This is a genomic window from Treponema zioleckii, assembly GCF_014737315.1.
GTDB lineage: Bacteria > Spirochaetota > Spirochaetia > Treponematales > Treponemataceae > Treponema_D > Treponema_D zioleckii.
In genome coordinates, this window is the sequence record NZ_JPUF01000003.1 from 57,672 (window position 1) to 115,342 (window position 57,671).

General features: G+C 40.8%; 52 protein-coding genes, 1 tRNA gene, 1 other RNA gene and 1 pseudogene (1 of these 55 only partly in view). 25 read left to right on the forward strand and 30 right to left on the reverse strand.

Annotated features, from left to right (window positions below; all coding sequences use genetic code 11):
• Positions 1-4 precede the first annotated feature (4 nt).
• From JI65_RS01710 to JI65_RS01720, 3 genes are all read right to left on the reverse strand, one after another.
• Positions 5-379 (reverse strand): hypothetical protein, encoded by a 375-nt coding sequence (locus tag JI65_RS01710; RefSeq protein WP_191013647.1) that lies wholly within the window; start codon positions 377-379, stop codon positions 5-7.
• A 128-nt stretch (positions 380-507) separates the two neighbouring features.
• On the reverse strand, positions 508-2,211 hold the full coding sequence (locus tag JI65_RS01715; protein WP_191013648.1) for an AMP-binding protein: 1,704 nt from the start codon (positions 2,209-2,211) through the stop codon (positions 508-510).
• 53 nt (positions 2,212-2,264) lie between these two features.
• Positions 2,265-2,849 carry a GNAT family N-acetyltransferase gene (locus tag JI65_RS01720; RefSeq protein ID WP_191013649.1) on the reverse strand — a complete coding sequence of 195 codons (585 nt, stop codon included), beginning with the start codon at positions 2,847-2,849 and terminating at the stop codon, positions 2,265-2,267.
• A gap of 139 nt (positions 2,850-2,988) precedes the next feature.
• Here JI65_RS01720 and ssrA point away from each other — a divergent pair.
• The 6 genes from ssrA (at position 2,989) to csrA (ending at position 8,084) form a co-directional block, all read left to right on the forward strand.
• Positions 2,989-3,372, forward strand: a transfer-messenger RNA (tmRNA) gene (ssrA, locus tag JI65_RS01725).
• Positions 3,373-3,516: 144 nt separating this feature from the next.
• Positions 3,517-4,089, forward strand: a complete 573-nt coding sequence (locus tag JI65_RS01730) for a hypothetical protein (RefSeq protein WP_191013650.1) — start codon at positions 3,517-3,519, stop codon at positions 4,087-4,089.
• A 49-nt stretch (positions 4,090-4,138) separates the two neighbouring features.
• Positions 4,139-6,013 carry a flagellar hook-associated protein FlgK gene (gene flgK / locus JI65_RS01735; RefSeq protein WP_191013651.1) on the forward strand — a complete coding sequence of 625 codons (1,875 nt, stop codon included), beginning with the start codon at positions 4,139-4,141 and terminating at the stop codon, positions 6,011-6,013.
• A 44-nt stretch (positions 6,014-6,057) separates the two neighbouring features.
• Entirely contained in the window at positions 6,058-7,305 is a 1,248-nt protein-coding gene (locus tag JI65_RS01740) for a flagellar hook-associated protein 3 (RefSeq protein WP_191013652.1), read from the forward strand.
• 84 nt (positions 7,306-7,389) lie between these two features.
• Positions 7,390-7,848 carry a flagellar assembly protein FliW gene (gene fliW, locus JI65_RS01745; protein WP_422822263.1) on the forward strand — a complete coding sequence of 153 codons (459 nt, stop codon included), beginning with the start codon at positions 7,390-7,392 and terminating at the stop codon, positions 7,846-7,848.
• Entirely contained in the window at positions 7,848-8,084 is a 237-nt protein-coding gene (csrA, locus tag JI65_RS01750; RefSeq protein WP_191013653.1) for a carbon storage regulator CsrA, read from the forward strand. The genes fliW and csrA overlap by 1 nt, the downstream gene beginning before the upstream one ends.
• Before the next feature lie 64 nt (positions 8,085-8,148).
• Here the strand turns inward: csrA and tsaB are convergent, their stop codons facing one another.
• From tsaB to lnt, 20 genes are all read right to left on the reverse strand, one after another.
• The gene (gene tsaB / locus JI65_RS01755) at positions 8,149-8,835 is read right to left on the reverse strand and encodes a tRNA (adenosine(37)-N6)-threonylcarbamoyltransferase complex dimerization subunit type 1 TsaB (RefSeq protein WP_191013654.1); all 687 of its coding nucleotides are present in this window, start codon (positions 8,833-8,835) and stop codon (positions 8,149-8,151) included.
• A gap of 25 nt (positions 8,836-8,860) precedes the next feature.
• Positions 8,861-9,322: a tRNA (adenosine(37)-N6)-threonylcarbamoyltransferase complex ATPase subunit type 1 TsaE gene (gene tsaE / locus JI65_RS01760; protein ID WP_191013655.1), complete on the reverse strand. Its 462-nt coding sequence runs from the start codon at positions 9,320-9,322 to the stop codon at positions 8,861-8,863.
• Positions 9,313-9,585, reverse strand: a complete 273-nt coding sequence (locus JI65_RS01765) for a hypothetical protein (RefSeq protein WP_191013656.1) — start codon at positions 9,583-9,585, stop codon at positions 9,313-9,315. The genes tsaE and JI65_RS01765 overlap by 10 nt, the downstream gene beginning before the upstream one ends.
• 119 nt (positions 9,586-9,704) lie before the next feature.
• A complete protein-coding gene (locus JI65_RS01770; RefSeq protein WP_191013657.1) occupies positions 9,705-10,199 on the reverse strand; it encodes a PilZ domain-containing protein in 495 nt (164 codons plus the stop codon).
• The gene (locus JI65_RS01775; RefSeq protein WP_191013658.1) at positions 10,156-10,776 is read right to left on the reverse strand and encodes a hypothetical protein; all 621 of its coding nucleotides are present in this window, start codon (positions 10,774-10,776) and stop codon (positions 10,156-10,158) included. The genes JI65_RS01770 and JI65_RS01775 overlap by 44 nt, the downstream gene beginning before the upstream one ends.
• Positions 10,777-10,779: 3 nt before the next feature.
• Positions 10,780-11,370 carry a hypothetical protein gene (locus tag JI65_RS01780; RefSeq protein WP_191013659.1) on the reverse strand — a complete coding sequence of 197 codons (591 nt, stop codon included), beginning with the start codon at positions 11,368-11,370 and terminating at the stop codon, positions 10,780-10,782.
• A 42-nt stretch (positions 11,371-11,412) separates the two neighbouring features.
• Complete coding sequence (gene fliD / locus JI65_RS01785; protein WP_191013660.1) at positions 11,413-13,491, reverse strand: flagellar filament capping protein FliD; 2,079 nt, start codon at positions 13,489-13,491, stop codon at positions 11,413-11,415.
• 50 nt (positions 13,492-13,541) lie between these two features.
• Complete coding sequence (locus JI65_RS01790; protein WP_191013661.1) at positions 13,542-13,940, reverse strand: flagellar protein FlaG; 399 nt, start codon at positions 13,938-13,940, stop codon at positions 13,542-13,544.
• Between the two features lie 158 nt (positions 13,941-14,098).
• Positions 14,099-14,953 (reverse strand): flagellin N-terminal helical domain-containing protein, encoded by an 855-nt coding sequence (locus tag JI65_RS01795; protein WP_191013662.1) that lies wholly within the window; start codon positions 14,951-14,953, stop codon positions 14,099-14,101.
• Positions 14,954-15,442: 489 nt separating this feature from the next.
• Positions 15,443-16,303 carry a flagellin N-terminal helical domain-containing protein gene (locus JI65_RS01800; protein ID WP_191013663.1) on the reverse strand — a complete coding sequence of 287 codons (861 nt, stop codon included), beginning with the start codon at positions 16,301-16,303 and terminating at the stop codon, positions 15,443-15,445.
• 196 nt (positions 16,304-16,499) lie between these two features.
• Positions 16,500-17,126 carry an RdgB/HAM1 family non-canonical purine NTP pyrophosphatase gene (gene rdgB / locus JI65_RS01805; protein WP_191013704.1) on the reverse strand — a complete coding sequence of 209 codons (627 nt, stop codon included), beginning with the start codon at positions 17,124-17,126 and terminating at the stop codon, positions 16,500-16,502.
• A 37-nt stretch (positions 17,127-17,163) separates the two neighbouring features.
• Complete coding sequence (locus JI65_RS01810) at positions 17,164-17,565, reverse strand: hypothetical protein (RefSeq protein ID WP_191013664.1); 402 nt, start codon at positions 17,563-17,565, stop codon at positions 17,164-17,166.
• Positions 17,546-18,091 carry a hypothetical protein gene (locus JI65_RS01815; RefSeq protein WP_191013665.1) on the reverse strand — a complete coding sequence of 182 codons (546 nt, stop codon included), beginning with the start codon at positions 18,089-18,091 and terminating at the stop codon, positions 17,546-17,548. The genes JI65_RS01810 and JI65_RS01815 overlap by 20 nt, the downstream gene beginning before the upstream one ends.
• Positions 18,092-18,423: 332 nt before the next feature.
• Positions 18,424-19,410, reverse strand: a complete 987-nt coding sequence (locus tag JI65_RS01820) for a DHH family phosphoesterase (protein WP_191013666.1) — start codon at positions 19,408-19,410, stop codon at positions 18,424-18,426.
• Between the two features lie 101 nt (positions 19,411-19,511).
• A complete protein-coding gene (locus tag JI65_RS01825) occupies positions 19,512-19,934 on the reverse strand; it encodes a hypothetical protein (protein ID WP_191013667.1) in 423 nt (140 codons plus the stop codon).
• A gap of 112 nt (positions 19,935-20,046) precedes the next feature.
• On the reverse strand, positions 20,047-21,000 hold the full coding sequence (gene argF / locus JI65_RS01830; RefSeq protein ID WP_191013668.1) for an ornithine carbamoyltransferase: 954 nt from the start codon (positions 20,998-21,000) through the stop codon (positions 20,047-20,049).
• Positions 21,001-21,160: 160 nt separating this feature from the next.
• Positions 21,161-21,233: transfer RNA gene (locus JI65_RS01835), tRNA-Met, on the reverse strand.
• A gap of 88 nt (positions 21,234-21,321) precedes the next feature.
• Complete coding sequence (gene nrdR, locus JI65_RS01840; protein ID WP_191013669.1) at positions 21,322-21,804, reverse strand: transcriptional regulator NrdR; 483 nt, start codon at positions 21,802-21,804, stop codon at positions 21,322-21,324.
• Positions 21,805-21,885: 81 nt separating this feature from the next.
• The gene (locus JI65_RS01845; protein WP_191013670.1) at positions 21,886-22,614 is read right to left on the reverse strand and encodes an energy-coupling factor ABC transporter ATP-binding protein; all 729 of its coding nucleotides are present in this window, start codon (positions 22,612-22,614) and stop codon (positions 21,886-21,888) included.
• A 58-nt stretch (positions 22,615-22,672) separates the two neighbouring features.
• Positions 22,673-24,427 carry an apolipoprotein N-acyltransferase gene (gene lnt / locus JI65_RS01850; RefSeq protein ID WP_191013671.1) on the reverse strand — a complete coding sequence of 585 codons (1,755 nt, stop codon included), beginning with the start codon at positions 24,425-24,427 and terminating at the stop codon, positions 22,673-22,675.
• Positions 24,428-24,654: 227 nt separating this feature from the next.
• On the opposite strand from lnt, the gene JI65_RS01855 reads away from it, so the two are divergent.
• From JI65_RS01855 to JI65_RS01870, 4 genes are all read left to right on the forward strand, one after another.
• Positions 24,655-25,836 (forward strand): galactokinase, encoded by a 1,182-nt coding sequence (locus tag JI65_RS01855; RefSeq protein ID WP_242457130.1) that lies wholly within the window; start codon positions 24,655-24,657, stop codon positions 25,834-25,836.
• 42 nt (positions 25,837-25,878) lie between these two features.
• Positions 25,879-26,652, forward strand: a complete 774-nt coding sequence (gene surE, locus JI65_RS01860) for a 5'/3'-nucleotidase SurE (protein WP_242457131.1) — start codon at positions 25,879-25,881, stop codon at positions 26,650-26,652.
• Between the two features lie 106 nt (positions 26,653-26,758).
• On the forward strand, positions 26,759-27,355 hold the full coding sequence (locus JI65_RS01865) for a tetratricopeptide repeat protein (RefSeq protein WP_242457132.1): 597 nt from the start codon (positions 26,759-26,761) through the stop codon (positions 27,353-27,355).
• A gap of 66 nt (positions 27,356-27,421) precedes the next feature.
• Positions 27,422-29,551 carry a hypothetical protein gene (locus tag JI65_RS01870; RefSeq protein WP_242457133.1) on the forward strand — a complete coding sequence of 710 codons (2,130 nt, stop codon included), beginning with the start codon at positions 27,422-27,424 and terminating at the stop codon, positions 29,549-29,551.
• A gap of 5 nt (positions 29,552-29,556) precedes the next feature.
• On the opposite strand, the gene JI65_RS17635 is transcribed toward JI65_RS01870, so the two are convergent.
• Genes JI65_RS17635 through JI65_RS01885 form a run of 3 tightly spaced genes read right to left on the reverse strand, consistent with a single transcriptional unit; the run spans position 29,557 to position 37,539 of the window.
• Positions 29,557-34,482 (reverse strand): hypothetical protein, encoded by a 4,926-nt coding sequence (locus JI65_RS17635; RefSeq protein ID WP_191013672.1) that lies wholly within the window; start codon positions 34,480-34,482, stop codon positions 29,557-29,559.
• Positions 34,412-35,545, reverse strand: coding sequence for a DNA polymerase IV (gene dinB / locus JI65_RS01880; RefSeq protein WP_191013673.1), 1,134 nt, complete (start codon positions 35,543-35,545; stop codon positions 34,412-34,414). The genes JI65_RS17635 and dinB overlap by 71 nt, the downstream gene beginning before the upstream one ends.
• Positions 35,515-37,539 (reverse strand): hypothetical protein, encoded by a 2,025-nt coding sequence (locus tag JI65_RS01885; protein WP_191013674.1) that lies wholly within the window; start codon positions 37,537-37,539, stop codon positions 35,515-35,517. Before JI65_RS01885 ends, dinB begins: the two co-directional genes overlap by 31 nt.
• A 173-nt stretch (positions 37,540-37,712) precedes the next feature.
• Between JI65_RS01885 and JI65_RS01890 the strand changes: the two genes are divergently transcribed.
• The 5 genes from JI65_RS01890 (at position 37,713) to JI65_RS01910 (ending at position 42,846) form a co-directional block, all read left to right on the forward strand.
• Positions 37,713-38,879 carry a DUF8084 family protein gene (locus JI65_RS01890; protein ID WP_191013675.1) on the forward strand — a complete coding sequence of 389 codons (1,167 nt, stop codon included), beginning with the start codon at positions 37,713-37,715 and terminating at the stop codon, positions 38,877-38,879.
• A gap of 29 nt (positions 38,880-38,908) precedes the next feature.
• Complete coding sequence (locus JI65_RS01895) at positions 38,909-39,550, forward strand: hypothetical protein (RefSeq protein WP_191013676.1); 642 nt, start codon at positions 38,909-38,911, stop codon at positions 39,548-39,550.
• Between the two features lie 19 nt (positions 39,551-39,569).
• Complete coding sequence (gene trmB, locus JI65_RS01900) at positions 39,570-40,274, forward strand: tRNA (guanosine(46)-N7)-methyltransferase TrmB (protein WP_242457134.1); 705 nt, start codon at positions 39,570-39,572, stop codon at positions 40,272-40,274.
• A gap of 9 nt (positions 40,275-40,283) precedes the next feature.
• Entirely contained in the window at positions 40,284-42,221 is a 1,938-nt protein-coding gene (gene ligA / locus JI65_RS01905; protein ID WP_191013678.1) for an NAD-dependent DNA ligase LigA, read from the forward strand.
• A gap of 163 nt (positions 42,222-42,384) precedes the next feature.
• Positions 42,385-42,846 (forward strand): hypothetical protein, encoded by a 462-nt coding sequence (locus tag JI65_RS01910; RefSeq protein WP_191013679.1) that lies wholly within the window; start codon positions 42,385-42,387, stop codon positions 42,844-42,846.
• On the opposite strand, the gene JI65_RS01915 is transcribed toward JI65_RS01910, so the two are convergent.
• From JI65_RS01915 to recO, 3 genes are read right to left on the reverse strand one after another with little or no spacing between them, the layout of a single operon-like run.
• Positions 42,806-43,831 carry a M23 family metallopeptidase gene (locus JI65_RS01915; RefSeq protein ID WP_191013680.1) on the reverse strand — a complete coding sequence of 342 codons (1,026 nt, stop codon included), beginning with the start codon at positions 43,829-43,831 and terminating at the stop codon, positions 42,806-42,808. The genes JI65_RS01910 and JI65_RS01915 overlap by 41 nt on opposite strands.
• Before the next feature lie 28 nt (positions 43,832-43,859).
• Complete coding sequence (gene recJ, locus JI65_RS01920) at positions 43,860-45,995, reverse strand: single-stranded-DNA-specific exonuclease RecJ (protein ID WP_191013681.1); 2,136 nt, start codon at positions 45,993-45,995, stop codon at positions 43,860-43,862.
• Entirely contained in the window at positions 45,992-46,795 is an 804-nt protein-coding gene (gene recO / locus JI65_RS01925; protein ID WP_191013682.1) for a DNA repair protein RecO, read from the reverse strand. Before recO ends, recJ begins: the two co-directional genes overlap by 4 nt.
• Before the next feature lie 114 nt (positions 46,796-46,909).
• On the opposite strand from recO, the gene JI65_RS01930 reads away from it, so the two are divergent.
• The 10 genes and pseudogenes from JI65_RS01930 (at position 46,910) to JI65_RS01975 (ending at position 55,850) form a co-directional block, all read left to right on the forward strand.
• Positions 46,910-47,110: a DNA-directed RNA polymerase subunit omega gene (locus JI65_RS01930; protein ID WP_191013683.1), complete on the forward strand. Its 201-nt coding sequence runs from the start codon at positions 46,910-46,912 to the stop codon at positions 47,108-47,110.
• A 301-nt stretch (positions 47,111-47,411) separates the two neighbouring features.
• Positions 47,412-49,343, forward strand: coding sequence for a 1-deoxy-D-xylulose-5-phosphate synthase (dxs, locus tag JI65_RS01935; RefSeq protein ID WP_191013684.1), 1,932 nt, complete (start codon positions 47,412-47,414; stop codon positions 49,341-49,343).
• Between the two features lie 57 nt (positions 49,344-49,400).
• The gene (folP, locus tag JI65_RS01940; RefSeq protein ID WP_191013685.1) at positions 49,401-50,231 is read left to right on the forward strand and encodes a dihydropteroate synthase; all 831 of its coding nucleotides are present in this window, start codon (positions 49,401-49,403) and stop codon (positions 50,229-50,231) included.
• A 68-nt stretch (positions 50,232-50,299) separates the two neighbouring features.
• Positions 50,300-51,112 carry a diadenylate cyclase CdaA gene (cdaA, locus tag JI65_RS01945; RefSeq protein WP_191013686.1) on the forward strand — a complete coding sequence of 271 codons (813 nt, stop codon included), beginning with the start codon at positions 50,300-50,302 and terminating at the stop codon, positions 51,110-51,112.
• Positions 51,099-52,184 (forward strand): CdaR family protein, encoded by a 1,086-nt coding sequence (locus tag JI65_RS01950; RefSeq protein WP_191013687.1) that lies wholly within the window; start codon positions 51,099-51,101, stop codon positions 52,182-52,184. The genes cdaA and JI65_RS01950 overlap by 14 nt, the downstream gene beginning before the upstream one ends.
• Complete coding sequence (gene acpS, locus JI65_RS01955; protein WP_191013688.1) at positions 52,181-52,579, forward strand: holo-ACP synthase; 399 nt, start codon at positions 52,181-52,183, stop codon at positions 52,577-52,579. The genes JI65_RS01950 and acpS overlap by 4 nt, the downstream gene beginning before the upstream one ends.
• A 44-nt stretch (positions 52,580-52,623) precedes the next feature.
• Positions 52,624-53,544 carry a DUF2225 domain-containing protein gene (locus tag JI65_RS01960; protein ID WP_191013689.1) on the forward strand — a complete coding sequence of 307 codons (921 nt, stop codon included), beginning with the start codon at positions 52,624-52,626 and terminating at the stop codon, positions 53,542-53,544.
• Between the two features lie 9 nt (positions 53,545-53,553).
• Positions 53,554-54,331 (forward strand): annotated as a pseudogene (gene truA, locus JI65_RS01965) (tRNA pseudouridine(38-40) synthase TruA).
• A 9-nt stretch (positions 54,332-54,340) separates the two neighbouring features.
• The gene (locus JI65_RS01970; protein WP_191013690.1) at positions 54,341-55,186 is read left to right on the forward strand and encodes a formylglycine-generating enzyme family protein; all 846 of its coding nucleotides are present in this window, start codon (positions 54,341-54,343) and stop codon (positions 55,184-55,186) included.
• A gap of 142 nt (positions 55,187-55,328) precedes the next feature.
• Complete coding sequence (locus JI65_RS01975; protein ID WP_191013691.1) at positions 55,329-55,850, forward strand: hypothetical protein; 522 nt, start codon at positions 55,329-55,331, stop codon at positions 55,848-55,850.
• Here JI65_RS01975 and priA read toward each other — a convergent pair whose 3' ends face one another.
• On the reverse strand, positions 55,851-57,671 hold the 3' portion of the coding sequence (gene priA, locus JI65_RS01980; protein WP_191013692.1) for a replication restart helicase PriA. It continues 231 nt past the right edge of the window; 1,821 of the gene's 2,052 nt are visible here — the last part of the coding sequence; its start codon lies beyond the right edge, outside the window; its stop codon occupies positions 55,851-55,853. It lies immediately after the preceding gene.

Here is a 57,671-nt window from a genome sequence, read left to right on the forward strand (position 1 = left end):
TTTTCTATGAACGCTGCGCAGTAGTAGGTTTTTTCTTTTTTTCGTAATAGATTTCTGTGTAATTCAGACCGCTGATTGTAAGCTCGCTTTCCAAAATTGTACTTTCGAGCATCGATGAAAATGGTTTTGTCTCTTGATCTGTCGTGTCAAAATTGACTGTTTCAATAGAATTTTTTATGTTCGTTTTTAAGTATTGGCTAAGGGCTGTCGCTGCGGCCGCTTTTGCAGAATCTGAAGTTTTTGAGCTTCCTATCTGTCTGAGAAAAGTTTTTTCAGGATAAACTGAATCCAAATTCTTTAACCAATTCGGAGCTTTTCTTGAAAATGCAAAAATGTTGAATGCAAGAAATGTGAATAAAATAACAAAAATCTTTTTCATTTAATTCCTCGAAAATATATGTTGTGATTTATTCGATTGTATATAATTTTAAGATTTTTGTTTATATAATTTTAAGTGATGAACCGAAAAAACAGTTCACCACCTAAAATTTATTATTTTGATAAAACTTATTTATCTTCCCCGCGTATTTCTACACGTCGAATTTTTCCGCTGATTGTTTTAGGCAACTCTTTAACGAATTCGATAATTCTTGGATGCTTGTAGCTTGCTGTTTTTGATTTTACGAATTGCAGGATTTCCGATTCAAGTTCTTTTGAAGGCGAATATCCCTTTGTAAGTACAATCGTAGCCTTTATTGCTTGACCGCGGTGCTTGTCAGGAATTCCTGTGACGGCACATTCCAAAACCGCAGGATGCTGCTGGAAAATACTTTCAACTTCGAAAGGACTTACTCGATAGCCAGAAGATTTTATAAGATCATCGTTTCGTCCGACAAACCAAATATAACCATCTTCGTCAAAATAACCTGTGTCACCAGTGTAGTAAAGGTCTCCGCTCAAAGCTTCTTTAGTAAGCTCATCATTGCCACAGTATCCTATAAACAGACCTGTCGGTTTTCCTGCGTCCAAATGCAGTACGATTGAGCCAACATCGCCAGGTTTGCACCTGTTTTTGTTAGAATCGATTACGTCAAGATTGTAGCCTGGCGCAGCTTTTCCCATTGAACCTGGCTTCGGTTCCATTCCTGGAAAGTTTCCTGCCATGAGCGTTGATTCGGTCTGACCGTAGCCCTCAAACATTTTGATTCCTGTCTGCTCATAAAATTTGTTGAACACTTCTGAATTCAACGCTTCTCCTGCAGTAACGCAATATTTGAGCGATGACAAATCATATTTTTTCAAATCCGAACGGATAAGATAGCGGTAAACCGTTGGCGGTGCGCAAAAAGTGTTCACTTTGAATTCTTCAATCTTTTTCATCAAAAGACCTGGTTTAAATTGAATCATGTCGTAAACAAAAACTGCGGCGCCTGCAATCCACTGCCCGTAAATCTTTCCCCATACAGCTTTTGCCCAGCCAGTTTCCGCAACAGAAAAATGCAAACCGTCATCAATAACATTCTGCCAGAACTTTGCCGTAATAATGTGGCCGAGAGGGTAGAGAAAGTTGTGCTGAACCATTTTAGGCTGACCAGAAGTTCCCGACGTAAAGTAAAGAAGCATTGCGTCTGAATTTTGAGTGGCTTTTTCGCCTGTTGGTCGAGCAAATTCTTTTGAAGACTTCTCAAATTCTCCATGGAATTCAATCCAGCCGTTTGTCTGCAAATTGTCAGCTTCTGATTCTGCAGAAGTTTTTGCTTCTATTGAACGAACTATAACAAAATTATCAACGGTTTTCGTTAATGGGCGAACCGCGTTTATTTCGTCAAAAATATGTTTTTCGTCCAGACAGATTACCATGTTCACTTTTGCTGCGTTAAGTCGGTATTCAATATCCTTTGCAAGCAACTGATTTGTTGCAGGAATTGCGACAGCGCCAATTCTGTGCATTGCTAAAAGAATCGGCCAGAATTCCCAACGCCGTCTAAGAATCATAAGAACATGGTCGCCTTTTTTTATTCCGTGGTTGACGAGAAAATTCGCTGCCATCTTAGATTTTTCGGACATTTCAAGAAAAGTCATCTCAAAACTTGAACCGTTGTCATCACACCAAACGAGGGCGCGCTTTTGAGGTTCTAATTCCGCATATTTATCAACAACATCGTAGGCAAAATTAAAATTTTCAGGAATCTTGATGTTAAATTGTGATTTTACACTTTCGTAATTTGTATTATCAAAATCAATGTCAACAAAATCTTTCAGTAAATTCATTTAATAAAACCTTAAATATAAATTTGGAATCTCTTTATTTGACACAGATAATTTTAAAAAGTTGCAAAATTTTTAAAATTTACTGATTTTTGATTTTCGGAATGTTCGCCTATGAATTTTTCCATCCAAACCATATTGTACCATCTTCCGAATTTGTATGCGCACTTGTGGAATTCACCGACCATTTTATAGCCCATTCGCGCATGAAAATTTATGCTTGCATTCGTAAGATGCTCATCTTCAACTTCGGCTTTTGCAATACAGGCGTTCGCGTTCGTAATGTTCATTTCGGCGAGCGTTGATTCAAGTTTTTCAAGAAGAAGGCTTCCTATTCCATTTTTCTTAAAATCTTTATGAACATAAATCGAAGTCTCAATGCTCCAATTATAAGCTTCACGTGCTTTAAAATCTCCCGCATACGCATAGCCTAAAATCATATTTCTGTCATCTTTGCAAGACTCTGCTACATAATAAGGATACTTTTGCAAGGTTTTTTGAATTCTTTTTTTGAATTCCTCGACCGTCGGCGTTTTGTATTCAAAAGTTATTGCTGTGTTTTCAACGTAATATGAATAGATTTTCAGCAGCGATTCCGCATCGTCGGCTTTTGCAAGTCTTATTTTTATTTCGTTTTCCATAAAAATTCCGCCTTTTGTTTTCTGGGGATGTTTTTAGCTTTTATTTTATTATAGAAAAAAGTTGATTTTAATGGAATAAAATAAAATTTATTATTGACGATAGACAATACTTTCACTAAATTATCTATACTAGATTTTTGGGGGTGCACCGGTTTCGACAATCGTGACTTAAGGCACTTACTGCATGTGGGAGTCAAGGTTCCCTAAACTGAGAAAACAATAACTGCAATTTTCGCAAGAAAAGAAGAAGAAGTTGAAGAAACTTCTTTCGCAGAAGCTCTCGCTGCCTAGTTGCGCTTGAGCCGGAACTCGTAGTGTGCTGTTCCTAACGTTACGACTTCCGTCACAAATAGGGACTTGCTTCGCGGTATTTCAGGTGGCCGTGCGGGACTTTTAATCTGAATACGGAGGAGACGCTTGTTATGCTGCTACCTGCTCCCGACAACTACCTCGCATAACTAAACATGTAGACGTATTTGGCTTACACTTTTGGACGCGGGTTCGACTCCCGCCACCTCCAATAAGTTTTTTTTGCGAGCGGATCATTTTGGTTCGCTTTTTTTTATTCCATTTTTTCACGATTATCTTAAAGTTTCTAATAGTTTCTTCCGAAATTCAATGAGAGAAATAATTTTATTTTGCTTTTTATAGTATCTTGAGGTATTAAATGGAAACCCAGCAGATGAATCAGGAAAATACTCAAAATCAGAACGAATCGCTTGAAAAACCTGTTGAAAACGTGGGTGAGCCGTCTAAAAATCGAGATGTAACTCCGCAAGTTGCTGCCGAGCTGAATAAAGATTTGATTGAGGCAAAAAAGACTCTCATCGATGTTATGCAGCAGGAAAGTGATTTGCTAGATAAAATCTTGAATCAACAGACTGTCCTTCATAACTGTGTGAGAGAAAAAGATTGGAACAGTTTGAATAAAAATATTGACTGTTTGCAAGAATTCAGCGACAAGTTTGTTGAGCTTGAAGAAAAACGAGAGGAACTTTGCAAATTAATCGACGTGCGTACGGATGCTGATTTTTCAGTTTTTATTTCGCAGGTGCGTGGAAAGTTGCAAAAATCAAAAATCGAAAATCGTGCCTTGAACGATTATATTTCTACAACAAGAAAATTTTTGCAAGGTGTTTTTGATTCGGTTGTTCCTCAGAGACGCAATGTTACTTATTCAAAAAAAGGCGAGATTGTGCGTCCTGAAGTGAGCAGCATTGTTTTGAACAAATTACTTTAGGATAAAATTAGATTTCGATACAAAAAGTCGGGAAAAACGGAGGCAGAATATGGCAAGCTCTTTTGCAGGAATTGAACTTGGAAAACGCAGTCTTATGGCTCACACTCAGCAGATTACAACTGCAGGCCATAATATTTCAAATGCAGACACAGAAGGATATTCACGCCAGCGTGTTCAGGTAAAAACTTTTGATCCACTTTACAGACCTGATCTTACTCGTGCAGAAACACCTGGTCAGATTGGCCAAGGAACAACAATTGAGAGCATTACTCGCCTCCGTGATGAACTTCTTGATCAGAGAATCGTAGCGCAGGGAAATCAGGAAACTTACTGGGAAACTCGTGATAAATATATCCTTATGATGGAAAATATTTACAATGAGCCAGATGAAATTTCTGTGCGTACAAATATGGACAAATATTGGCAGTCATGGCAGGAACTTGCTATGTATCCAGAAAGTCAGGCTGCCCGACAGGCTGTCGTAACGCGTGGCGATTCACTTGCGGAGGCTATTCAGCAAAGATTCAAGAGCCTTTCTGGTGTTGGAACTCTAATCAACGGAGATATTGAGGCTTCTGTTCGTCAGGTTAACAACTATACCAAGCAGATTGCTGAACTTAACGAACAAATCGTAAAGTCTAAGGCTTCTGGAGATAATCCTAACGACCTTCTCGACAGACGAGATCTTTTGGTAGAAAAGCTTTCAAAAATCATAAATGTTACTACAGACAACCGCGACAGTGATGAATTTATGGTTCATCTTGACGGACAGGTTCTCGTTCAGGGAAAAATTGCAAGAAAATTCGGAATCGAGGCTCAGACAGACAATAATGGTTACAGCAAAGTTATTTGGGCCGACACTTCTGATACTGCTCAAATCTCCGGCGGATCTCTCGGTGCATTGATTGAACTTCGCGATGTTGATGTTCGGAATGAAATCCAGTCGCTGAACACAATGACGATGAACTTTGCGGATCTTGTAAATGATGTTCACCGCAACGGAATTGGCGCAAATAATGTTACTGGTCTTGATTTCTTTACCCAAGAACCGTTTGTGACTAGCGTTAATGGTAATTACGACCGTAACGGTGACGGAACTGACGATTCTTCATACATCTTCAGATTTACAGGTACGAATGAATTGAATCCTCAGGAAAAATTGGGACTTGAAGGTGTTATGACTTTTTCTGGTCGAAACGGAAATATCAATGTTCCTTATCATGCGACAGACACGATTGAAGAGGTTGTTGCAAGAATCAATGATTCTGACGGTGAAGTAAAAGCATATCTCGACAGGGACAATCATCTTGTACTGAAGGCGACAACTGCAAATGCAATGGAAAATCCTGATTTTGTAATCCGCCATGTTGAGGATTCGGGTATGTTCCTTGTTGGTTATTCCGGAGTCCTTAACGCAAGTGGGGAAGAGGGCGCTTATGATTTCAATCAGGCTGATGCCGTAAACGCTCTTCGTGAGAATGCGGCTTTTGCAGTTTCTCCTGTTATCAATCCTGCGGCTTATATTTCAGTAAACAAAGATATCAAGGCTGATGTTTTGAGCGTTGCTGCAGCATATCCTACCAATCAAGGAAAATCCATGATTGGTGACGGACGTGCCGCTGTAGAAATTGCTTCTATCCGAAATACGCAGGTAATGATTGGAAAGGATCGAACTTTTGACGATTACTTTGCAAACAGCGTTACGAACATTGGATTGAAAGGTGAGCAGGCTGAGACTCACTATTTGAGCCAAAATACTATAATGAATGACTTGCGTGACCTTCGCGATTCAATCAGTGGCGTAAACATTGATGAAGAACTTGCAGATATCATTAAATTCCAGCACGGATACAATGCTGCTGCAAAATTTGTATCAGTAATTGATAATATGATTGATACAGTTATCAACCGGCTTGGTATTTAATTAGTTTAATTAAAAAAATCGTAATTATGTGGGAGTAAGATAAGATGCCAACAAGAATCAGCAGTCAACACAATAATAGGACGACTCAAAACAACCTTCGTTTGCAAGAAATGCGAAAGGCTAAGATTGACAACCAGATTGGAACTCAATCGCGCATTACTAGTTTGCGTGACGATCCTTTGGCTGCTGGTCATGTTGTAAAATATCAGTCTTATCTGACCCGCGTAAATAATTTTGAAAAAAATGCAACTACATTGACTGACCAATTCTCATACCGCGAGGGGTACATGAAGAATACCCTTGAAATTATGCAGCGTGTTCGGGAATTGGCTGTGACTGGTGCAAATGGCGTTTATACTCGTGATGATATGCGCAATATGGCTGTCGAAGTCAATGAGCTTTTGGGTGAGCTTATCCAAAATGCTAATGCCGTTGGGCCGGATGGGAATTCTATTTTTGCTGGTACGAATACAAATATCCGTGCCTTCGATGTCGATTTAGGTTCCGTAACAGGTGCTTCAACGCCTGTGATTGCGAACGTACGCTATAATGGCTCAATCGAGCAAAATAAAATTGAAGTTGATGAGGGAAAATACATTCCTGTTGATAACGTTGGTTCGAAAACTTTTTGGGCAGAGAATCAGCGACTTTTTGGCGGACGTGATACCACAAATTGGCAATCTTCTGAGGATGCCATAATCGCAGTAGATGGTCAAAAAATCTACATCGAGACAGGTGACAATGTTTATGCAGTAATCTCAAAAATCAATTCAAGTGGAATGGCTGTAAAAGCCGGAATCGATCCGATTTCGCATGGACTTAATATTTCAACAACCGATGCCCACCAAATTTGGATTGAAGATGTCAGTGGTTCAACCATGAATCAGCTTGGAATCATCAAAGATTCTACGCAAAAGCCACCGTATAATTTGGCTGATAATGTGCGAGTTTCTGGCGGGTCTCTTTTTGACACCGTTATTCAATTGCGAGACGCTATGTTTGCAGGTGATAACGAGACTATTGGTGGACGTTCGCTTATGAGTATTGATGCTGGAATTAATACCCTCGTTACGAGAATCGCAAAGAGTGGCTCTGAGTACGAGCGCCTCGAAAGTGATATTACCAGAAATTCTGCGATTGCCTTGAATGTTACTGGTCAAATTTCTAGAGAAGGGGATATTGATATTACAAAAGCAATCACGGATGAAAAAATGCTTGAATATACGCATCAAGCGACTATGAGTACTGCTGGAAAAATGTATTCTTCAACTTTGCTTAACTATATGAGATAATTAGTGTAAATTGATATAGGGGATTTTTACTTTTTTAATTTTGTCCCCCATAGAAATGTTTATTGCATGGAGGATATGATAAACATGGATGTTAAAAAAATCGACGTAAAAACAAAAACAATGGGAACAGTTGCTGTAGATTCAGATAAAATTATTGATTTCCCGTTTGGTTTGTATGGTTTCGAGTCTTATCATCGATACGCTCTTATAGAAGCTGAGTACAAGCCGTTTGTTTGGATGCAGTCTTTGGATGAGTCGAATCTTGTTTTTTTGTTAGTTGATCCTTTTATAATAGTTGATGATTATGAACTTGATGTTGATGATAAAACTCTTTCAGAAATCGGGGTTGACTCTCCTGCTGATGTAGTGGTTTTTTCAATCGTAACGGTTCCGTCTGACGGAGGTCCTGTTACTGCGAATCTGCAAGGCCCGGTAGTTATAAATCGACAAAATAACAATGCCCTTCAAGTAATTCTTTCGGATGTAAAATGGACGACAAAGTATAATATCGTAAAAGCCCTAAAAGAGAAGGGGGTGAAATAATGTTGATATTATCTAGGAAAATCGATGAAAAAATAAAAATCGGCACAGATATAACCGTTACGCTTATTGGAATTTCCGGGGATCAGGTAAAAATCGGTGTTGAAGCCCCTAAAAACGTTAAAGTTTTTCGACAGGAGGTTTTTGACGATATTCAAAGACAAAATAAAGCCGCTGCCGAAAGCCTTCAGTCTGCACCAGCATCTATCAAAAGTCTTTCTAAATTGCTTGGAAATTAACAAAAAATGCCGATGCGCTCTTTGATGAATAAACTTAATTAATCTTGGAGCGACATCGGTGTTTTTAGTTTTTTAAAGCCAATTCTGCTTCACTCTTTCGCAAATAAATCGGACCGTCATAATCGTTTAATGAAGGTGCGTTATTTTCAATCATCTTTTCTGTTAGTTCAAAAAGAGCCTTTTCAGGGGACGGTTGAGATTTTAAGAAAACAATATTCAGATTTTGGTTTGTATTTTTTAGTTCTGTGGCGAAGATTTCAGCATCTGGTCCGACAATGTAAATTGGAATTTCTTTTGATAAATTCATCGTTTCCAAAAAATGAATTACATTTTCTGCGGTTGTGTCTTCGGCTTCTTTTATATTTTTGCCATTCTTAAAAATCGACGCAAAAAACTGATTCTTTTTTGCATCAATTACAGATACAACGATACCCTGCAAAAGCGAATAGGGATAGGCATAAACGTCTAATGACGGAATTCCGTAAAGTGGAATGTTTGCCGAAAGTTCGATGGCTTTTAATGCGGAAAATGCTAAACGTAATCCTGTAAAAGTTCCAGGACCTGAGCAAAGTGTTAGATAATCCAAATCAGCTATGCTCAGATTTACCTCTTTAAGAACATAGTCAATTGCTGGTAAAATTTTCTGAGATTGTTTCATTCCTAAATCTATAGAAACAGTAAAAGAGATTTCGTCATTTTTAGCGGAAACAATCATGCATGAAGCCGCTGAGTCGATTGCTAATGCTTTCATTTTTTAGTCCCAAATAGAATGATTTTTAAATTGAAAATTCGTCATAAGGCCAATTCGTAATAGTGATGTTGCGTTCTGTCGTGCTTTCAATTGGCTCTAATTTTAATATTATGGTTTCTCTTGGCAATTCTTCCATTACCTTTTCACTCCATTCGATGATGGAAACTCCTTTACCATAAATTATGTCTTCTACGCCGAGATTTATAAAATCCTCTCCACTGTCGAGTCTGTATACATCCATATGATACAAAGGAATTTTTCCTTCATATTCAGAGATTAAGCAAAAAGTAGGACTCGTGATAGTGTCTTTTACTCCCAGTGCTGATGCAATACCTTTGGTTATTGTTGTTTTCCCAGCTGCAAGAGTTCCTTGCATTGCGATAATTTCGCCACCTCTCAGCATGTTGCCTATTTTTTTGCCTAATTCAATTGTTTCTTCAGCAGATTTTGTGTGAAAATTAAGTGTCTTTAAATCTTTTAAGCACATGGCAATTTGCCTTCATTATCCATAATCAAAATATAGTTTTTTATTGCAGATTTTACAGGAATGATAGGATAATCCAAATCAACTCCAGGTGCAAGGTCTACATAAATAACCTTGTCGCCGAAAGGCCCTGTTTCAATAGTAAATGAAATTCCTATATCCAAAGTCTTAGAGAGTAATTCCAACTTTGCCAAAGCCGTATAATTTCGTCTGTAATAAATATAATTATCATCCGTTCTTACTTGATTCAATTCTAATACTTTCATCTTAAGTTATCCTATCAATTATTCGATTATCTGCTTAGATTTTGTTAGGCATAAGAATTGACTTATAATCTAACATGGGAAATGACTAATCTAATAATTCATATCCGCATACAAGTGCTTCAATCCTGTTTACAGCTGCAGGGGCAATTTTTTAAGAATTTTATGTGCAAAATATAAATATTATCACTTCGTTTTGTTGTTCTTACAATTGCACCGATTGCTGTATCTTCAATTTTACCATTAAAACAACCTTTAATATAGATATATTGTTCGGCTTTTATAGGTAAATTTGTCGTTATACGGCAACCTCCGGTTGAAATATCAGCCAAAACACCCTCATATTCTTTATCGGCTGGAATGTAGTTTAATTTTCCTTTTTTTGATGCATCGGGAGTCACATTTACAGAAGAAAACTTGCAAGGCTTGTCAAGTTCATATCGTTCAGACATTCGTTTCTGTAACGGAAGGATTCTGTCTGTATGAACTACAATCATTTGCTCTTCATTTTGTTTAACACTTTGATAGCGTACTACGCGCGTGTCAAATTCGTAAGGATATCCGCCTTTAGCTTCAAAAACAAAAAGAAATTTTTGAGAGTGGGGCAGGTTTTTCATCACTTCCTTGCAATGAACTTGGCATGGAAAGAATAAGTCCTTCTGGCGTATTTTCTCGGAGAACGAGTTTGTGGTGAAAACCTTTTTTTGCGGTATACGTGAATACCGTAGTTGATTCGATTCCTTTTGAATTCTTTATTATAATCTGCTGTTTGAAAGTTTTTAGAACTTTTTTTCGCAATGAAAAGAGTATGGTCTTATTTTCTTCATCATTTGCTTCATTTAGAGCATCATACTTTTCTTTGAATAAAGACTCCATAAAATCAAAGTCCTTTATGGAAAAGAGAATGTTAGGACTTTTATTGTCCTTTATGACATCCCAAAGAATATTTTTTTCTTCTTTTGTCATGCTTGCAAGTTTTCCGAGCTCATTTATATCAGCAAGAGTCGAGGGCTTGTTTTTTTTGCGTTCCATGTAAGCTTCGGAATTCCTGTATGAAAAAATATACTTTGAAACTAAATAGAGAATTCCTATGACTATGGCAATAATTCCACCGATAACAAGAAGTTTAAAAACCGGAAGTGTCGTTCGAGCATCAAGAGGACTGCCGCTTTGCAATAAAAATTGAGAAATCATTATTTAAAGCTCCTTAATTGCATCAGCAATTGCTATGAGTCTTGGACTTATTTCGTATTCTGCTAAATCTCCCATAAGCACAAAATCTTTTGCCTCAATGGCCTGCTTAAAATCCTCAAGAATATGAGTGAAATCAGCAAAGAAATCACCAATACTCTTGTTACCGATATTGAAATTTTCAAAGTCTTCTGGAAATAAGGCTGAAAGAGAAGTTGTTCTGCAGAAACTGTCAATAAAATCGGCCAACATTGTTATTAAGTTGCTGGCATCGCTATCTTTGCCTGTTTGCAATTTTACTGGCAATTCAAGCAGTTTTTCTGATATTTGAACGCTCTGCTCAGCTTCATTTCTTAAAGTCGCTTTTATATCCTCGAGTGAAACAACTGTGAATTCAAGTTTCGTTGAGTCCTCCAATGGCTGCTTGCAAGCATCATCAAAAGAGGAAGCGGTGATTGTTTTTCCATTTAAAATAATTCCTGTTGTTGTGGCCTTGTTTTTTGAACACTCCAACTCAAATGCCTTTAAAACATCACCGACAGTTTTTTCGTTCTCAATCGTTATATCTGCTTTATTGTTGTTAATAAAAAATTCCATTCTTCTTTCCTATAAAATCAATTTTATATTTTTTATATTGTACTACTGATTTCTACTATTTGCAAAATTACTTAATGAATTTGATTGTGCATTCAAATTATTAAGAGTTCCTTCCATTTGACTGTACTTTTGGCGTAGCTGAGACTCTTTTGAGCCCATTTGAGATTCCAGATTTTTTATTTTAGTTTCAGAAAGAGAAATCTTACTGTCGATTCCTGCATTTTTTGTTGCAATGATTCCACCACTTTGAACCCACGAGGTTAACTGCTTGTCGAGTGCAAATCCAATTCCAGAGTCGATTACCAAATCTCCGTCGGAGTCAAAACCAAATAGATTTTTTATTTGCTCCATATCGGAGTCGAGCACTGAATCTAATTTTTTTTCGTCGATTTCAAGGTACCCGCGCATTTGAGCAGCGTTGTAAGAACCTCCGCCGTTTCCTGAAGCGCGAGTAGAAATGCCTATCTGTGCGAGCATTGTAATTGTCGCTTCGTCAGACCACTTGTAATTCCCCGAAATTATGTTCCTTAAAGATGTTTTGCCATTCGACAAAGAAAAATCTCCCTGAAACATTCCGAGGCGTTTGTTAGCGTCTTCTTGCTCTTCTTTTGAAAGATAACTTAATTCGCTAACGATTTCAGGTTTATTTTCGCTCAAAATATTCATTTCTGAAATTACTTGATTATAATTTCCAACAAATTGAATAAGAGCATCTTTTGCAGATTCCTTATCGGAAGTGATGTCGATTGTTGCCGTTTTTTCTGTTGGTTGATGGACATTCAGAGTTACGTGAGGAATTACGTCGTCAATTTTATTATTTGGTCGGTTAATTGTAATGCCATTGTATTTTATTATTGCATCACCTGCTTCACTGACAGGATTTATTGGCGAGTAACCTAGATTCTTTTTTTCATCGTAAACGCTCAAAGGCGTCATTGAAATTGTCGTTCCTGTATTTCGATTGCGCACGACGACACTGTCAATATCTGGAAAGTCCTTGACCGATATTGAGATATTCCTTTCGCCTGTATTCGGGTCTACGGCAAACGAATCGGTTTTTATTGGAAGTTCGCTTCCGTTTTTGTTGCGTACATAAAAATCCGCTTCCCCTGAAATCGGGACGAGTGGCTCGGCTGGAATTGGAGGTAAGCTTGTCTCGCTTGCTTGATTTTGTACGATTAATTCGTCATATTTTGCATTGCCTGCATCTGGTAATTCTGGGCGCGTAGTACGTTTTATATTCAATTCTTCGGTAATATCTTCTGTTTCCAAAAGAGAATAACTGAAGTCGATTCTTTCTGATGTGATTTCTGTAAGTTTTGGATCTATTTGAATCGTAAAGCCTGAGCGAGGGGGCAAGATGATTTTTTTTGTTTCTGTGTCAATCGTCACTTGCTCTGTTGTCATTTCGAGCATTCCGTCTTGCTCGATTTCTGGCATTGGTTCTTCGATTGCTGGATTTGACAATTCTTCTAGTCTTGAGCCAAATTCTGTAACATCTTTTTTGCTTTTTTCAACGATATTATTTGCCAAAGCGTAGGAAAGTGCGTCATCTTGAAAAATAAGGTTGTTTTCTGCCCCTGTTTTTAGGGACTCAATCAGTAATGCCTGCTTATTGTTGCTAACACCGACCAATGAAACTTTTATCGTGTTGTTTCCGCGTTTGTTTAATGCCGTTACGAAATCGGTGAGTTTTCCACCTTTCCAATTGAAAGAGATTGTTTTTTCTGCAACTTTAAAAGTGTATTTTCCTTTTGGTACTTGCGAATTTTTTTCAAGTTCCGATGATAAAAAACGATCCGCCTTTGCTTCTGTTATTACATCCACTTTTATTGAATCATATGCAGCTTCTCGTCCAGCTTCTGCTGTTATTGCTCGTTCATCAGAAGAATTTGCAAGTTTATTGTTAAAAGGATTATCGAAAGAGTATAAGGTCTTTGTGCTTTCCCTAAGAGACGTCATTCGTTGATTTACGCCTCGCCAAGCACTTTGCTGTTCTTTATACCTATCGAGAGCCTCCTGCTCACGTGTGAGCGGAAGCCTCTCTTTTTGCATCAATGCTTCGATATAGTCTTTGGTTTTATATTTGTCACTGACACCAGGTATTGAAATTTCAGCCATATTATATTTTATTTCTGCGTTGAGTAGGGCAGAGTTATAGAAATTATGCCTTAAACCAAGACGTTAAATAAGTGACCCGTAGATCTTCTCATTTTTGCCTTCAGATTTTGCTCAGCAGCAGAAGGTATCTCCTTAATGACTCTATTTGTTTGGGGATCAACTATTGCAACGACTACCTGTCCAATATCCTGATTTACATTAAACTGAACTTTTCGTCCTAAGACAATTTCTGATACTTTTTGAACTTCAATTGCATCTTCTTTATCTTTTGCAATATTACTTTTCAGTCTCTGAACAACTTGTTCCACGTCAGCCATTGGGCCTTTTTCGATTCTTACAAGTTGCCCATGCTGCACAGGAGTATTTATTGTTCTGGAGAAAGTGTTTGTGTGGCCATCCGTTGCCATAACCAATGTTGATTGTAGTTTCTGTGAACTTCCAATATTCATAGGTTTTTCCTCCTGAAAAAAAGGGAAAAGGGGGGCGCACCTCTTTTCCCTACATTTATCTAAGTAAAAGACGACATCCAGTTGTCTCTCAATTTAGATCAATGATTTTTTTATTAGATATTTTTCAATCTAATACCAGCCTAGCATCAAAAGCTAAACTAGCGAAGCAATGCGAGTACGTTCTGTGACTGGCTATTAGCCTGTGCAAGCATTGCTGTACCAGACTGTGTAAGAATCTGGTTCTTTGTGTATTCAACCATCTCAGAAGCCATATCTGTATCACGAATACGTGATTCAGCGGCCTGAAGGTTCTCGGCAGCCACTCCAACTCCCTGAGCAGCCATCTCAAAGCGATTCTGGTAAGCACCAAGATCTGCGCGCTGCTTAGAAACGATTTTAAGAGCGTTGTCCAAAGTGCCAATAGAAGCGTTTGCTGACTCTGGTGTAGAAATGCTGAGCTGCTCGTCAGTTCCCTGTGCACCTTTAAGACCAAGTGCTTGAGCAGTCATTGTTCCGATATATACACGTGTGTTCTGGTCCATATTAGCACCGATTTGGAACTGCATAACGCGTCCTGATACAGACTCTTTTGCAAATGAACCTGTAAGCATGTTCATACCGTTGAACTGTGCCTGTGAAGCAATACGATCAACTTCTGAAACAAGCTGTGAAACTTCTACCTGAATCTGCATACGATCTTCGTCTGAGTAAATACCGTTAGCTGACTGTACAGCCAATTCACGAACTCTCTGAAGAATATCCTGTGTTTCCTGCAAGTATCCTTCTGTAGACTGAATGAAAGAAACTCCATTCTGAATATTTCTATTAGCCTGATTGAGACCGCGAATCTGTGAACGCATCTTCTCAGATACTGCCAATCCAGAAGCGTCATCTCCAGCACGATTAATTTTCTGACCTGAACTGAGCTTTTCGATGCTTCCCATCAACTGGTCGTTGCTAACTCCCAATGTTCTGTCTGCATACATTGAGCTCATGTTGTGATTGATTACCATAATATTGTCCTCCATGATTTAAACTTTATAGCTTCATGCTACAAGTCCTGTCTGTGCAGGCTGGCTATGACTTTGCGCCTTCATATCCAGATTTAGACCTATGACAGCAGGAAACGTTATTATATTCCCGTCTGTGAAAATTTAGGGTACAAATAATAACTTTTCACGCTGTTACAGACACATGAATGACAAATTTTTCAAAGAACAAAATGCGTCTAAATACGCACTAAATAATTATCAAAAACGACTAGTTCAACTAAGAACTAATTTTGATGCATCAGCAAAATCACTGAAAAGCATCTTTAAATATAATATAACACAATTAAAAAATTTTGTCATATATATTTTTGGGATAATTACGTATTGTAATTTGAATTTTGGATGTTTTTTGGAGATTTTAGAGTAAATAAAGTGAAGTAGAAAAAAACACCGCAAAATTATTGGACGGAAATAAAAATATTCCCGTTCCAATAATTTGATTATACAGTACTATCTAAGCAAAGACAAGACTGTCTGAGACTGAGAGTTAGCCTGAGCCAACATAGCAGTTCCAGCCTGGTTAAGTACCTGGTTCTTTGTGAAGTCAACCATCTGTTTAGCCATATCTGTATCACGGATGCGGCTTTCAGATGCCTGAAGATTTTCTGCAGCAACGTTTACGCCCTTAACTGCATATTCCAGACGATTCTGGTATCCACCAAGGTCTGCACGCTGTTTGTTAATCTTCTTGAGAGCTTCGTCAATAGTACCGATTGCGCGGTTGGCCAATTCCGGTGTTGAGAGAGAGATTTTCTCTTCTGTTCCAACTTCGCGGATTCCAAGAGCAGCAGCTGTCATTGTTCCAATGAAAACCTGAACGCGCTGATCCATGTTAGCTCCAACGTGGAACCACATAGAAGCTGTTACTGCGTTTTCACCAGTTGACTGTGCAAAGCGTCCTGTGAGCATGTTCATACCGTTGAACTGTGCCTGAGAAGCGATGCGATCTACCTCAGCAACAAGCTGTGAAACTTCTACCTGAATCTGCATACGATCTTCGTCAGTATAGATACCGTTTGAAGACTGTACAGCGAGCTCGCGGATTCTCTGAACGATATCAGTTGTTTCCTGGAGGTATCCCTCTGTTGTCTGGATGAAGCTGATTCCGTTCTGAGCGTTCTCAGAAGCTTTGTTCAAACCTCTGATCTGAGCGCGCATTTTTTCAGATACTGCAAGACCTGAAGCATCATCACCAGCGCGGTTGATTTTTTCGCCTGATGAAAGTTTTTCCATGTCTTTAGAAAGACTCAAGTTTGTTACTCCAAGCTGACGGCTTGAGTAGAGAGCTGACATGTTGTGGTTAATGACCATAGTTTTTTCCTCCGTGGAAATTTTCGGACAGAATCCTTTCTGTCTGCTAGTAAAAGGAAACATCTGTATTACAAGGCTACATCCGTCTCCTTTTACATATCTTGACTTGTCTGTGCGGAAGCTCCTACGAAGTTTTACCGCACATGACTTGTCGTTTATAGTTTCGGCAATAGACGTTAGAACCTTTAATAAAAATTTAAATTTTTATTTGTTTTAAAAATTCTGCAATCTCTTTTACGGCTTTTCCCCTATGAGAAATTTTGTTCTTTTCTTCTGCCGTGATTTCTGCAACGGTTTTTCCGTATTCCGGAAGATATACGATAGGGTCGTAGCCAAAGCCCCCTGTTCCGGCAGCCTTGTCAATTGACTCAATCAATTCGCCCTCGAATGTTTCTTGAGCAATGAAAAATCTGTCTTTTGCGACATAGAGGACGATCGAGCAAGTGTAATGACAAGAACGGTCTTTTGAGCCGCTTGTGTTAAGCTGCTCAATCAGGAGCCTGTTCTGCTCTTCCTGCGAAATTTTTGAGCCGTCAGGGCGGCCATGCACAAAATCAGGACCGGCGTATCTGGACGTGTAAATCCCCGGCTCGTCGTTTAGTGCCGTAACGCAAAGACCTGAATCGTCGGCAATTACTGGTTTGCGGACAATATTCCACAAAGCTTTGGCTTTTATCATACTGTTTTCGTAGAAAGTTAAGCCTGTTTCTTCGGGATTAAAGTCGATTCCGTCATCCGCAGGAATTCTTATTTCGTAATCTCTGAGAATTTCCTGCATCTCTTTTTGTTTGTGTCTGTTTCCAGTTGCTAAATATAAAATCATATCAAAAATCATATCGTTTTGATTTTTCCGAGTCCACTTAACTTTCTTTTTTATCATCATTTTTCTCATCTTCGTCTCTTACAAGTTTTTTGAAAAATTCAAGATACTCTTCGCTTTTTGTGTGATTTATACAGAAATAAATTTTTCGCCGGTCAATTCCTAGTTCTTCGGCAATTTTTGTATTTGTTGGCGAAAGAACGAATTTTTTATTCAATCGTTCGTTTTGTTTTTTCCATATTTCTGATTGCATTTCATATTTTTTCTTAAGTTCCTCGTAAGTCTGGGAGTCGCAATCCTCTTTTTGCATTTTGATAAAATATTTTTTTTGATTATAGAAAGCCTTGTTTCGTCGTGCGATTAACAAGTCCCTCCTGTCTGATTTTTCTACAGTCGCTTTGTTCAGGTTTGCGATTTTTTCTTCAAGTTCTTCTATGCCCATTCCTGTGAAATTGGCAACTTTTGAGATGAGCGATTCGTCGATTTCGTGGCATGATTTGCAGGCGAGAATCAAAACTGCGAGTTTTGCCTATTTTTATTTTTTTTGATTCAGCTTTTGTTTCGGTTTGTTGATTCTGTTCTGTTTTTGGCATTTCGAAAACTTCGTCTTGCAAACTTGTCGGTTCTGCAGCCAGACAGTTCTCGCCTTTTATGACGTACTCGATATTTTTTTCTTCTTCTTGTTTTTCAAAATATTTTTTGAGCCATTTTATTTTTAGGAAATGAATGCAGCTGTAAACGTAACATCTGAATTCCAGTGTTCCGGGATTGTATGAGTTGATGATTTGCGGGAATTTTTTTTGTGAGTCGAGCAGAAAATCGCTGATTTGGTCTTCATTTAGATTTTTTAGGTTGTACCAATTCTTTTTAAAATAAATATCTTCCCAAATACGGTTGCAGGCTTTTTTTAAAGAAAGTTCTCCGTTTTTTACGAGTGTCGGAATCTCGTTGATTTTGATTTTTTCCATGAAAATAACTCCTTTTTTTTTATACAGTTCTTATAGCAATTTCCGTGCCAAGATTGAAAAATGAATAAAAAAAGTGAAAAAACATGAAAAAAATGTGAATTTTCTTGATTTTTGAGCAGATTTTCTTGGAAAATTTAACTTTTTTTAACAAAATCAAACAAAAGTTTGCAAAAGTTTGCTTTTTCTTGCAATTTCTTACAATTTTTCAAACTGAATCTTGCAAATTCTTGCAAAATAAAACAAAAAACTTGCAAAATTGAACTGGGATTTGCTTGATTTTGCAAGTTTTTGTTTGAACTATTTTATTCGGTTTAAGAGAGTGGTTGGAAAAATTATTGCATCATTGTTTTGCTGAATTCTTTTAAAATCATCTGAATTACTTCGTCGAGCTGCCCTTCAACACTTAAACCCGCTGCATTTTTGTGTCCGCCGCCGCCGAATTTTGCGGCAATGGCACTTACGTCTATTTTGTCGCGGGAACGGAAGCCTGCCGTGCATGAGTGGTCTGTGTCTTGCCGCACGAAAAGGACTGCCTCTACGCCTTCTGTTGCGAGGAGCAATGAATAAAGTGCGTCGCTGTCGCGTCCTTCCTGACCGAGTTTTTTTGTGTCGTCCATCGTTTCGTAGGTTACGACCAGGCTGTTATTGAAGTATCTTTCTGCGCGCGTGAGCATTATGCCGAGCAATTTTCTTGTATTGTAAGCTCGCCCGCCTGTGATTGTTTCGTAAGTGCTTCTTGGGTTCGCACCACATTCTACGAGTCTTGCCGCCCCTTTAAAAACTTCTGCTGAATCAGTTCCCAAGAATCTAAAATAACCTGTATCGGTGCAAAGTCCAAAGAAAAGTTGTTCGGCGGTTTCTTTTGACGGAACACCAACTATTTTTTCGTAAAGCTGCTGGACTAGGCACGCTGTGGCCGGTGAGGTCGCGTCGATGATGCTGTTCTGCGTCGCCTCGGCTGTTTTGTGGTGGTCGATTATGTAGGTGTCAAGGTTTGACAAATCGCCATAAATGTCTCCGAGCCGGCTTTGCTCCGAACAGTCGAGGATTATGAGGGCTGCTTTTTTGCGCTCCTCGTCAGAAAGTCGTTTTGGCGTATTTGTAAAAAACTCAGCCTTGTTTTTTATTTCGGTGCGTTTGAAAGGCCCTGCAGAAAGAAGTTGACATTCAAGTTTTTTTGTTTTCAGGAGTGTCTCCATGCCCAAACAACTAAAAATCGCGTCTCCGTCAGGTTCTTTGTGCCCTATTACGTAAAAAAAATTGTGGGAATCCAAAAATGCTGAAAATTCCTTAATTTTTTCATCAGAAATGATTTGCATAATTACTCCAAAAAGATTTAGAAAAAATAAGAGCTGTCATCATCATGCGATTTTTCCATGAAGACAACAGCTCTTGTCTTAAAAAATTATTTATTTATAGCTTAGTAAGCAATTTCAAAAGTATCTTTGTCAGCATCTGAAATCTGAACACTACTGTCTGCTACGCCCCAAACTTTGTTTGCATGGTCTGTTGGGAGTGTCAAAATCAGATGATTGAAAGAACCTTCCTTTGAAATAACAGTCATATAAGATGTCATTCCTTTTGGAAGCGGTCTGAAAGAAAACTTTGCAGGTTTCTCGTCATACCATTTCTTTGGAACTGTAACCGTTCCAACATCTCTGTGTCCTTTTGCATACATAACAACGTATGCGTCTTTGTGGTCAAGGACTTTGTAAACGGTCACGTTGTGGTAACTAACTTTTGCTTCCTGGAATGGATATTTGTAATCTTTAGGATCTTTTGAAGAAGCTGAGAACAAAACCACTGAAAAAAGCAATGCTGAAAGAATAAATGATCTTTTCATAAAAAACTCCTATTACCCCTCTTCCCGTTAGAACCCTGTTATATGAATGCGCAGTTCGTTTTATTAGCGTTTTCTATTTATACCTTGTAATTTCATAAAAAACGGGTAAAAACTAAATAAGCGCAAGCATAATTGCTTTTATCGTATGTTTGCGGTTTTCTGCCTGATCCCACACCTTGCTTGCAGGACCTTCAAAAATATCCGAAGTAACTTCCTGACCGATGACGGCTGGAAGACAATGCATAAAGATTGTGTTTGTCTTTCCTGTCGCTTTCATCAAATCTTTGTTTACTTGATACGGTGAAAGTAGTCGGGTTCTCTCGTCTTTGAGTGATTCTTCACCCATCGAAACCCATACATCAGTATAAAGGCAATCTGCTCCTTTTACAACTGAAATTTTATCTGAAATTTCGATTTTTGCACCGCTGGCTTGAGCGAACGGTGCGCAGATTTCCTGAATATCTTTTGGCGGAAAGAGTTCTTTTGGACTGAAAATTGCAAAGTCAATTCCAAGTTTTGCCGAAATGACCATCAGAGAACGAGCGACATTGTTCCGTCCGTCTCCGCAAAATGCCCATTTTAGTCCTTTGAGAGTGCCGAAGTTTTCTTTGAGAGTCATAATGTCGGCAAGTGCCTGAGTAGGGTGGTAGTCGTCGGTAAGACCGTTGATTACAGGAATTCCGGAATATTCCGCAAGCTGCTGGACGTGTTCTTGTTTGAATCCGCGGAATTCTATTGCGCTGAACATTCTTCCGAGTACTCTTGCCGTGTCTTTTACGCTTTCTTTGCCTCCAAGCTGAATATCATCCGTAGACATGAATACGGGATGACCGCCTTCTTCGCCAAATGCTGTTTCGAAAGAGGAACGTGTTCTTGTTGAGCGTTTTTCAAAAATCAATGCGATTGTTTTTCCGAGAAAACGTTGATGCACTTCGCCGGCATGTGCCTGTTTTTTTACCAAAAATGCATAGTCAAGAATTTGCAGAATTTCCTCTGGGGTGTAGTCAACCCAAGTGAGAAGCGAACGACCTTTGAAAGGCGTGTCGAATTTTTCAGCTTGAATCATGGGAGTCTCCTTTTTTGTTATAATTTGACGGAATTTACGGATAACGCAGAATTCCGTTTGTTGCAGCATAACGATTTTTTATGAAAACGACAAAGAAGCACATAAAAAACAAAAGCTAGCTCTTAAAGATTTAATCTTAAAAAGCTAGCTTTATAAACTTTAGGGGCAATAGGATTTGAACCTATGACATACGGAATATGAGTCCGGTGTTCTACCAGCTGGACTATGCCCCCAAACGATGTGTTAATATTATCAATTTGATTCTTTTGTGTCAATATGAATCAAAGAAAAAATCAAAAAAAATCATTTTTTTAGGAAGAATTAGTTTTTTGAAGTTTCTTCCGTGTGTTCGGTTCCGAGTTTTACGACTTCGTTTATAAACTCATCGAGGGTTTCGAAGTGCTTGTAAACTGACGCAAAACGTATGTAGGCAACTTTATCCAATTCATGCAACCTTTCTAGAACCAGTTCGCCTAATTCCGTGGTTGAAATTTCGTGCGTGGTTTTGCCTTTGATAATCGCCTTGTCTTCGATTTCGTTTACGATGTTTTCTATCATCGTTGTGGCAATCGGGCGTTTTTCGAGTGCGCGCTGAATTCCTTTTTCAAGCTTTGAGACATCGAAAGGCTGTCTTCTTCCATCTCGTTTTATGACCATGAAAGGTTTTTCTTCTATTCTTTCGTAGCTCGTGAACCTGTATCCGCATGAAACGCATTCTCGGCGGCGGCGGATTGATTCCCCGTTTGCCATCGTTCTGGATTCTATAACTTTATCGTCTAAACTACCGCAATATGGGCATCTCATTTTTTTTCACCTCGCGAAGTTTCATTATCTTATAAAATCGAATTAAAGTGTCAAGTATTTTTAATTGTATTTTTTATTTTTTTATTCCCATACAAGCTCCGAAACTGAGGTGTATGCGGTTAGGGGATTTCGGATGTTCCATTTTTCTAGTTTTTCTTTTAGACCGTCTTTTGGAGTGCCGTCAAAAACTTTTTTTCCTCTAAAAAGTACGATGAAACGATCTGCGAGACCAAGACATTTTTCAAGTTCATGGCTCAAAATTATGATAGTTTTTCCCTCTGATTTTAGTTTTTTGATAAGTGCGTTAACTTGTTTTACTCCTCCAAAATCAAGGTTTGCGTATGGTTCGTCAAAAATTATGATCGGCAAGTCCATTGCAAGCATACAAGCTACGGCAAGACGTCGTTTTTCGCCTCCAGAAAGAAATCTTGCCGGAAAATCGGCTTTGTTCGTAAGACCGACCTGCTCAAGAACGCGCTGTGTCGTGCGTTCGATTTCGACTTTCGATTTCTTCTGATTTTTTGGCCCAAAGGCAATATCTTCACGGGGAGTTTCTCCAAGAATCTGCGTGTCGGCCTCTTGAAAAACTAATCCCGATTTAGAAAAAACTGTTACCGTGCCAGAATCAGGAGTTTCAAGACCTGCAATTATGTTCATCATTACGCTTTTTCCAGAACCGTTTTCGCCGCCAATGATTGTTAGCGTGCCTTCGTCAATCGAAAAAGAAACGTCATCAAGAGCGATTTTTTTTCCTTCGGCGGTGGCATAAGATTTTTTTACGTGAGTTACTTCTATTTTCTTTTTATTCATTTTTTGTTTCCGGTCAAAAATAATTGTAAACTAAAAATATTTTATAAGGTTTACAATTTTATATATTCCAATTCGTCCAGTCAACCTTCCATTGCTCTTCCAGTTCCGAGAGCCAAAAACCGTTTACGAGACATTCTGTGGAAATGTATTCAATTTTTTCTTTTGTTCTGCATTCTGAATAAATTATGAATGCGGCTGCAAGAATCGCACAAATTTCTGGAAGCCAATTTCCGAATTTTGCGTAAATCGTGATTTTTCGTTCGAAAATCGGAACTTTGACTGCCATTGCATCGGGGGTAAAAAGTGGCATGTCCGCCAGAACTTTTCCTGCGGGGTCAACGACTACAGAATAACCTGCGTTTGCGGAGCGTGCGAGCGTTGTTCTGTATTCAATTGCACGGTAATGCGCGACAACAAAATGTTGTATTTCTGCAGAATCGGTTTTTGACCAAGAATCGTTCGTAATGTTTACAAAAATCTCGCTTCCTGCAAAAAAAAGTGCCCTGCAGACTTCTGCTGCGCTGTCGTCAAAACAGATTGGCGTTGAAATTTTTACCGAAGTAGTTTTTTCTTTTTTTGAGTCCGGCACGAGCGAGAAGATTGGCGTTGGGGACGAATACGGTCCTGAAAGTGGAATTTCAAAAAGTACAGGCTTTTTTCCCGGTGTCCAGCCGTATGAAAATCCTGCCAGTTTTTTTATGAGAATTCTTACAAAATCAAATTGACGGTAAGGAATCAGTTCTGCGAATGGAACGAGGTGCATTTTTTGGTATGAGCCAGAAAGGATGCCGTTTCGGTCAAAAAGCAATGCCGAATTTCCATATTCGTGGCGCCAGTCATTCAAAACGTATGGTCCGCCGATTATGAACGGAGTGCCCATGCGTTTTATAAAATCAAAAAGTGGCTCGTCTTCCGGGAATGTTGCGTAATAATTCAAAGTTGACTTTTTAGGAAATCTTTTTTGAAGGACGGCTTCGCTCCAAACGACCAAATCTGTAGTTATTCCTTCGTCCGCAAATTCGGTGATTTTTTCTTCCGAAAGTTTTTGTGAAAGAGTTATTGTTGCTGCGCGTGCTTTTTCAGTTTTTTCCCACGGATCACGACTTTGCTGTACAAAAACTGTGTTCATGTATTTTACGGGAACTCTTTGCAAGGTGTATTGATAGATTCCGTAGAATGTCGTGATTCCTAAAAATACCGCACCGACGGAAAAAATCTTTTTGTATGCGTCCGCAAGCTGCGGTTTTCCTTCAGAAATTGAAAAGTTTTCTATTATAAGTGAACCTTCGCCAATAATTGCAGAAAAAAAAGCAAAAAGCCAGGTTATTCCGTAAACGCCGGTAATGTCTGCAATTTGCGTTATGAGCGGCCACTTGAATGCCGTCATGGAAACTGTGCCCCACGGATAGCCTAAAAATCCTGTTGATTTTACCCATTCCCAGACGGAATACAGCGAGGCGAACCAGATTATTCTGAATTGAAGAAAAAAAGTTTTCTTTCCGCAAGTTTCTTCGAGTTTTGTTTGTTTTGTAAAAATTGCGATAAAATAATAGAAGAAAAATGAAAGAAATCCTTCTACGAATCCTGTGCCAATCCCCGACGCTCCGAGCGTAAAGGCCGCGTAGCCCATAAAATTTCCGAGCCAAAAACTTGAAAGAAAGTGGGTGAGTGCTCCGTTCAAAAAGCAGAGCCAGAATGCTTCCCTGTAGGATTTTGCTTTTGAAAGCATGATGTAAAGCGGGGTTAGAGAAAAAAATCCGATGAATGGCGAGCCGAACAGTAAAAATTCATTTGGAATAGCAAATGAAAGCATTATTGACGCGAAAACTGAATAAAAAATTTGAGAAATTAGATGTTTTGTACGTGCAAATTTGGTTGGCTTATTTGAAACTGAAAAAACGGAACAAAAAACTTGTAAAATTCGACTCATTATAATATCATTTTATTAAGTTGGCTTTAAAAAAGCAACGTTTAGGGACTTTCTTTAAGCATTTACTTTTTGAAAGTTTTTTTTATTGCTAAAAAGAGACAATTAAACAAGTGCTGAACAAAATCAAAGATATACACGAGTATGAATACAATACCCCTGCGATTTCAGTGGCTTCGGCTCCTGCTAGATTCCATTTGCTTGGCGAACATTCCTGGTTTTTTAGGGACAAGACGCTTTCGATGGCGATAAACTTTCCTGTTGAAGTCGCCATTTCTTTTAGGAATGATGATTCGCTTTATTTCTTTTTCTCGGATTTAAAAGACCGGCGACATTCAAATCTGTCTTCCCTAAAACAGCGCAAGGAAGACAGGTGGGCAAATGCGATAAAATCTGTTTTGTACGGTTTTGAAGCTTTGGGATTTAAGCTTCGCGGAATGAATTTTACAGTTTGCTCGGATATTCTTCCGTCGGCCGGCTTTGGAATTACGACTGCAATAAAAGTTGCCAGCATTTATGCCGTCAGGGCTGCTTTGGGAGTGGATTGTGCTGATGACAAGATTCTAAGAATCCTTTCTATTGCGAATACGGATTATTACGAGACAGACAATCATGTTGCCGACAATTATGCGGCAATGTACTCAAAAAGCGGGTGTGTGCTTTTGACAAACCATGAAAAGCGAACTTACGAAAATATTCCGTTTGATTTTTCAGAGAAAGCGATTCTTCTTGTGGACGCAAAAGTACCCCGAATCTCTCTCTGGGATGAGGAAACCCTCCGCCAGCCGGAATACGCGCTTCTTTTGGGCGAACTTCGTCTTTTGAGGGCGCACACTTTTGGTGGCTGGACTTATGAAGTTGACAGAAACGAAATAAACGAGGTCCTTTCTATTGTTGACGAAACGACCAAGCGAAGACTTTACAGCGTAATTCATGAGCATCATTATCTTCTTGAAGCTCGCGAAGGAATCATCAACAACAATTTTGCGCAGTTTGCCCGTGCAGTAAATTCGAGCCATTCTAAGATGCGGGATTTGTACGAAATTTCTTGCCCGGAAATCGACTGGATTTTGAAACGCCTCGTGGAAATAAATCCTACGCCGGATAATGAGTTTAATCCTGTGTGTTGCGGTCGAATTACCGGAAAGGGGTTCGGACGCTGCGTTTATGCGATTTTGGATAGAAAAAACATTCCGCTTTTCGAGGCAAAACTTGTTGAATATGATAAGATTTTCGGGTTCAAAGCTTCCTATTATATGGTAGAGCCTTCCGACGGTGCTAAGCTGCTTTTGTAACTTTTGTGCTAAGTTTGATGTGTTTCTGAATGGAGAAAAAAATTGTCACGAAAAAATATACTCATCACAAATGACGACGGGGTGAACGGGGAAGGGCTTTTGGCCCTTGAGAAAAGTCTTTCGGCTGTTGCGAACGTTTTTGTTCTGGCGCCGGATTCCAATCGTTCTGCGGTTTCCAGTCATTTGAATATGAACGCCGCTCTAAAATTCGTTGAATGCGGCAAAAACAGACTTTCATGTTCTGGCAGTCCTGTTGACTGCGTGCTTGCGGCTTTAAAATCTGAGTTGTTTGAACGGGGATTAAAATTCGACGCCGTTTTTTCTGGAATCAACAAAGGCGCGAATCTCGGAACTGACGTGGTTTATTCCGGAACGTGTGCTGCGGCTCGTCAGGCTGTTTTGTACAAGCTGCCTGGTATTGCGGTCAGTCTTGAATGTTTTGATGATTCATGGAAGTTTTCTGCATTGGCGGAATTTTGTGCCAAAAATCTCGAAAAATTAATTTCTTTATCAACGAGTGAGCTTTTTGTAAGTGTCAATGCTTATTCTTCCGATAAATATAATGAAGTTGTGTATTCCGCACTTAGTGTAAGAGACTATCGTGATTCGGTTGACATTCTTGAGGCTCCAGACGGGAATCGCTATGGCTTTTTTAAGGGTGGAAATATACAATCTTCTGAGTCGCCGCGCAAACTGAAAAATGAGGCCAGTGATTATGCTGTTGTAAACGATGGCAAAATTTCTATTTCTCGGATTTTTGCAGAGCCTTATTATGAACACTGTCCGGCTGATTTGGAATTGTCTTTTAGTTTCTGATTTTCTATCTGATATGTGGGAGGATTTATGTCAGATAAAAATATTCTTCTCGAAGGAATCTCGATGTATAACCGCAAGGATTATACGGGTGCATTGGCGTTTTTTTTTGTCTTTGCCTGAAGACTCTGTTACGGATAATATTGAACTTGCGTATTATATTGGGCTTTGTTATTCAAAACTTGAGCATTTTGATGATGCTCTTTTGTATTTGGAACAGGTTGTCACTGTCGGAACTGATAGCGACCGTGTTTTGCAATGCCGTTATCTTCTAGCTTTGATTTATGTAAAAAGCGGAAGAAAGAAGCTTGCGACGTTCGAGTTGAACAAATTGATAGAAACCGGCTACAAAACTGCTTCGGTTTATGCTTCTTTAGCTTATTTGGCTTGGCAGGACGATCAGGTAGATTTGTGTTTGGATTATTACAAAAAAGCTCTGGAAGTTGATGAAGAGAATCCTACGGCGTTGAACGGAATGGGCTACGTGCTTGCAAGTGAGAACAGGGATTTGACCAAAGCTCTTTCGTATTGCAAAAAGGCGTTGTCGATAGAGCCGAATTCGCCTGCCTGCCTTGATTCAGTTGGCTGGGTTTATTTAAAACTTGGCCTTGTGAATGATGCGATGAAATATTTGACCCAAGCTCACGAAATCTTGCCAGACAATGAAGAAATTAATGAGCATATTCGAATGGCGCAGGAAGTTTAAAAAGCGGGCTAAAAATCGTTTTGAATTGCCCTAAATTAAAATAGCAGATATAGGATAAGCATATAAATGAAGAAATCGGTAAGAATGCGGGATTTTGCTAAATCCCCAAAAACAAAAAAATCATTGAAATTTCTGGTTTTAGGCATTGCTGTTTTTGGCTGTACCTTCTTTTCTGTTTCTGCACAGTCAAATGCCTTTACTAGCGAGGAAGCGACTAGAGTTTCTGCGACAAATACTCGTTCTGCTGAATCTGGATTTGGTGAGCAGGAATTCAGACGGGGCGTACAGGCCTATTATCGCGGTGCGTTCAATGATGCAATCGTGCAGTTTGAAAAGGCTTTGGCATATCTTCCTGCTGAAAACATGATTCTTGATTGGCTCGGAAAGGCATATTACCGCTCTGGTATAGAAGGCTCGGCTTTGCAACAATGGGAGTACGCTTCGCAGCAGGGCTACGGCGGACTTTTATTGAAGAATAAAATCGAGATTCTTCGAGAGCGACGAATTACGGACAATTTTTACGACACACCGGTAAAATACACTGAATCCGGAAGTTTTTCTGGCGTGAACGGAGAAAATCTTGTTTTTAGCCAGCCAATTTCGATTCTTCCGAATCCTGACGGAACTGCATGGGTGTTGGCGTATGGTTCAAACGAACTTATTTGTCTTGACGTGAACGGAATCGTGACGATACGTTCTACAGGCCCGTTGAATGGCTTTGACAGACCGATGGACATAATTCGTCTTGAAAACGGCAACTTGCTCGTTAGTGAATTTGCCGGCGACAGAATTAGTGAATTCAATCAATACGGTTTTTTGGTAAAATCATTTGGAGAAAAAGGCAGAGGCGTTGGCGGCCTTGTTGGACCGCAGTATTTGGCTCAGGATGATGATGGAAATATTTATGTTTCTGATTTTGGAAACAGCCGCATTGATGTTTTTGACAAAGACGGAAATCCACTTTTCTTTTTTGGCGGAAAACAGGCGGATTTTGCAGGCTTAAAGGCTCCGACTGGAGTTGCGGTTGCGGACGGTTCGGTTTTTGTTGCGGACGCCGTGACGGGAGCTATTTATCGTTTTGATACTGCAGGAAACTACATTGGTCTTTTGTGCCGTGAAAAAACTTTTACGCATCCAGAATCAATAAAACCTTGGGGAAATTACCTTGTGATTTGCGATAAGAACAAAGTTTATTCGATTGATAAAGAGACTGGTTCGCTTTTTGAAAATGTAAGTACTGGAAACGCACCTTCTCAGATAACTTGTGCGGTTCCTGATGCGAACGGAAACATTCTTGTTACAGATTTTAAGACAAACGAAATTTATGTAATGTCGAAGATGTCCGAATTGATTGGAGGCCTTTTGGTTCAGGTTGACAGAGTTGATTCTAAGGCCTTCCCTAAAGTTGTGCTTGACGTAAAGGTTGAGAATCGAAGACGGCAAAGTGTTGTTGGCTTAAAAGACAATAATTTTGTTGTGACCGAAGAAAAGCTTCCTGTTGCGGACTTTAAGCTTGAGGGTGCTGGATACGTAAACGACGTTGCAGACATTACTCTTGTTCTTGATCGTTCGCAGGAGTCTGCAGCCTATTCCGAGGCGATGGAAAGTGCTGTTCAGGAACTTGCAACGGCAATGGGCAATAAGGGCACTCTCCGAATCATAAGTGCAGGTGTTATGCCTGTGGTTGAGTATGAAGGGGCACCTTCCGGGGCTGTAAAGTTTACTTGCAGACAACTTAAAAATCCTGTGGCAAATGATGTTCAGTTGGACGTAGCGCTTCGTCTTGCTTCGAATGCACTTATCAACGGTGAGAACAAGCGCGCGGTGGTTCTTGTGAGTGCAGGAACTGTTACGCCAAATGCTTTTGAGCAATATGGCCTTGCAGATTTAACAACGTACATGAACAATAATTCAATCAGCCTTGTTTCGATTTTGCTAAATCAAGGTTCGCCTGATTCTGAAATTTCGTACCTTTGCAGCAACACAGAGGGCGGACAGTACTATGTTTATCGCACTCAGGGGCTTTCCGGGGTTGTGGGAGATATTATAAACATTCCTTGCGGATTGTACAGAATTTCTTATACTTCAAGATTGCAGACGGCTTTTGGCGAAAAATACCTTCCTGTGGAAGTTGAGACATATCTCTTGAACCGAAGTGGTCGAGATTCAACGGGGTATTTTGCTCCGCTTGAATAGCAAACCTAAAATTTTACAGTGCAACCTGCCGAAAAACTTGCTCCCAGCGAGGCGATTTTATCCCAGGTTGCATTGTAATTTATTCCCGCACTTGTATTTACCGAAATAAACTTTGTAACTTGAATTTCAAGTTCGTGATTTAAATCAACTTTGTATTTTTTTGTAATTTCTGATGATGAAGAACTGCTGGTTGCCAAAAAGTTCAGACTGTCAGTTCTTGTGAGTTTGTGGTTTTCGTGCCGCAAATCTGGCTTAAAGAGTTCGATTATCGAAAACAGCGGCGTGATTTTTCCGTAGCGTTTCCAGATAAATGTCGATTTGCCTGTCCAGTTGTATTTGTCTTCAAAACTTATTTCAAAACCAGTTTTTACGTATTCTTTTTGGGTTATAAAAAAAACTGCCTGAACGTAACTTCCCAGTAAAACAGAAAAATTATCGGGCGTGTCGCGTGGAAGTTTTACTGCTGCGGAAAGAGAAGCCGTGTATTCATCTTGTTCGTACCAGTCAAATTTTTTTATTGTTCCCGTGCTACCAAAAACGTTTGCCGCCGCATGGCTCGAAGTTAATTTTATTTGGCTGGAATCAGCTACAGAAGAAGCTGTTTTGATGTCTCTCGTAAGATTCAATTTTACGGATGACGGAATAAAAAAATCGTATTTTGTCGCAAAAAAGTTTCTCTTCCATACGGCTGCGTAATTTGAAGAATAATAAAGCGATTCTGTAGAACTTGAATCCATTGTGGCGTCTGCCAATACAGATGAGGCAAGATTGTCGCTCAGTAAATCGTAAATCGGCATTGCTTTTAGGAACCACTCGCGTTCGGAAAGGGGGGCAAAAAGTTTGTCCGCGTCCGAAAAATAATCTCCGCCGGCTTCAGTTTTTTTTACGCCGCCAGTGGATTTTTTCCAGCTGAGCGAAAATGAATTTTTTTGAATCGAGAAGGGCAGTGTGCATTCAAACGAAGTTTTGTCGGTAAAAACTGTAGCCGTTGTTTTTTTGTACGTTCCGTCCGACGAAAACGCAAGAGCGGGTTTTAATTTTAAAAAATCAAATTTTCCGCTCGCTTTTGAGTTCAGAGAAACTGTCCGTTTTGAAGCGTCGCTTTCGCCTTTTGAGAATTCCAGAGCGGAGATTTGTTTGTATGAAGAAAAATAATTTTCGGTTTCATAATTTTCTGTGTCGCTCAGTTTTTGGGAGGTTTTTCCGTTTGCCAAAAATTCAAAATACTTTGAATTAAAACTGATTTTTGAATTCTGGGCTTGATTTTTTGACCATTCATCAGAGTTTGAAGAAAAATTTGATTCTAGAATAAAAGGAAATTTGATTCTAGAAAAATCAAGTTTTAGCGAGTCTGTTTTTTCTAAAGATTCCTCGTCTTTTAAAAAATTGTATTCTTCAGAGGCTGAAAGAAAATTTAAAATCGGCTTTTCCGTGCTGATTTTGTGCGCGCCAGAAGTCAATCCTGTGTTTTCAGATGCCTTTGCAGCCGAAAGGTCAACTTTTAGATTCATAATCACTGCCGAAACTTCTCCGTTTCCTTGTGCCAAAGTTTCGCTGTTTTCCGAGGTTGTTTTGCTTGCGTTTCCAGAAAGCCCGATTGAAAAATCCTTTAAAATAGAAAAGTTTTTTATGCTGAGTATTTCGCCCGGTTTTTTGTATGCAATTTTCGCTTTGTCTTGAAAAACAAAATAAGGGCTGTTTTCAGAAAAGTAAAGTTCGTCAATAGAAAAATTTGCGGCTTCCGGCGAATAGTTTTTTATGCGAATTTTGAATCGGTTTGGCATTACGGAGGATTTTGAACGCACTGTTGCACTAATTGTTTGTCCGTCAATTTTTAGGGCGTGCGTTTGCAAATCGAGTGCAAGCGAGTGCCAGGAATCGGTTGAAAAATTTGCAAGCTGTTCTTTTAAAATCGAAATGTAAACGGCTTCTTTTGCAGAATCTCCGCTTCGCTCCAAAATAAATTCAAAATCAGAATTGGAACTGGAATGCTTAAAAAAGAAATTCAATTTTTTGTAAGGTGAAAAATCAAAATCTTCAAAATATCTGATGAATTCAATTTCATCTTCTTCCACTTCGGTTTCGTATTCCCATTCAAAATATTGAACGTAATTTGTTGTCGAATTAAATTCTTTGATTTTTGTGTTCGAAAGTGACGAATCTTTGGTCTGATAATTTTTTGTTTCTGCGTTTTCTGAAACTGCCTGAAAAGTTATGCCTTCAACTTCGTAAGGACCAACTTTTAAAAATCCTGTTGAAACTTGAGAATCTTGATTTTTTGTCACTATGATTCGTGCATTGTAGTTTTGGAGCTCGTTTATGTGGCTCCTGTCTTCGTTTGAGAGCGTTACGGTTACGACTTCCCATTCGCTGTCATCTTTTTGTGTGATTTTTGCGCCGTCACCGGAAGTTTTTGTTTCCGAATCGAAAATTTTCCAGGTTGGGAGTGAAAGCGAGTCTTCATACGAAAAATCTTCTTCGCCGCTCACGCCGAGTTGAAGAAAAACTTTTACGTCCGTCAGCGAACTTAGCGATTTGAATGCCATTGAGAGAGCTGTTGCGTTTGAAAGTTTGTTTTTTAGCGCAGGTGTGCTTATGGTCGTTGCTGCCCAAGCGGGGGAGTCTTCAGTGCCTGAAATATTCGAAAAATTCCATTCTGCGGAAATTGCGTATCCACTGATTTTTGAATCCGTGCTTCCGTTTGCAGGTTCCACGCTTCCGTTTTTTTGTGCGTCCAGTTCGATGGTTTTCGAGCTGCCTGATTCTGTAAAAACCAAAACCGGGGCAAAACCGTCTGGCAAGGAAATGCCAGCTTTTTTGCTCAGATAAGAGCTTTCTGCTGTGTCGTCATCCATTCCTAAAATTCTGTAATTTCCAGTTGTGTTCTGGTTTTCAAGGGCGACGCTCGCTGTGTTTTTTGCTTCAAAGTTATTTTTTTTGTAAACGGCGGACGAGGCGAGGGCTACGAATCCTTGCGCGGAATCTTCGTCGTCCGCGTATTTTTTTTCTGCGGAAAGTGCCCATCGTGAAGCGGCCGAAAGATCAAGTGAGAATGCGTTTGAAAAATCGTATTTGAATCCCGCCGCAACTGCAATTGCGCCTTGTTCCGTGCTCTCGCTGTCTTCGCTCCAGACTGCGCGAATGTGGTCACCGGAACCAACTCCGCTTGAGAGTGTGATTGTACCTTCGTCTTGATTGTAAGTTGCGCCTGCGTCCAAAACGTTGTTTTTGTAAACCCGAACCGTGCCTGCAACTGCGTTTGTGCCAATTTCAAATCTGGAAACTTGCGTGTAGCTTCGGATTCTTAAAACCAAATCTTCGTTCGTGCAAAATCCAAGATAGATTTCGGGTTTTGTGTTTGCGAAAGGAAAACGGACTTTTGGAGAAACTAGAGTTGAATCTTCGGAGGCGTTGCTGGCCGTGCTTTCTGTCAAAAAAACGTCTGCGTATGTGTGCGAAGTGTTAAAAAAATCATTTTCGGTAAAAGTTGAATCTGTGTCGGCAATTTGGACTGAAAAAGAGGCGGAAGAATCTTCCGTGGTTTTTGAGGCGATTTTTGCATCCGTTGCTTTTGTGATTCCTAAATCGTAGCGATTTGCAACTTGAAACGGAGAGAATCCTGCCGGATGCTGGACAAAAAGGACTGCTTCGCTGTCAATCCTGTCAAAAAATCCTTGCGTTTCAAGTCCGGTCGAGTCTCCGCCACGATTGTTTCCTGTAAGCTTGCCGTAGGAATAAGAAGCGACGTTTTCCGTGCAAAACCATTTTTGAATTTCGCCTAAAAATCCACTTCCTGGCTCGGATTTTGTTCCGAATTCTCCTAAATTTGAATTGAGTTTTGTAATTCCTGCCGAGTTAAATTCGAATGCGACAGCTGGCAATTTTCCGTTCGTTTTCCCGGCTTTTGCGTCTTTTGAAATGTAAACCGTGCAGTTTGCCGCCGAAAGAAGATATTGGCTTGAATCAAGTTTTTTATATTTACGTCCCTGAGAATCTTTGAATGTTCCCGTGGAGCTTTCGACGTATACGCCCTGAACGTTGGTTATGTCTTCCGCTGTTGGAAGAACAAACATGCTTCCAGTGTGCCATTCTGAAAGTTCAATATTCGTCGTTGAAACTTGGTTTTTCCCGTACCAGTTTTTTTCTTGTTCCAAAAGCATGTCGTAACGGACTGTTGCATCAGCCTGCCAGTTTTCGCTTTTGAAATTTATTGAAAATCCGGGAGCTTGGTTGTCCCCTCCGCCAATTCCGTAGCCTGCAGTGCTAACAGAATATATAGAAGGAAAAATAATTCCACGGTTTGCGATTTTTGCTGATTTTAGTGTTCCTTCGCCAATGTATCCGGCTTCCACTGTGTTTTTGTCAAATTCTTCTGCAAATGCAGCTCCAAAATACCATTTGCGATTCACCATGAACCACAGGCTTAAATCCACGTTCTGCGTAAAAACTGGCGTTCCGAGGGAAAGCGCGGGGGTTGTGCCAAATCCGAAGGTTGAAGTTGTCGTGCTTGAGACTGTGCTTTTCCAATAGCCTTCTGCGAGAAACTCAACGTTCGTGTCGCCAAAATCGTAGTCAAAAATCGATTTTGCCTTTTCGTCATTTTCTTCAGAATCTTGGTCGTTTTCGCTGTCAGTTGTTTTTTTTCCGCTTTCCGTATCTTCGAGCGGAAGTTTTGAAGAATCAAAAACAATTGAGCCCGCACCGTCACTTTTTTGCCTTGAAACAGAATTTGAAGCGTTTTCAGCATGGCAATTTTCTTTTAGTGATAAAAAAGCAAAAAATGCGAAAAAAAAGATTATAGATTTTAAAGATTTGTCCCAAAATGACTTTCCCAAAAGCCGTGCCTTCGTGATTTTTAATTCAGGATTTTTCTGCGAGGCTTTTAGAATCGCTTCTTCGACTTTGCGTTTTTTTTCTATCACCGAATTCAAAAAGTTCTTGCTGCCGTGGTTTTGTTGAATCTTCCACGTTTTGAAGCCCAACTCCCAAAAGTCGAATTCCCATTCCGTTCTGATATTTTTTAAAAAAAAGGGCTTTTACGCGCTCAAAAAAATCTTCAATCGAAGAAACGTCGCGTTCCCGCGTGTCCTGTGCCGTAAAAGTCGAAAAATCTTCGTAGCGGATTTTTAAGGCGACTGTTTTGCTTCTGAGTTTTTCTTTTAAGGCCCGGAACATTACTGTGTGGCATAGCTGCAAAAGGGCGGTTTCAATTGCTTCAGAATCTGTCAAATCGTAAGTGTATGTATTTTCGGCACTTATAGAACGGCTTTTGGTTTCTTGATTAAAATCTTCGCTTTCGTTTCCACGGACTGCGTTGTAAAGAAAAAGTCCGCCGGCCTTGCCAAAAATACTTTGCAAAAGCGGAAGGGAACGCTCGTAAATATTTCTTGTTGTTAAGATGCCGAATTGTCTGAGTCGCGCGAGAGTTTTTGTTCCCGCGCCCCAAAGTTTTTCTAGCGGCAGGCTCAGCATAAAATCACATTCCTTTCCGAAGGGAACTACGCAAAGACCGTCTGGCTTTTTTAACCCGGATGCAATTTTTGCGACGTATTTTGTGGAAGCAACTCCCACCGAAACTGTAAGTCCTGTTTTTTCTTTGATTTCTTTTTTTAGCCGTTTTGCAGTTTCTTCCGCAGGCCCAAACAGCCGCTCCGTTCCCGTCAGGTCTATAAAAGCTTCGTCCACCGAAATTTGATGAATGTCCGGAGAGTATTCTTTAAAAATCGCCATGACTTCTTCTGATTTTTCGTGATAGCGATGCATTCTTCCGGGAAGAAAAATCCCTTGCGGACAAAGTTTTTCTGCCATAAAAAGCGGCATTGCAGAGTGCACTCCGAACGCGCGCGCCTCGTAGGATGCGGTAGAAACGACGCCGCGTCGCATTCCCCTGTGCCCGCCTACAATTACGGGCTTTCCGCGGTACTGAGGATTGTCCAGCTGTTCTACAGAGGCAAAAAAAGCGTCTAAATCCACATGGAGAAAAACTTTCTGCATAATTCTAACCGTTGATTTTTATTTTTTCGTATTCTGAATCGCTCTTTATTTTCGGTTCTGTAGATTGCTTCGATTTCAATTTCTGAAGAAGCATTTGCCGCACACGCATAATCAATCGTTATTTTTTTTGGTGGCAAATCTGGAATCGTAAAGATTACTGTGTCAGAATCTTCGCCGCTTGAAAAATTATAAAGCGACTCGTAAACAGGAACTTGCTCGTTCAGCGCATGAATTTTTACCGAGTAGCGCACCGCATTTTGAAGCGAAGTTATTTCGAGGTGATTTGAATTTAAGTCAGAGAATTCATCTTTTGTAATATTTGCCGAAATCGTGCCCAAGTTCTCCTCAAAAAAATCAAGTTTGTAAGATTCGCTTTCAATTCGCTCCGGCGTGTAATACCAAATATTTGAGATTGCGGAAAGAATTGCGAACGAAAAAAGAAGATTGTAAATTGCCCCGATTCCGCTTGTAATAAAAACCCGCCGCCTTGAGTGCCCTTTTATTCCGGCATAAATATTTATTCGCGTAAGAAATTTGAGCCAAAGAATGTGAAACGGGAAAACTCCCATTAAAAGCGTAAAGTTCCCGAAAATCGAAGTATTCGTGAGAGAGTGCAAAAGTTTTGTGTGGGAATATTGCACCAAAGTCAGCGCGTATGGAACGAACGGCAAAAGCATAAGAATGCTCGTGACGATTAACGCCGGTATGTTCGTGAATCCTTTTGTAAAATAGATTATCAAGTATTCAAGCCCGAACAAAAGAAAGAAAAGAATGTCAAAAATGCTGAAATACATGATGTTGAGCATTGCCGCAAAAGCAATCGCGTATCCGAATGCAAACTGCATTACCGGCAGGTGCAGCCGTTCTTCCGCCATAAAAGAAAATGAAAGAAACACGAACGAAAGAATCAGCTTTATTCCGGCCTGAATTATAGGATTCTGCGTTTTGATGAAAGGCACGTGCTGAATCAAAAATTGTGCCAGAATCAATGACAAAAAAGAAATTAGAAGCGAAAGCGGAATCATGTACCAGGAATTTATGAATTCTTCTTTTTTTTTGGCGCCTTTTTCCCCGACGAATGAAAAACTAAAAAGAATTAAAAGACCCGAAAAAATCATGATAAGTCCCAGCGAAAGAAAATTCTTTTCTGTAAGCCAAATCTGCTTTTTTTCTTTTGGAAGAAAAAAATATGTGTAGTGAATGTCCCATTCTTCATCCGTAGTCACGTTGAAAACCGAAAGAAAACGGTTCAAGACTTTAAATCCGTTTGAATCAGTAAAATTTATGGCAATAGAGGCGATCCCATGCTCGATTATCGAGGTGAGCCTTGCGTCTCCTTCATGCCAGCCGAGCCTAAAAAAAGAAAGGAATTTGTGCGGATAAGCATAGTCCTCACCTGCGTCTTCAAACGCCTCGCAAATCAGTTTTGAAAGCCATGCCGGACTTGCCGAACCTTTTACGCCTGTCAGGATTACGTTTTTTTCCTCGCCAGTGAATCTTATTGCAAGAATAGCCATGCTTGTTGGGTCAGAAACGGAGTCAACGAATGCCTCCGTACCCGTCGTCTGTTTTTTGTCATTTATTATTGGATTGTCTTTGCTCGCACAGAGAATTTTTAAATCGTAAGGAAACTGCCTGTTCGCAATTTGATTTATGAAGTCTGAAAATTGCTCTTTGCGCTTAAAAACGTCTTCTTGCAAAAAATCCAGAACCAAAGCCATTTTTTTTTGATTTGTCCCGGAATCTTTTTCTTCACTATATGAGCCTTGCTTGTCGATTATAATATTAAAAGGAAATTCGTCCTGCCCTGTCAGAGAGAAGTCTTCTTTTTGAATTGTTATTCCGTGTAGATTTTGGAGATTTGATTTGAGAAATGCCTCGATTTCTTTGGAAAGACGCAATCCCTCATATTTTTCAGATTCTAAATTCCCGGAGATTTCTGTAATATTTTCAGAGTCATTTTGAAGCGCCGAACTTTTTGGCTGTGCCTTCACACTGTGGGAAGCCGAAAAAATAAGCAGTATTGCAGCGAGAAGTTTAATCTGTATGGTGTGCCAGTGCATGTTGATGATGTGCGAATGCATACAATATATAGAATATAATTTGTAGGTTTACAATGCAAGTGGCTTAGTTTATAATAAAACGTATATAAAAAAGGAGTTCATATATGAGTGGTGCTGGTAAAAAGTTTAGTCTGAATTTGCCTCTGAAAGTTATCTTGACAGAGGAAGGTACATCGCATTTTATCAGTCACAAGAAAAAACTTTTAAGATTTAAGCTTGCAGATAATGTTGAAGAATACGGAATCTCTTTGAATCCGTTTTCGCCACAGTCCCTTCAGAACATGATTATGGTTGACTATATTTCAAAAATCGAAATTGCCATGTCAGAGTTCGTTTCCGTTCGACAGGAAGTGATGGATCTTTCGAAGGTCATCGTCTACTCGCTTCTTTACAAGCAGTTTGAACGCGAGGTTTTTGCGAGCCTTATAAAATGTGACATTGTTCGTAAACATAACCGTGCAAATCCTAGCCAGCTCATCGACGAGCGAACTAATATTGCTGATTCAAAATTGCGTACTGTGCTGGTAAACAAGCAGTCTGTAATCGCAATGGTAAAGAAAGATATTCTTGATCCTGTCTGGAAGTCGATTCTTGAAAACAAGGATTATTCTCCAGAAGAGAGAAATGTTTATCTTCTTATGTCGGAGAAATTCCTGAATCGTCTGAGTCTTATGAATTGGTATATTCTTGTAAAATTTTATAAGACCGACGGTTTTGCCGAGATGAATCTTTCAATAAGGCATCTTTTGCAGGAATACATGGAAAAATCTCGTGTTGCCGAATATATTTCGATTCTTGTGATGGAGCTTGCGCTCAATAATGAGAACAACAACATGAGAAAGGCTGCAAAGCTTATGTATGCAGGTGCGGAAGACACCGATTCAATGATTTTTGACCCGGATATTCGCGAAAAAATCATTGCTGAGCTTAAACGCAAGCACGAGCTGGTTTCGCTTTCATGGAAACTTGGCGGCGGCTCTACTTCTGTTGGTAAACAGGGACGACTCCAGATTACGCTTTACAACAAAGATGAGGAGTTCCAGGAAACGAAAGAGAGCATTGAAGCTAAAATGGCTGCCGATACAAGCAAGCGTTCTCTTATCGATTTCTACCGGGAACTTCCTGACGGGCAGGAGAGCACGGACTTGGGACTTTACTATCTTTCTTATCTTGATGACGCATGTAAGAAAGTTGACGTAAAATTCGAGTCTATCGTAAATCAGTTCTCGTCAAACGATTTAACCGTCATTAACTTGATTTTTAACTTCTAAAAAAAATTGAATTCGGGTAACATATACTTATGTTTCTCAAACTTATTCGGAAAATTATCATCGGGACTGTGCTTTTTGCGTTCGTGCCGATGATTTTTTCATGTTCAGACAGCGTACCCGAAATTTCGAAAGTCTCTTATTACGTCGTTTTTGACTTTGAAGAAGTTGATAAAAATCCTTCCGTGTCGCTTTCTGTTTTTTTGCAGCTCAACAGTGAAGCTCGGCGTGCTTCAAAAATGGTTGTTTCAAAAGATTCCAGTGATTATTCATGGATTATCGAAACTCCTGAGATTTTTTCTTCCGACGACAAAAATTACGTATTTGCGAAAAACCTCCGTTCTGATGCGATGAGCCCGAATTTTGCAGGCTCGTATACTGTTTTGTATGCCGATTTGACTGACAACGAAACCGAGGGAAAATTCGTTGTGGCCTATGACAAGCGGCTTGTTGAATCAACTTCTGAAAATGCGCTTTCTTTTGCAAGGGGGGCGCAAAAAAATATTGCGGTGTACAACGAAAAAAACGAAGTGATTTATTTTGGAAAACCAAAGGATAGCTGGAGCGAGCCTCAAAAAATCCTTGAAAATTATAACAAAGCCGTCTCAAAGCGGGACGTTTATTTTAGTGCTGGCAGCGGAGTTTATATTCTTCTGCCTAAAGAAAATCTTTAAAATGAAAGCGAGGAAAATTATGCCTGAAAGACAAACTGATGAGATAAGACGTGAAGTGCACACTTTTGTGATTCGTGCGGGGCATTTTACCAATGCTGAAAAAAAAGACTACGAGGAACTTTTGCCTGTTTGGGGCATTCCTTACGATAAAGAAAAATTCAGCGAAAAGAAACTTGATTTTGAAGAAATCTTCGGAAACAAAAATCCTGTCGTAATAGAAATTGGTTTTGGAATGGGAAAGGCGACTGCGATAATTGCGGAGAACAATCCTAACATCAACTATATTGGAATCGAGGTCCATAAGCCAGGAATCGGAAAACTTTTGGGCGAGATTCGTGAGCGTGGGCTAAAAAATCTAAGAATCATCGCGCATGATGCTATGGAAGTGCTTTCCGACATGATTGCCGATGAAAGCGTTAGTGCGTTCCATATTTTCTTTGCCGACCCGTGGCCAAAAAAACGCCACCACAAGCGAAGACTCGTTCAGCGCCCTAGAACAGATTTGCTCACAAAAAAACTTTTGAAAGGCGGCTACATTTATTTTGTTACGGATTGGCTTCCTTACGCTGAGTTTGCGATGGATGAGCTAAAACTTACGGAAGGACTCAAAAATCGTTTTGACGGTTTTGCGCCGCATCAGGAGTGGCGACCGGAGACTCGTTTTGAGCAAAAAGGTGTTGACGCGAACCGCGTGATTAGCGAAATGATGTTCGAAAAAATCTAGGAAGTAAAAATGGCAGATTTATTTGATATTGATGAGACTGCAAGAATTTCTGAGCTGGTTACGCTCATAAAAAAATATCAGGATTCTTACTACAATGGCGAGGCCGAAATTGAGGATTCTGAATTTGATAAACTTTGGGACGAACTTAAAACTCTGGACCCGGAAAATGAAATTTTAAAAAAAGTTGGTGCCGACAGCGGAAATTTTGCGAAAATCAGGCATATAATGCCAATGGGGAGTCAGGAAAAAGCTGCGAACCCTGAGCAATTTCTTGCATGGGCTAAAAATCACGTTTATTCAGAATATTTTGTTGAATACAAACTCGACGGTGCTTCTCTTGAGCTTCAATTCAGGCATGGCAATTTAGTTCGCGCGGTGACTCGTGGCGACGGCTCGGTTGGAGACGACATTACCGCGAACGCAAAAAAAATGAACGGCGTTCCCGCGGCTCTATTCGACTGTGACGGAAAGAGCGTTGATTTTACTGGTGCCGTACGTGGCGAAGTTATTATGACGCATGACGTTCATAAAACTTTTTATGCCGATAAAGCAAATTGCCGAAATGCGGCGAACGGTCTTATGAAGCGAAAGGACGGAAGCGGAAGCGAGAATTTAAAGCTCATAACTTACGATGCTTTGTGCACTGAAGGTGAAAGTCCGTTTAAAGACGAGGAAGAAAAAATTGATTGGCTCAAAAAATGCGGTTTTAACGTTTGCCCGCTAAAAATCGTTCATTCTCCAAAAGAAGTTATTGATTACCGCGCCGAAGTGATGGAAAAAAGGACTGCGCTTGAATACGACATTGACGGGCTTGTAATAAAAGAGCGGGCCATAAATCTTGCAGATGCAAGTCGGGCCAGGCCTGACAGACAGATAGCTTTTAAATTCAGTCTTGAAGAAGCTGTTTCTATCGTGCGTTCTGTTGAGTGGAGCGAATCCGGGGCAACATACACTCCTGTCGCGATTTTTGACGAAGTTTCCCTGAACGGAACGAAAGTTCAGCGCGCGAGCCTTGCGAATCCAGACACGATGCGTGCGCTCGGCTTGAAAATCGGAAGCCGGGTCGTTGTGGTAAAACGCGGCGAAATTATCCCAAAAATAGAGAACGTTCTCCCGGAAGAAGAAGGGGACAAAACTTCGCAAGTGATTTTTCCGAGCGAGTGCCAGATTTGCGGTTCCAAGCTTGTTGATGACGGAAGCCGGCTTTACTGCCCGAACAAGTCTTGTTCAAAGCGGATTTTGCATCAGCTTTTTAAATGGGTCGGCGTAGTTGATATTCGGGATTTGGGCGAAACTTTAATCCGCTCGCTTTTTAAGGACAAAATTCTTAATTCAATTTCTGATATTTACAAACTTGATGCCGAAACATTGGTTCCTTACTTTTTGAATGAGGAATCAATCGAAAATCAAAAAGATTCTCTCGGCGCAAAAAAAGTTTACGAGTCGATTCAAAGGCACCGAAAAATGTCCCTTGCCGTTTTTGTTGCTGGTTTTGACATTGAAGGAATCGGTGAGACGACCGTGCAGAAACTTGTTGATTCTGGCTATAATTCGCTCGAAAAACTTTTTGCCGCGACTACTGAGCAGATTGCCGCCGTTTATGGTTTTGCGGAAATAACTGCCCAAACCTTCGTGCAAGGGCTTTTGGAAAACAAAGAAGAAATGCTCTCCCTCGTTAACGGCGGCGTGATTGAAATTGAGCAGGTTTCGGGCGGAAAACTCGAAGGAAAATCTTTTTGTTTTACAGGCGAACTTAGGAGCATGAAGCGTGCTGATGCCGAGGAACTCGTAAAGAAAAACGGCGGTTCGTGCAAGTCGTCTGTTACGAAGGATTTGAGCTATCTCGTTACGAATGATACCGAAAGCGGTTCTTCAAAAAATCAGAAGGCTCAGAAGTATAACATTCCGATAATCAACGAGGAGGAATTTTTAAAACTACTTTCATAAAACGTATGCGGACAGAAAAAAAGTAAAACTCGAAAAAATCATAAAATTTATTTCGCTTGCCTCACTTTTTGTTTTGCTCGGAACCGCGTTGTTTTATTGTTTTATTTTTGTCCGCTGTTTTTTTTCTGCAAAGAAAGTCCCGGAAATCTCGAATTATTCGGTTATGCACGTGCTGTTTTATGGTTCCAGCCCGGACACGGTTAGCGCGCGTTTTACGATTCTTGACACTGACGGCAAGGAATTCTGCATAATTGATCGGTCGTGGAGCGGGCAAAGTCTTTCTGTGGATTTTACGAGTGCGGCTTTTGGCGGAAAAGAATATCTTTTTCCGCTGGATATTCGTTCTTCCAAAATCGGGCATGAAAATTCTTCGCAAGTGGGGGACGGCACTTTTTTACCAAAATACTTCCTTGAAGACGGTGAGTGTATGCTGTTGTCTTCAAGGTATTCTTCAAAATGTCGTTCTGCCCTGAGCGATTTGTGCTTTTTTGCAATCTGGCAATCAAAAAGAATGCAGTCAAGATATTCAAAAATCTATTCGATAGAACTTTCCGGTCTAAAGACCGGAACTCGCTACGAGATTGTTATTGATTCAAAAGGTTCTTTGAAGCTTCTTCAAATGTAAAATCGCTTATAAAAAAATCTGGATCAACTGCTTCCCAGTTCATGCGGATTTCCCAATGAAGGTGCGGCCCTGTTACGAATCCTGTCGCTCCGGAGATTGAAATCAAATCGCCTGGTTTAACGATGTCTCCGACTTTGCATTTTAGTTCGCTGTTGTGGTAGTAAAGGCTGTAAAGCTGCGGTAAATGCTCGATTACGACGGTGTAGCCGGTGGTGATTCTCCATTCAGAAAGAACGACTTTTCCGTGTGCGCAGGCTCGAACTTCTGAGCCGGTGGGAATTCCAAAGTCCTTTCCGTAGTGCATACTGTTCTGCTTTTTTCCTGTGGTGTAGACATAAACGCGTCTTTCGCCGTAGGTTGAAGTGATTCTTTTTGCTGGTGTTGGAGCCTGGAATGCGTTAAGTTCGTAAACGGCGTTTGTGTCGCATTTTCCCAAGACTTCGTTGAGCTTTGCAATTTGCTGCTGTTTTTCTTTGCTGTTGTCGTTTCGGATTTTTGTGCTTGCTTCTGGCATGTTGAGCGTGTAAAGCTCAAAATCTTTTTTGAGAACTTCAACTGGCAGCGTAAAAGTCTGTTTTGCCCTTCCGAATGGTGAATAAGTAACGTTGAGCGTGTACTGTCCTGGTTTTACGTATGTGTTCAGCGGAACGCCGGCAAGAATCGTTTCTTCGGCAGTTTCGTCACTTCGTTTGATTCTGTAAAAACTTGACTGAGAGAGAGACTTTGCAGTTAAATCTTTTCCCTTAAAAAACTGAATTTTTCCAGTTGATTTTTTGTCTGCGGTCAAAAGCTGATTTTTAAAATCGTTTTTTGGCGTAAAAATCATTCTTACAAAAAGCGCGTCACCTGGATGCAATTTTGCGTTGTAAAAAACGCTCATGTTGTAGTCGTCCGTTTGCCAGCTGCTTTTTTCGGCTGTAAGGGCGGCCATTGCGATTAGCAAGAAAGTAAGAATAGCCGCCACTTTTTTTGTACTTTTATTCATAAAATCCTCCTCGATTTTGAATTCTATTTTAGTCCATGCTGCGCCGGATATCCGTTATTATCATTTGCGGCGTTTCGACTCCGTTGTAAGTGTTTCGGCTTATCTGGTAAACCACGTCAACTTTGTCGCCCTTGTCGAATTCTTTGTGGAGACGGTCGCCTTCTCCCCAGAACATTGCCGGCCACTTGTTTTTTCCGCAGTCCAAAGTGAGTTTTAAATGTTGCCGTTCTGTTTTACCGAGCAATAGCGCGTCAGAAATTTTTAGCGAACGGCTCATAAATGTAAGTTCTCGGTTTGACTCACCGTATGGCTCGAATTTGTCCACGAGCGTAAGCAGCGTCGGTTTTAGGTAGTCTGGCGGAATTTCTGCATCAATGTCGATTCTTTCGGATTCGTCATTTCCAAGTTCAATTGTAGGGGCAAGCTTTTCAAGGTACGAAAGGAATTCTGGCATACGTTCTTTCTTAAAACTGAATCCTGCCGCAAAATTGTGCCCGCCGTGGCTTATAAAAACTTCGCTCATCTGTTCGAGAAAATTCGTAACGTCGTAACCGCGACAGCTCCGCATTGAGCCGATGGCGATTCCGTCAACGTAAGTGATTGCCATTGAAGGAATTCCGTAAGTGGATACAAGCCGGCCCGCAATCGTTCCCGAAACTCCGCGGTTGATTCTTTCGTCAATCACGACGCAAAGTTTTCCGCCGTATTTTTCGATTGATTCGCGCGCGTGTTCTTCCGCATAGCTCCAGCCTTCGATTCCGAGTTGCTTTCGGGTATTGTTCATATCGATGATTTTGTTCGCAATGTCGGTTCGTTTTGCCGGGTCTTTTTCAAGGAACAGCTCAAGACCGATTTCTGGCTGGCCGAGTCTTCCCGTTGCGTTCAAGGCTGGATTTATGTTCCATGAAAGATCCGTGCTACCGATTTTTTTTCCGAGAAGATTCTGGAGCGAAAGAAGTTCCATGAGTCCTTCGCGCGCGTTCCCCTTGTTTATGGAGTTGATTCCGTGCCGAAGGAAAATTCTGTTTTCGTCAATAAGAGGCATAATGTCTGCGAGGGCTGCAAGAGAAACAAGCTGCAAATCCCGCTCGTCGGCTTTTTTGATTTCCGGGAACTGCTCTTCAATCTGTCTGTTTACGAACGTTACAAAAATATTGAAGAAACTTTTTATTTCGCTGTTGTATTCTGGATTGTAACGGGCGATTTTTGATTTTGACTTCAAATCTGAGAGCGACGCGTTTGCCATTGAAGGAAATATCCGAGCGAGCTGAGGGCGCAAATCAAGAAAGTTGAATTCTGCTCCTTTGCCGAACGTTTGTGACAAAATCTGCTGCGTAGAATTTGCGTCCCAGACAAAAATCTGCTGGCCCCGTAAAAAGTCCAAAAGCTTTGTTTGAGAAATCGAAGTTCCTGCGTCGTATTTTTCTGAGAAAAATGATTTTTCCACGAGATTTTCAACTTTTATAACTTCAACGGCGCACTTTCCGCCTTCTTCGTGGGCTGTAAGAAGTGCGATTTCGTTTTTGTAAACTTCGCTCCGCGCAAATCTTAATGCCGTAACGACTTTGTAGGCAACCGCGCAGCCAGAAATGTCTTTGAACGGATAGCCTGAGTCCGCGCATTTTGGATTTACGATGATTGCAGGCGAAGGAAGCACTTCCGGAGGATTGTGATGGTCAATGACTATAACATCCATTCCTTTTTCAGTTGCATATTTTATTTCTTCCACGTTTGAAATTCCGCAGTCCACGGTGATGATTAAAGAACCGTAGTCTTTTTCAAACTCGTCGATTGCAGGAAGGTTCAGTCCGTATGGGTCTGAGCCTGACGGAAGCTTGCATTTTACGTCAAGACCGAGAGACGTTAGGTAATTGTAGAGGACAGTTGTTGACGTGATTCCGTCCACGTCGCGGTCTCCAAAGATAAGGACTTTTTCCTCTTCGTCAACCGCCTGAAGAATCCTGTCTACCGCGTCTTCCATGTTTACGAACAAAAACGGATTGTGAAGGTATCTTTTGTCATCTTCCAAAAAATATTGCACATCGTTTCCGTTTACAATGCCTCTGCGGGCAAGAATAGAGGCCGTGAGCGGATCCGCGCCAAAACGGTCGTAAATGTCGCTAACCTCTTTTCGAGTGATTGTTTTTTTTATCCAGTTTTTCATAAAATCCCGATTCCAGATTCAAGTGATTTGAGCTTCGAGCCGCACGCATTCTCAATCAGAGCAAAGCAAAGTTCTTTCATCTCAAGATACGATTTTTCATCGATTAAAATCCGTCTTACGTCCTTTGGTGCAAGCGTTGAAATTGCTTCAAGATACGTTACGGCCGATTTTCCCAAAATGAAGCGTGGTTTATAGGAGTCATTTCCTCCCTGAGCGGAATACATTGAATGAGAGCAATCCGCACAGATGAATCCGTTTTCACGTTCATCAAAAATATTCATATATAATAAAGAATCATTCGTGAATTTTCTACTATGCAAAGATTCACCGCATTGAACACAGGTTGATGTGTTCGGCTTGATTCCTAAGATTTCAAGATATCTCCACAAAAAACGCACGAATCCCAGACGAGATTCTTTTTCGTCAGAAAGTTCCATACCGTCCAGCAAGCCGTTTGTTATGCGCCAGGCTGATTTTGGGGAACCTGCGCACTTTGTTTTTATTAGAATTTCCGCCGCAAGGGAAGATGCGAACGTTTTAAAAAGATTTTCCCTGAATGAAAGATGATATTTTTTTACGTCAAAATCCGTAATTTTTGTGGATTTTTTTGCTTCGTCGCGGTAAAGATAAAGAACTCCCGAATTCATCGGCGAAACGAGCGAACGAAGTTTGCTTTTTGGCCCCCCGTAAAGAGTCGCATAAATAATTCCCTCCGCCTCCGAAAAAATCGTTGCCGTGCGATTGTTTTCTCCCTGTGGCTGAATCGAAAGAATGAGTGCGTTGCAAGAGACATTTCTCATTCATTTAAAATAGTAAATTTCGTTAAAAATAGTCAACTTGTCAAAATAAAAATTGACAGAGAAAAATCAATTTATTAAAATAAAAAAGATATAAAACTAGGAGACATTGATTTTATGATTTTTCCTTTGGAACAATTGGTTAAATTTTCGGAAAATATTTACGAAGCCACAGTAGCTTCTAGTCGCCGTGCATATCAAATGGCGATGATTAAAGACAAGGCCATTGAGGAGAATGAAGACAAAGTTGTTTCGCTCGCGGCAAAACAGGTTTTTACAAAGCAGGTAAAATTCGGAAGAATCGAATCTAAAAAATAGGTTACTATAAAAGGTTTGTTTAAGTTTTGTTTTATGCTTGACGAAAACGAACCTTTTAATGATAATACCAATACACTTTAATAAGGGGTGCTTATAATGCCTTGTGGAAAGAAAAGAAAGCGCCAGAAGATGGCGACACATAAGCGTAAGAAGATGCTTAGGCGCAATCGTCACAAGAAGTAATGATGACTGTTAGTCAGCTTACTTTATAAATGTGGGTTGTGAATTGTGAATTACTTTTAAAAGACCGCGAAAGTTGTAAAACTACGCGGTCTTTTTTTTCGGGAGCAGAAAATAGAAAATGTTACTTTCCGGTATAAAATCTCCAGACGATCTCAAAAAAATTCCAGAAGAAAAACTCCCCGAACTATCTGACGAAATCCGAAAAAAAATTATAGAAACAGTCGCAAAAAACGGCGGCCATCTTGCAAGCAATTTAGGAGTCGTGGAACTTACGATTGCGATTCATAGAGTGTTTTCAAGTCCAAAAGATGCCGTTATTTTTGACGTAAGCCATCAGGCATACACGCACAAACTCCTTACAGGGCGGTACAACTCTTTTTCGTCTATAAGAAAGCATGATGGAATTTCAGGCTTTACGCGCCGTATGGAAAGCGAGCATGATTTTTTTGACAACGGGCATTCAAGCACATCAATTTCGCAGGGGTTGGGACTTTTGACTGCATGGAACTACTGCAAAAAAGACGGAAAGGTTATTGCCGTTATTGGGGACGGTGCTCTTACAGGCGGTCTTGCTTTTGAGGCGATGAATCACGCAGGTCAGCTCGCAAAAAATCTGATTGTCGTTCTGAACGATAATCAAATGTCAATTTCCCCGAATACAGGTTCTGTTTCTCGATATCTTTCTTCTTTGACGATGACGGGTTTTTACCAAAAATTCAGGAACTTTGTGGACCGTCTCGTTGATAAAATTCCTTATTCCGAACATCATTTGGGAAAAATGATTTTTAGGTTAAAACGGGGAATAAAAGGCGTGTTTTTGAACACGAACCTTTTTACGGATTTTGGTTTTGAATATGTCGGTCCGCTTGACGGACATAATATAAAGTTGCTGGAAGACACTTTTAACCGTGTAAAGAGTCTTTCCAAGCCAGTCGTCGTGCATGTTCTCACAAAAAAAGGAAAAGGGTACAGCCCTGCCGAAAACGATCCGTCCACTTTTCATGGTGTGGGACCGTTCCAAATCTCGAACGGCGTAATGGAAAAGTTTGATACGCTGAGTTTTACCGAAAATTTCAGTCAGACAATAATCGATGCTGCATCAAAAAACGAAAAAGTCGCTGCGATTACGGCGGCAATGTCAAAAGGAACCGGTCTTGACGCTTTTTCAAGACGCTTCCAGAACAGATTTTTTGACGTGGGAATTGCGGAAGAACATGCAGTTACTTTTGCCGCGGGACTGAGTGCCGGCGGAATGATTCCTGTGGTGGCAATTTATTCCACTTTTATTCAGCGGGCGGTTGACCAGATAATTCACGACGTGGCACTGCCGGATTTTCATGTGGTTTTCTGTTTTGACCGGGCCGGCGTTGTTCCGGGTGACGGTTCGACTCATCAGGGGCTTTTTGACATTTCGATTTTGCGTCCGATTCCTAATATCATCATGCTTTCTCCTTGTTCAGCTTCCGCCAAAAAAAATAGTCTTGAATTTGCACTTGAAAAAACGAATCATCCTGTAATCATTCGTTATCCAAAATTGTCCTGTCCTTCTGAACTCAAGGCTTTTGAGGGAGAAATTGAAGAGGGAAGGGGATTGCTCGTAAAATGCGAGGATTTTGCACCCGCGCTGAGCACTGATTTTGAGATCGAACCTTTTGAAATCGCTTCCGGAAAGTGCGATGATTTTAAAAAAGTCCTTTTCGTTACGACCGGCGGAATGTTTGCGGAAGTTTTGCAGGCCGCACGGCTTGTTTTGCAGTCGCACGTTTACGCGGACATTTATTCTCTCAGATTCTTAAAGCCGCTTGACGAAGAATATTTTACTTCTCTCGCCCAGAATTATGACGGCGTTGTTTTTGTGGAAGACGGCGTTCAGATTGGGGGAATCGGGGAATATCTTGAAGATTTGTTGCATAAAAAAAATCAAGATATAAAAACTTTCGTAAAGGCGTTTCCAGACCGATTTTTGCATCATGGAAACCGGGAGCAGATTTGCGAAGACGCGCGGATGTCTCCTAAACACCTTTCGGCGGCAGCACTTTCTCTTTTTTAGAGAAGTTTTTTTAGTTAAAAACATATTTTATTGAAGAAAATGGAGACAGATAAAATTATGAAAACGTTAAAACTTTCTGACCGGGAGATTACAACTTCTTTGCCAGCGTTCGTAATGGGAATCGTGAATGTTACGCCTGATTCTTTTTGGAAAGAAAGCCGTGGCGGTGCAGACCATGCCCTAAAACTGATTGATGACGGGGCAGATCTTCTTGACATTGGAGGCGAGTCCACCCGACCTGGAAGCGAGTACGTTGATGAAGCCGAGGAAATCCGCAGAATCGTTCCTGTAATCGAAGCTGTTCGAAAGCACAGCAAGATTCCGATTTCTGTGGACACAAGAAAGTTTGCTGTTATGAAAGCGGCTTTGGATGCCGGCGCGGATATTTTGAATGACATTTCTGCTCTTGAAGATGACGAAAAACTTGCAGGCCTTGCGGCGGAAACAAAAATCCCTGTGATTCTGATGCACAAACGCGGCGAGCCTGACGCAATGCAAAAAAATACGGCTTACAGAGACATATTCACCGAGGTGAGCAATTATCTTTCTTCCAGGGCTGAATATGCGATGAGCCAGGGAATCTCTCAAGAAAAGATTTGGGTTGACCCAGGAATCGGTTTTGCAAAGGATGTGGCTGGAAATTTTGAGCTTATGCGAAAATGCGGTTCTTTGTGTGACGGAAAATACCCTGTCCTTATGGCTCTTTCGCGAAAATCATGCATCGGGGCAGTTACTGGCCAAGAAACCGAGTTTAGGCTTGCTGGAACGATTGCGGCAGACCTTCTTTGCGTAAAACGTGGCGCTTCGATGATTCGAGTTCACGATGTTCGCGAGGCAAAAGATTCTTTAATTGTTTACAACGCGATTGAAAATGGTATTATAAAGTAAACCTCTAAAAACTTCAGTTTTTTTGAAGTTCTCACCTTTAAAAAGTCTCTAATTGAGAGGAGAAAAAATTGAGTGCTTATAATACGTTGAAGGCTTTTTACGACGGAATAAAGCCTATTCTTGATATTGGAATACTTACCTTCATTTTTTATTACGCGTATCAGATGCTCGTAAAAACCAAGGCCATGCAGATTCTTACGGCCGGAATCGTGATTGCAGTCGCCTTTGGAATGGCGGCTTTCCTGAATCTTCCGGTTCTCTTGTGGATTCTCAGATTCTTTGCTCCTGGACTTGCGATTTGTTTTGCGATTGTTTTTCAGCCAGAAATCAGGAACATGTTTTTAAAGCTCGGTCAGAAGAATTTTATGAACCGAATCGGAAATACTTCAAAAACAAAACTCGATGACATTACAAAAGTTATTACGGCGGCAGAAATGCTTTCGCAGATGAAAAAAGGAATGCTAATCGTTTTTCCGCGAAGTACAAAAATTGACGACATTATCGATTCGGGGACGAGAATCAACGCGGATTTGTCTCCGGCGCTCCTCCTGACAATTTTTAAGTTCGAGACAGAATTGCACGACGCGGCTTGTATCGTTCGGGGCGGCAAGTTGATTGCGGCGGGCTGTTTCCTTCCGCTGAGCCAGAATTATGATATTAAAAAAACCTTCGGAACCCGTCACCGTGCGGCCCTTGGACTTAGCGAACAGACGGACGCGGTTGTTCTCGTGGTTTCCGAAGAGACTGGCGCTATAAGCCTTGCCTACGACGGCAAACTTGAATACGACTTAAAAAGCGCTCAGATAACAAAAATTCTTACAAAATTGCTTAACATTACTTCTGAAAATAAAACAGTCGAGGTGAAAGATGCTGAAAATTGAGAGCCTTAAAAAAATCAAGGAAATTCTTGTGCACAACTGGCGTGCAAAGGCACTCTGCTTTGGAATTTCCTGCCTCCTTTATATTTTTTATCAGAACCAGACGCTTGAGTCCAACACGCTTACAATTCCGCTCAGAATCAAAGCTGACAACGGAATCGTAATGGAAAATTCTCCGAGCACTTCAAACGTTGCCGTGGAAATTCGGGGGCGCATTGAGGATTTAAAAAATCTTTCCGAAACCGATTTTAGACCTTACCTCGACTTGAATTATACTCCCCAGGCCGGCGAGTACGATTTTCCGGTTCTTTTGGACATTTCAAACCGTGCTCTAAAAATCAGTCCGCTGGAAATTACAGTGCGTCCAAAGCAAATTCATCTTTCTGTGGATGAAAAATATACGGATTTTATAGACGTAAAACCTTTGTTCGTGGGAAGCGTGCCTTCGGGTTACGAGCTAAAATATTCGGTTTTGCCTGAGCAGGTAAAAATTACGGGGCCTAAAAGCCGTGTTGAAAAGTTAAAGCTTGTTCAGACAAAAGAAATCGACATTTCATCAATTTCTGGCACTGAAGTTGTGAGTACAAGAATCAATTCGCCTGGAGTTTTTCTAAAGTATGATGAAAAGCAGGAATTTAAAGTGATGATGGAGCTGGCTGCAAAAAAATCAGTAAAAAGCTTTTCGAACATTCCTGTAAATTTTATAAATTTGGCCGACAACCTAAAAATAGAGAATCCCGAAAAATACGTTTCAATACGGCTTTATGCGTCGTCGCTCGATCTTGAGAATTTTTCGCCAAGTGATAATGCGGTCGAAGTTGACTGTTCTGGAATTTCTGGAGCCGGAACGTTCAGCGTGCCGCTCAGTTTTAATTTTCCTAGTAATTTCTCTGTTTCGAAGGACAGCCCGGAGAATATAAGTGTAACCTTTACAGAAAAAAAAGACGAAAATATAACGGAAAAAGAAAATTCTCCCGCTCCTGAAAATGCTCCTGATTCCGAGAATACAGACGCAAGCGAAAATGCCGGCGACATTGAAAAAATCCTTGAGGAAAATTACGGGGCTGCAGAATGATTTTTGGAATCGGAACAGATATTTCGAAAGTCAGTCGTTTTGAAAAATGGGTAAAAAATCCTGTGCTAATCAAGCGTTTTTTTAATGCCCAGGAAATCGTTCAGACGGACGAAAATTCAGAAGAAAATCTTCCGCGAATTACGGCACTTTGCGAGCATTATGCCGGACGATTTTCCGCGAAAGAGGCTTTTTGCAAGGCTCTTGGAACTGGCTTTACGGGCCTGGAGCTTGGGGATTTCTTCGTAAAAAATGATAAATTCGGCAAGCCTTATTTGGAGCTTGGCGAGAAAACAAAAAAAATCGTAAGGGAAAGGGTCGGGGAGAATTACAGAATTCATCTTTCGATTTCCCATGAAAAAGAATTTGCTATTGCCTTTGTGGTGATTGAAAATTGAATTTTCAAATGGTATGAAAAATATAACTGTGGGAGAATATAGATATGCTTAGAAAAACGACAAAAAAAGCTTCTGACCCGAATAAAAAGCCGAAGCATTCTTATTGGTCAAAAACCAAGTGCTGTTGCCCTGTCTGCAATCGTGAATTTGACAAAGAGGAAATGCTTTCTGGCGGCGGAAGAATGAATGCCGGTGAGCTTACGGACGAACTTCACCGTCTTTATATTCCTTCAAAAACCTATGGAGAGATTTTTCCGTTGATTTATGCGGTTGGCGCGTGCCCTCGCTGTCATCTTGCGCTCTTTTGGAAAGATTTTGAAGAGATTAAGGACAAAGAGACTATCGAGCGGCTTCGTGACGATGACATGAACCGAAAGGCTGCCGTTGAGGCAATTTTCCCGCATTATGATTTGAAACGTGAGAGAAACCTTCTTGACGGCATTGCGATGTATTATCTTGCGCTCCTTTCTTACGAGAAAGTGGATATTGAATATTCGCCTACAATCAAACGTGCGATGATTTCGCTCAGACTCGCTTGGCTTTGTAAGCATCTTCACGAGCAGATTCCTACGTACAATTACGACTATATTTCCGAGGTTTTCTACCGAAAGGCACTTTTCTTCTATCAGCAGACTCTCATAAACGAGACGACTGGTGTTGAGGCTGTTGGCGGACTTGGAAGTTTTGGCCCTGACATGGACAAAAATTACGGTTACGACGGAATCATTTATCTCTCGGCATTGCTTGAATACAAGTATGGTCAGCGCGAGGACATGAAGCAGCGATTCAAGAAATTTGACGAGAACAAACGTGCGATTGCGAGAATCTTCGGTCTCGGAAAGTCTTCGAAGGCAAAGCCTGGCCCTCTTTTGGAAAAAGCCCGCGCGCTTTACGATTTGCTTTCAAAAGAGTTAAAAGAAGCGAATACGATTGACGTTGAAGGTCTTGATTTGTCTGACGACTAAACCGATTTTATGCGAAACATACTTTTAACACTGTCTTACGACGGAACCGATTTTTGCGGCTGGCAGCGACAGGATTTTTCTGACAAAGGCAAAGCCGTCCGCACGGTTCAGGGCGAGATTGAAAAAGCTCTGCAAAAACTTTTTAAGACTCATATTACGCTGTACGGGAGCGGTCGCACGGATTCTGGCGTTCATGCGGCGGCTCAGGCGGCGAATTTTTTCTGCCCGGTGGACTCGATTACCCGAAAAAAAAATAATCCCTGCGTTAAATTCTTTTTTGCCGCCGGACATCCGCATTAACGACTCTAAAGTCGTTCCCGAAGATTTTAACGCCCGTTTTAGCGCGACGAGCCGCACTTACAGGTATTTTATTCATTGCGGGGCAAGCCCTCTTGCAAGCGAAATGCGTTACGTGTGGCCGATTCACAGGTTTCCGAATCTTCATGTTCTGAACGAAATGGCTTCTTGCCTGAAAGGCGAGATTGACTGTGCGACTTTTGCGGCGGCTGGCGATCAAAGTCTTTCGACGCATAGGTTTATTGACAATGCGGTGTTTTATCCTGACGGCGAGAAAATCGTTTTTGAAATTGCGGCGAACGCTTTTTTGTGGAAGATGGTTCGAAGCATTACCGGAAGCCTGATTCAGTTTGAAAAGGCCGGAAAGGACGCTTCTTATTTTAAGGAAGTTCTTGAAAGCCGCGACAGAAAACGCGCCGGAGTTACGGCTCCCGCGACCGGTCTTTTTTTATGGAACATTGCCTTTGACGGAATTAGAAGGCACGTTTAAAATACTTTTATGAAAAAAGTCCTTTTGCCGTTAATCATTTTATTTTGTGTATTTTTTATTGCTGCCCAATCTGTTCTTCCGCTTTGGAAAATTGATTCTGACATGGTTTTTGTTGAAGGCGGTACTTTTAAAATGGGAAGCAACGACAAAGATTCTGATGTCGATGAAATGCCTCACAAAGTCACGCTTTCAGATTTTTATATTTCAAAGTACGAAGTTACGCAGGAACTTTACCGTGCGGTTATGAATACGAATCCGAGCTATTTTAGGGCCAAGACTGCTCCCGGCGACGCTCAGGGGCGAAGACCTGTGGAAAGCATTTCGTGGGTCAATGCGATCGAATTCTGCAACGAGCTTAGCCGACTTAATGGCCTAAAAAAATGCTACACGCTTTCGAATTTTGGCTGGCGGTGCGATTTTAAGGCCAACGGGTTCAGACTTCCGACCGAAGCCGAGTGGGAATTTGCCGCGCGTGGCGGAAACAAATCTAAAAATTACAAATATAGTGGCAGCGACAAACTTTCCGCAGTGGGGTGGTACGGCATTAACAGCGGCTACAAAACTCACGAGGTGGGAAAAAAACAGCCGAACGAACTTGGTCTTTACGACATGAGCGGAAACGTTTACGAGTGGTGCTGGGATTATTACGGCGATTATGATTTTAGGGACAAAGAAAATCCTTACGGCATAAAAAAGGCGACTTACCGCGTTACCAGAGGCGGTTCATGGGGCTCCGGCGGAATTTACGAGCCATATTGCCGCGTTTCCGGCAGGCGTTTTGGAGACCCGATGGGCGTTGGAGACGACGTTGGTTTTAGAGTTGTGCGCACTGCGGAGAAAAAAACAGACGAGTAAATTTTAGGAGGTTCGGTTTCGAGTTTCAAAATTAGAGCAAAAAAATGCGGTAACGGGAAGAAAAGCAGACGCTTTTTTCTGGTACTGGATGCATTTTTCTACATTGGCTAAAAAACTCGACATTCGACCTGGGAGAAACTTTATGAGAAAATTCTTTGGTTTGATTCTTGCTTTTATTTTTTCGGGCCTTATGTGCCAGAACATTTTTGCAGACGAAAGCAAGGTTTTTGAAATTTCAAAAGTCGAAAAACAGATTACTGTCACTTACGGCGGAAAACTTCTCCAATACATTTCTTGGGAAGAAAAATCCGAGCCGAGCGTAGTGCTCACGACTTTTTTTATAAGCTATCTTGAAGAAAGTGATTTCTGGAAGAATTCCGTTACGAATCTTGGACGGGGCGGAGTTAGTAAAGATGAAGTTCTTTCCGAAATGGAAAAAAAACGCAACGCTTTTTACGGTCTAGTTGACCGTCTCGTTATCACTGTAAATCCAGATAAAATTGAGTTGTTAGGGCATTCAAAAATCGACACGATTGAGCGCGCATACTTTAAGATAAAGATTGCTTACTCTTATCGTGGCGAAGAGGATGCTGGCGAAGACGACGTTCTTATGATAAAAGACAGAGCCTCCGGTGACTGGTACGTTGCCGAGCTGCCTTTGTAGCTAGAGAAGCGAAACCGGGTCAACGTCGCATTCAATGTAAACGTCTGACGGCGGACGAAAATCAAAAATCAACTTGCCTGCAAGATATTGCAATATGGAGATTTGCGGAGAACGCAGAAGAATTTGGTATCTGAAATTCATCGAGATTTTTGCAATCGGGCATTCTGACGGACCGAGAATTTCTGTTTTTTCGCAGAGTTCCCGGTTCTTTTCATTTGTAGCCATTGCCGAAAGCATTTTTTTTATGATGTCGCAGGTTTCGTAGCTTGCGTTCATGGCGGACTTTTCTGATGGCGAGCGGAATACTAAGCGGACCAGCCTTGAAAATGGCGGAAAATTCAGCATCTCGCGGGCCGCAAGTTCACTTTCGTAGAACGAGTCGGTCTTTCCGTACACGGCGTAGGCGATTGGCTCGCGGTCTGGCGCATAAGTCTGAACCAAAACTTTTCCGTCCGGAAAAAACCTTCCTGCCCGGCCTGCAACCTGCGTAATCAGTGAAAAAGTGCGCTCTGACGCACGAAAATCCGGCATGTACAGACTTGTGTCTGCAAGCACGACGCCGACCAGCTTTAAGTTCGGAAAGTTAAGTCCTTTTGCGACCATTTGTGTTCCGAGCATTATGTCGTATTCACCGTTTTTAAAAGCCTGTATTTTTTCCTGAAGCTCGTTTTTATGCGTTATTGAATCCGTGTCAACTCGCACGATTTTTGCGTTCGGAAATTTTGCCTTCACTTCGGATTCAATATATTCCGTTCCGAATCCTGAGTAGCCTACGTCAAGAGAACCGCATTGCGGACATTGCTGAGGCGGTTCCGTGCTCCATCCGCAGTAGTGGCATTTTAGGCGTTTTTCGTTTTTGTGGAACGTCATCGACACGGAGCAGTTTTTGCATTTAAGTTCAAAACCGCAAGAATTGCACCTAAAAAAGTGCGTGAATCCGCGTCTGTTCAAAAAAAGGATTGTCTGGCGTTTTTCTTTTAACGTCTCCGAAATTTCTTCTTTAAGTTCCGGCGAGATGCACCCCGAATTCGTCGGTTGCTCAGAAAGATTCACCGTCGTGATTTTTGGCATTGTTCCGCCGGCAAGTCTTTTTGTGAGCGTGTGCTTAAAAATTCCGCCGGTTTTCATAAGATACCATGCCTCAACGCTTGGAGTGGCACTTCCCATCACGAGCGGAATTTTTTGCTTGATGCAGCGGTACATTGCAACCTGCCGTGCGTGGTAGCGGGGTGTGTTTCCAGATTTGTAAGAGCCGTCGTGTTCCTCGTCGATTATGATAAGCCCTAAATCCGGGACTGGAGCAAAAACTGCGCTTCTTGCCCCGACGATTACGCGAGCTTCTTTTTTTATAATTCTGTTCCACTCAGAAAGCCTTTGGCTTGGAGTAAGCCCTGAATGAAGTACGGCTGCCGTGTTTCCGAATCGCGCTCGAACCGATTCTACGACTTGCTGGGTAAGAGAAATTTCTGGAACTAGATAAATTACGCCTTTTCCGCGGGAAAACATTTCGTCTGCAGCCTGCAAAAAGACTTCCGTTTTTCCGGTTCCTGTTGGGCCGTAAAGATAATGAAAATACTGTGCGCTTTTGCCGTCTGCACTTGAACTGTTTTGCGCGGACGAGCCGATAATTCCGTTTACGGCCGCAATCTGCTCGTCGCTAAGCTCTCTTTTTGAAAGGGCGAGAATTTCGTTTTCAAAGCTGAATCCGCCCGCGTTAGATTCCCGCTGTCCGCTTGGAAGCATTGCCGAAATGCATTCTCCTAGTGAGCAAATGTAGTAACGGCTCATCCATTTTGCAAGTTCCAGAAGTTCTTTATTGAA

Coding starts and splice junctions, on each gene's coding strand:
- JI65_RS01710 (WP_191013647.1), bottom strand. CDS start 379: ATGAAAAAGATTTTTGTTATTTTATTCACATTTCTTGCATTCAACATT.
- JI65_RS01715 (WP_191013648.1), bottom strand. CDS start 2,211: ATGAATTTACTGAAAGATTTTGTTGACATTGATTTTGATAATACAAAT.
- JI65_RS01720 (WP_191013649.1), bottom strand. CDS start 2,849: ATGGAAAACGAAATAAAAATAAGACTTGCAAAAGCCGACGATGCGGAA.
- JI65_RS01730 (WP_191013650.1), top strand. CDS start 3,517: ATGGAAACCCAGCAGATGAATCAGGAAAATACTCAAAATCAGAACGAA.
- flgK (WP_191013651.1), top strand. CDS start 4,139: ATGGCAAGCTCTTTTGCAGGAATTGAACTTGGAAAACGCAGTCTTATG.
- JI65_RS01740 (WP_191013652.1), top strand. CDS start 6,058: ATGCCAACAAGAATCAGCAGTCAACACAATAATAGGACGACTCAAAAC.
- fliW (WP_422822263.1), top strand. CDS start 7,390: ATGGATGTTAAAAAAATCGACGTAAAAACAAAAACAATGGGAACAGTT.
- csrA (WP_191013653.1), top strand. CDS start 7,848: ATGTTGATATTATCTAGGAAAATCGATGAAAAAATAAAAATCGGCACA.
- tsaB (WP_191013654.1), bottom strand. CDS start 8,835: ATGAAAGCATTAGCAATCGACTCAGCGGCTTCATGCATGATTGTTTCC.
- tsaE (WP_191013655.1), bottom strand. CDS start 9,322: ATGTGCTTAAAAGATTTAAAGACACTTAATTTTCACACAAAATCTGCT.
- JI65_RS01765 (WP_191013656.1), bottom strand. CDS start 9,585: ATGAAAGTATTAGAATTGAATCAAGTAAGAACGGATGATAATTATATT.
- JI65_RS01770 (WP_191013657.1), bottom strand. CDS start 10,199: ATGAAAAACCTGCCCCACTCTCAAAAATTTCTTTTTGTTTTTGAAGCT.
- JI65_RS01775 (WP_191013658.1), bottom strand. CDS start 10,776: ATGATTTCTCAATTTTTATTGCAAAGCGGCAGTCCTCTTGATGCTCGA.
- JI65_RS01780 (WP_191013659.1), bottom strand. CDS start 11,370: ATGGAATTTTTTATTAACAACAATAAAGCAGATATAACGATTGAGAAC.
- fliD (WP_191013660.1), bottom strand. CDS start 13,491: ATGGCTGAAATTTCAATACCTGGTGTCAGTGACAAATATAAAACCAAA.
- JI65_RS01790 (WP_191013661.1), bottom strand. CDS start 13,940: ATGAATATTGGAAGTTCACAGAAACTACAATCAACATTGGTTATGGCA.
- JI65_RS01795 (WP_191013662.1), bottom strand. CDS start 14,953: ATGGTAATCAATCACAACATGAGCTCAATGTATGCAGACAGAACATTG.
- JI65_RS01800 (WP_191013663.1), bottom strand. CDS start 16,303: ATGGTCATTAACCACAACATGTCAGCTCTCTACTCAAGCCGTCAGCTT.
- rdgB (WP_191013704.1), bottom strand. CDS start 17,126: ATGATTTTATATTTAGCAACTGGAAACAGACACAAACAAAAAGAGATG.
- JI65_RS01810 (WP_191013664.1), bottom strand. CDS start 17,565: ATGGGCATAGAAGAACTTGAAGAAAAAATCGCAAACCTGAACAAAGCG.
- JI65_RS01815 (WP_191013665.1), bottom strand. CDS start 18,091: ATGGAAAAAATCAAAATCAACGAGATTCCGACACTCGTAAAAAACGGA.
- JI65_RS01820 (WP_191013666.1), bottom strand. CDS start 19,410: ATGCAAATCATTTCTGATGAAAAAATTAAGGAATTTTCAGCATTTTTG.
- JI65_RS01825 (WP_191013667.1), bottom strand. CDS start 19,934: ATGAAAAGATCATTTATTCTTTCAGCATTGCTTTTTTCAGTGGTTTTG.
- argF (WP_191013668.1), bottom strand. CDS start 21,000: ATGATTCAAGCTGAAAAATTCGACACGCCTTTCAAAGGTCGTTCGCTT.
- nrdR (WP_191013669.1), bottom strand. CDS start 21,804: ATGAGATGCCCATATTGCGGTAGTTTAGACGATAAAGTTATAGAATCC.
- JI65_RS01845 (WP_191013670.1), bottom strand. CDS start 22,614: ATGAATAAAAAGAAAATAGAAGTAACTCACGTAAAAAAATCTTATGCC.
- lnt (WP_191013671.1), bottom strand. CDS start 24,427: ATGCTTTCATTTGCTATTCCAAATGAATTTTTACTGTTCGGCTCGCCA.
- JI65_RS01870 (WP_242457133.1), top strand. CDS start 27,422: ATGAAGAAATCGGTAAGAATGCGGGATTTTGCTAAATCCCCAAAAACA.
- dinB (WP_191013673.1), bottom strand. CDS start 35,545: ATGCAGAAAGTTTTTCTCCATGTGGATTTAGACGCTTTTTTTGCCTCT.
- JI65_RS01890 (WP_191013675.1), top strand. CDS start 37,713: ATGAGTGGTGCTGGTAAAAAGTTTAGTCTGAATTTGCCTCTGAAAGTT.
- JI65_RS01895 (WP_191013676.1), top strand. CDS start 38,909: ATGTTTCTCAAACTTATTCGGAAAATTATCATCGGGACTGTGCTTTTT.
- trmB (WP_242457134.1), top strand. CDS start 39,570: ATGCCTGAAAGACAAACTGATGAGATAAGACGTGAAGTGCACACTTTT.
- ligA (WP_191013678.1), top strand. CDS start 40,284: ATGGCAGATTTATTTGATATTGATGAGACTGCAAGAATTTCTGAGCTG.
- JI65_RS01910 (WP_191013679.1), top strand. CDS start 42,385: ATGCACGTGCTGTTTTATGGTTCCAGCCCGGACACGGTTAGCGCGCGT.
- JI65_RS01915 (WP_191013680.1), bottom strand. CDS start 43,831: ATGAATAAAAGTACAAAAAAAGTGGCGGCTATTCTTACTTTCTTGCTA.
- recJ (WP_191013681.1), bottom strand. CDS start 45,995: ATGAAAAACTGGATAAAAAAAACAATCACTCGAAAAGAGGTTAGCGAC.
- recO (WP_191013682.1), bottom strand. CDS start 46,795: ATGAGAAATGTCTCTTGCAACGCACTCATTCTTTCGATTCAGCCACAG.
- JI65_RS01930 (WP_191013683.1), top strand. CDS start 46,910: ATGATTTTTCCTTTGGAACAATTGGTTAAATTTTCGGAAAATATTTAC.
- dxs (WP_191013684.1), top strand. CDS start 47,412: ATGTTACTTTCCGGTATAAAATCTCCAGACGATCTCAAAAAAATTCCA.
- folP (WP_191013685.1), top strand. CDS start 49,401: ATGAAAACGTTAAAACTTTCTGACCGGGAGATTACAACTTCTTTGCCA.
- JI65_RS01950 (WP_191013687.1), top strand. CDS start 51,099: ATGCTGAAAATTGAGAGCCTTAAAAAAATCAAGGAAATTCTTGTGCAC.
- acpS (WP_191013688.1), top strand. CDS start 52,181: ATGATTTTTGGAATCGGAACAGATATTTCGAAAGTCAGTCGTTTTGAA.
- JI65_RS01960 (WP_191013689.1), top strand. CDS start 52,624: ATGCTTAGAAAAACGACAAAAAAAGCTTCTGACCCGAATAAAAAGCCG.
- JI65_RS01970 (WP_191013690.1), top strand. CDS start 54,341: ATGAAAAAAGTCCTTTTGCCGTTAATCATTTTATTTTGTGTATTTTTT.
- JI65_RS01975 (WP_191013691.1), top strand. CDS start 55,329: ATGAGAAAATTCTTTGGTTTGATTCTTGCTTTTATTTTTTCGGGCCTT.